41 protein-coding genes (2 of these 41 cut by a window edge) are annotated in these 57671 nt (G+C 49.3%); 19 read left to right on the top strand and 22 right to left on the bottom strand.

The window, feature by feature from the left end:
* From B9Y58_RS01200 to B9Y58_RS01175, 6 genes are all read left to right on the top strand, one after another.
* On the top strand, nucleotides 1-404 hold the final stretch of the coding sequence (locus B9Y58_RS01200) for a cyclic nucleotide-binding domain-containing protein (protein ID WP_073053576.1). The gene continues 514 nt to the left of window position 1, outside the view; the window shows 404 of its 918 coding nt (coding positions 515-918); its start codon lies off the left edge, out of view; its stop codon occupies nucleotides 402-404.
* Nucleotides 401-1309, top strand: coding sequence for a Crp/Fnr family transcriptional regulator (locus B9Y58_RS01195; protein WP_073053574.1), 909 nt, complete (start codon nucleotides 401-403; stop codon nucleotides 1307-1309). The genes B9Y58_RS01200 and B9Y58_RS01195 overlap by 4 nt, the downstream gene beginning before the upstream one ends.
* Before the next feature lie 120 nt (nucleotides 1310-1429).
* Complete coding sequence (yajC, locus tag B9Y58_RS01190; protein WP_083532164.1) at nucleotides 1430-1807, top strand: preprotein translocase subunit YajC; 378 nt, start codon at nucleotides 1430-1432, stop codon at nucleotides 1805-1807.
* 3 nt (nucleotides 1808-1810) lie between these two features.
* On the top strand, nucleotides 1811-2350 hold the full coding sequence (gene def, locus B9Y58_RS01185; protein WP_073053572.1) for a peptide deformylase: 540 nt from the start codon (nucleotides 1811-1813) through the stop codon (nucleotides 2348-2350).
* 95 nt (nucleotides 2351-2445) lie between these two features.
* The gene (locus B9Y58_RS01180) at nucleotides 2446-3930 is read left to right on the top strand and encodes a SpoIID/LytB domain-containing protein (RefSeq protein WP_073053570.1); all 1485 of its coding nucleotides are present in this window, start codon (nucleotides 2446-2448) and stop codon (nucleotides 3928-3930) included.
* Between the two features lie 4 nt (nucleotides 3931-3934).
* Nucleotides 3935-5227: a tRNA (N(6)-L-threonylcarbamoyladenosine(37)-C(2))-methylthiotransferase gene (locus tag B9Y58_RS01175; RefSeq protein ID WP_073053568.1), complete on the top strand. Its 1293-nt coding sequence runs from the start codon at nucleotides 3935-3937 to the stop codon at nucleotides 5225-5227.
* 96 nt (nucleotides 5228-5323) lie between these two features.
* Here the strand turns inward: B9Y58_RS01175 and B9Y58_RS01170 are convergent, their stop codons facing one another.
* The gene (locus B9Y58_RS01170) at nucleotides 5324-8122 is read right to left on the bottom strand and encodes a fibro-slime domain-containing protein (RefSeq protein ID WP_083532163.1); all 2799 of its coding nucleotides are present in this window, start codon (nucleotides 8120-8122) and stop codon (nucleotides 5324-5326) included.
* A 229-nt stretch (nucleotides 8123-8351) separates the two neighbouring features.
* On the opposite strand from B9Y58_RS01170, the gene B9Y58_RS01165 reads away from it, so the two are divergent.
* Nucleotides 8352-8945: a hypothetical protein gene (locus B9Y58_RS01165; RefSeq protein WP_085534737.1), complete on the top strand. Its 594-nt coding sequence runs from the start codon at nucleotides 8352-8354 to the stop codon at nucleotides 8943-8945.
* Between the two features lie 50 nt (nucleotides 8946-8995).
* Nucleotides 8996-11764 (top strand): type IA DNA topoisomerase, encoded by a 2769-nt coding sequence (locus tag B9Y58_RS01160; protein WP_233247794.1) that lies wholly within the window; start codon nucleotides 8996-8998, stop codon nucleotides 11762-11764.
* Nucleotides 11765-12157: 393 nt separating this feature from the next.
* On the opposite strand, the gene B9Y58_RS01155 is transcribed toward B9Y58_RS01160, so the two are convergent.
* The gene (locus B9Y58_RS01155) at nucleotides 12158-13453 is read right to left on the bottom strand and encodes a hypothetical protein (RefSeq protein ID WP_073053561.1); all 1296 of its coding nucleotides are present in this window, start codon (nucleotides 13451-13453) and stop codon (nucleotides 12158-12160) included.
* A 111-nt stretch (nucleotides 13454-13564) separates the two neighbouring features.
* Here B9Y58_RS01155 and mutL point away from each other — a divergent pair, with 111 nt between their 5' ends.
* Nucleotides 13565-15457 carry a DNA mismatch repair endonuclease MutL gene (gene mutL, locus B9Y58_RS01150; protein WP_073053559.1) on the top strand — a complete coding sequence of 631 codons (1893 nt, stop codon included), beginning with the start codon at nucleotides 13565-13567 and terminating at the stop codon, nucleotides 15455-15457.
* Here mutL and B9Y58_RS01145 read toward each other — a convergent pair.
* The 3 genes from B9Y58_RS01145 to B9Y58_RS01135 form a co-directional block, all read right to left on the bottom strand.
* Nucleotides 15410-16486 carry a glycosyltransferase family protein gene (locus B9Y58_RS01145; RefSeq protein WP_073053557.1) on the bottom strand — a complete coding sequence of 359 codons (1077 nt, stop codon included), beginning with the start codon at nucleotides 16484-16486 and terminating at the stop codon, nucleotides 15410-15412. The two genes, mutL and B9Y58_RS01145, sit on opposite strands and share 48 nt — an antisense overlap.
* Nucleotides 16487-16492: 6 nt before the next feature.
* On the bottom strand, nucleotides 16493-20353 hold the full coding sequence (dnaE, locus tag B9Y58_RS01140; RefSeq protein ID WP_073053555.1) for a DNA polymerase III subunit alpha: 3861 nt from the start codon (nucleotides 20351-20353) through the stop codon (nucleotides 16493-16495).
* 77 nt (nucleotides 20354-20430) lie between these two features.
* The gene (locus tag B9Y58_RS01135; protein ID WP_158278298.1) at nucleotides 20431-22353 is read right to left on the bottom strand and encodes a LamG-like jellyroll fold domain-containing protein; all 1923 of its coding nucleotides are present in this window, start codon (nucleotides 22351-22353) and stop codon (nucleotides 20431-20433) included.
* Nucleotides 22354-22491: 138 nt separating this feature from the next.
* Between B9Y58_RS01135 and B9Y58_RS01130 the strand changes: the two genes are divergently transcribed.
* Nucleotides 22492-23586 carry a glycosyltransferase family 4 protein gene (locus B9Y58_RS01130; RefSeq protein WP_143154617.1) on the top strand — a complete coding sequence of 365 codons (1095 nt, stop codon included), beginning with the start codon at nucleotides 22492-22494 and terminating at the stop codon, nucleotides 23584-23586.
* Here the strand turns inward: B9Y58_RS01130 and B9Y58_RS01125 are convergent.
* Nucleotides 23575-24198 (bottom strand): class I SAM-dependent methyltransferase, encoded by a 624-nt coding sequence (locus tag B9Y58_RS01125; protein ID WP_073053549.1) that lies wholly within the window; start codon nucleotides 24196-24198, stop codon nucleotides 23575-23577. The genes B9Y58_RS01130 and B9Y58_RS01125 overlap by 12 nt on opposite strands.
* A 60-nt stretch (nucleotides 24199-24258) precedes the next feature.
* Between B9Y58_RS01125 and B9Y58_RS01120 the strand changes: the two genes are divergently transcribed.
* The 3 genes from B9Y58_RS01120 (at nucleotide 24259) to B9Y58_RS01110 (ending at nucleotide 28594) form a co-directional block, all read left to right on the top strand.
* Complete coding sequence (locus tag B9Y58_RS01120; RefSeq protein WP_073053547.1) at nucleotides 24259-25200, top strand: lysylphosphatidylglycerol synthase transmembrane domain-containing protein; 942 nt, start codon at nucleotides 24259-24261, stop codon at nucleotides 25198-25200.
* Nucleotides 25201-25298: 98 nt separating this feature from the next.
* Complete coding sequence (locus B9Y58_RS01115) at nucleotides 25299-27137, top strand: hypothetical protein (RefSeq protein WP_073054684.1); 1839 nt, start codon at nucleotides 25299-25301, stop codon at nucleotides 27135-27137.
* On the top strand, nucleotides 27125-28594 hold the full coding sequence (locus tag B9Y58_RS01110; RefSeq protein ID WP_073053545.1) for a hypothetical protein: 1470 nt from the start codon (nucleotides 27125-27127) through the stop codon (nucleotides 28592-28594). Before B9Y58_RS01115 ends, B9Y58_RS01110 begins: the two co-directional genes overlap by 13 nt.
* A gap of 5 nt (nucleotides 28595-28599) precedes the next feature.
* Here B9Y58_RS01110 and B9Y58_RS01105 read toward each other — a convergent pair whose 3' ends face one another.
* Genes B9Y58_RS01105 through der form a run of 3 tightly spaced genes read right to left on the bottom strand, consistent with a single transcriptional unit; the run spans nucleotide 28600 to nucleotide 31684 of the window.
* On the bottom strand, nucleotides 28600-29631 hold the full coding sequence (locus B9Y58_RS01105; RefSeq protein ID WP_073053543.1) for an NAD(P)H-dependent glycerol-3-phosphate dehydrogenase: 1032 nt from the start codon (nucleotides 29629-29631) through the stop codon (nucleotides 28600-28602).
* Between the two features lie 42 nt (nucleotides 29632-29673).
* Nucleotides 29674-30309: a glycerol-3-phosphate 1-O-acyltransferase PlsY gene (gene plsY / locus B9Y58_RS01100; protein ID WP_158278297.1), complete on the bottom strand. Its 636-nt coding sequence runs from the start codon at nucleotides 30307-30309 to the stop codon at nucleotides 29674-29676.
* Nucleotides 30242-31684: a ribosome biogenesis GTPase Der gene (gene der, locus B9Y58_RS01095; RefSeq protein ID WP_073053540.1), complete on the bottom strand. Its 1443-nt coding sequence runs from the start codon at nucleotides 31682-31684 to the stop codon at nucleotides 30242-30244. The genes plsY and der overlap by 68 nt, the downstream gene beginning before the upstream one ends.
* Nucleotides 31685-31862: 178 nt before the next feature.
* Between der and B9Y58_RS01090 the strand changes: the two genes are divergently transcribed.
* The 3 genes from B9Y58_RS01090 (at nucleotide 31863) to B9Y58_RS01080 (ending at nucleotide 35833) form a co-directional block, all read left to right on the top strand.
* The gene (locus B9Y58_RS01090; protein WP_073053538.1) at nucleotides 31863-33077 is read left to right on the top strand and encodes a glycoside hydrolase family 18 protein; all 1215 of its coding nucleotides are present in this window, start codon (nucleotides 31863-31865) and stop codon (nucleotides 33075-33077) included.
* Between the two features lie 35 nt (nucleotides 33078-33112).
* Entirely contained in the window at nucleotides 33113-34636 is a 1524-nt protein-coding gene (locus B9Y58_RS01085; protein WP_073053537.1) for a hypothetical protein, read from the top strand.
* A 102-nt stretch (nucleotides 34637-34738) separates the two neighbouring features.
* On the top strand, nucleotides 34739-35833 hold the full coding sequence (locus B9Y58_RS01080) for a hypothetical protein (RefSeq protein WP_073053535.1): 1095 nt from the start codon (nucleotides 34739-34741) through the stop codon (nucleotides 35831-35833).
* A gap of 13 nt (nucleotides 35834-35846) precedes the next feature.
* Here B9Y58_RS01080 and B9Y58_RS01075 read toward each other — a convergent pair whose 3' ends face one another.
* From B9Y58_RS01075 to B9Y58_RS01055, 5 genes are all read right to left on the bottom strand, one after another.
* Nucleotides 35847-36959 carry a hypothetical protein gene (locus B9Y58_RS01075; RefSeq protein ID WP_073053533.1) on the bottom strand — a complete coding sequence of 371 codons (1113 nt, stop codon included), beginning with the start codon at nucleotides 36957-36959 and terminating at the stop codon, nucleotides 35847-35849.
* 95 nt (nucleotides 36960-37054) lie between these two features.
* The gene (locus B9Y58_RS01070) at nucleotides 37055-37543 is read right to left on the bottom strand and encodes a hypothetical protein (RefSeq protein ID WP_073053531.1); all 489 of its coding nucleotides are present in this window, start codon (nucleotides 37541-37543) and stop codon (nucleotides 37055-37057) included.
* 188 nt (nucleotides 37544-37731) lie between these two features.
* Nucleotides 37732-39774, bottom strand: a complete 2043-nt coding sequence (locus B9Y58_RS01065) for a DUF262 domain-containing protein (protein ID WP_073053529.1) — start codon at nucleotides 39772-39774, stop codon at nucleotides 37732-37734.
* On the bottom strand, nucleotides 39774-41090 hold the full coding sequence (locus B9Y58_RS01060; protein WP_073053527.1) for a DUF262 domain-containing protein: 1317 nt from the start codon (nucleotides 41088-41090) through the stop codon (nucleotides 39774-39776). Before B9Y58_RS01060 ends, B9Y58_RS01065 begins: the two co-directional genes overlap by 1 nt.
* Nucleotides 41091-41290: 200 nt before the next feature.
* Nucleotides 41291-41803: a pyridoxamine 5'-phosphate oxidase family protein gene (locus B9Y58_RS01055; protein WP_073053526.1), complete on the bottom strand. Its 513-nt coding sequence runs from the start codon at nucleotides 41801-41803 to the stop codon at nucleotides 41291-41293.
* Nucleotides 41804-41904: 101 nt separating this feature from the next.
* Here B9Y58_RS01055 and B9Y58_RS01050 point away from each other — a divergent pair, with 101 nt between their 5' ends.
* A complete protein-coding gene (locus B9Y58_RS01050; protein WP_073053524.1) occupies nucleotides 41905-44652 on the top strand; it encodes a valine--tRNA ligase in 2748 nt (915 codons plus the stop codon).
* A gap of 115 nt (nucleotides 44653-44767) precedes the next feature.
* On the opposite strand, the gene B9Y58_RS01045 is transcribed toward B9Y58_RS01050, so the two are convergent.
* A complete protein-coding gene (locus tag B9Y58_RS01045) occupies nucleotides 44768-45394 on the bottom strand; it encodes a hypothetical protein (RefSeq protein WP_073053522.1) in 627 nt (208 codons plus the stop codon).
* Between the two features lie 209 nt (nucleotides 45395-45603).
* On the opposite strand from B9Y58_RS01045, the gene B9Y58_RS01040 reads away from it, so the two are divergent.
* The gene (locus B9Y58_RS01040; RefSeq protein ID WP_073053520.1) at nucleotides 45604-46419 is read left to right on the top strand and encodes a hypothetical protein; all 816 of its coding nucleotides are present in this window, start codon (nucleotides 45604-45606) and stop codon (nucleotides 46417-46419) included.
* On the opposite strand, the gene B9Y58_RS01035 is transcribed toward B9Y58_RS01040, so the two are convergent.
* From B9Y58_RS01035 to B9Y58_RS01015, 5 genes are all read right to left on the bottom strand, one after another.
* Entirely contained in the window at nucleotides 46358-48679 is a 2322-nt protein-coding gene (locus B9Y58_RS01035) for an NADP-dependent malic enzyme (RefSeq protein WP_073053519.1), read from the bottom strand. The genes B9Y58_RS01040 and B9Y58_RS01035 overlap by 62 nt on opposite strands.
* A 213-nt stretch (nucleotides 48680-48892) precedes the next feature.
* Nucleotides 48893-49756 (bottom strand): carboxylating nicotinate-nucleotide diphosphorylase, encoded by an 864-nt coding sequence (nadC, locus tag B9Y58_RS01030; protein WP_073053517.1) that lies wholly within the window; start codon nucleotides 49754-49756, stop codon nucleotides 48893-48895.
* Nucleotides 49756-51207, bottom strand: a complete 1452-nt coding sequence (locus B9Y58_RS01025) for a sugar transferase (protein ID WP_073053515.1) — start codon at nucleotides 51205-51207, stop codon at nucleotides 49756-49758. The genes nadC and B9Y58_RS01025 overlap by 1 nt, the downstream gene beginning before the upstream one ends.
* 55 nt (nucleotides 51208-51262) lie before the next feature.
* A complete protein-coding gene (locus B9Y58_RS01020; protein WP_073053513.1) occupies nucleotides 51263-52552 on the bottom strand; it encodes a homoserine dehydrogenase in 1290 nt (429 codons plus the stop codon).
* 49 nt (nucleotides 52553-52601) lie between these two features.
* Nucleotides 52602-54443, bottom strand: a complete 1842-nt coding sequence (locus B9Y58_RS01015) for an InlB B-repeat-containing protein (RefSeq protein ID WP_073053512.1) — start codon at nucleotides 54441-54443, stop codon at nucleotides 52602-52604.
* A gap of 89 nt (nucleotides 54444-54532) precedes the next feature.
* On the opposite strand from B9Y58_RS01015, the gene B9Y58_RS01010 reads away from it, so the two are divergent.
* Nucleotides 54533-55705, top strand: a complete 1173-nt coding sequence (locus tag B9Y58_RS01010) for a sugar transferase (RefSeq protein ID WP_073053510.1) — start codon at nucleotides 54533-54535, stop codon at nucleotides 55703-55705.
* Nucleotides 55706-55814: 109 nt separating this feature from the next.
* Here B9Y58_RS01010 and B9Y58_RS01005 read toward each other — a convergent pair whose 3' ends face one another.
* Nucleotides 55815-56330 (bottom strand): OmpH/Skp family outer membrane protein, encoded by a 516-nt coding sequence (locus tag B9Y58_RS01005; RefSeq protein ID WP_073053508.1) that lies wholly within the window; start codon nucleotides 56328-56330, stop codon nucleotides 55815-55817.
* A gap of 9 nt (nucleotides 56331-56339) precedes the next feature.
* On the bottom strand, nucleotides 56340-57671 hold the end of the coding sequence (locus B9Y58_RS01000; protein ID WP_233247793.1) for a BamA/OMP85 family outer membrane protein. Its footprint extends 1419 nt past the window's final position; only the last 1332 of its 2751 coding nucleotides appear in the window; its start codon lies beyond the right edge, outside the window; its stop codon occupies nucleotides 56340-56342.

Here is a 57671-nt window from a genome sequence, read left to right as displayed (position 1 = left end):
TTTTACGCAGACACTTGATCAAGCTTTCGCAAAAGAACGGTCGCGTATTCTGCAAAGTGATAGACCCGGAACTGCTGCATATCTTCACAGACTACATCCGGGCTCAAGAAACTGAATCGGATTTTACGCCGTACAAATTGAGTATTGTCCAGAAAAAGATTCTAGTCTTTTTGTCGGCCTTGGAAGAATCCCCTGAAAAAAACGGCCCCGACTGGATTGCCTACATTCACGATAAATTCCCTGATGCCGACGTTTCGCAATGGATTAGTTTGTTAAAAATGGAATGGTTCGCCAAAAAAGACGCAAGCAATCCTGACTGCGATCTGTACAGCATCAACAAAACTAAAATTCTGTATTTCTTGAAGGCGCTACGCTACGAGACCAACATTCGAGGGGTGCTATGACGCTTGAAGAAGGACAGATCCTATTCCGCGAGGGAGATCCCGGTGAAAATCTTTATGTGGTTCGCGATGGCGAACTGCAGGGCAAGAGTTCGCTCGGTACAGCAATCAACACCTACGGCCCAGGAGCCTTGATCGGTGAATTGGCGTTTCTAAAAAAAGAACCTTACACAGAAACCATTACCGCCACTGAAGATTGCGAGCTGATTGAAATCACGCCCGACGCCCTGGAAGAATCGTTGGAACAGGAACCCGCCTGGTTCAGGTCTATTATTTCGTTCCTCACGGGTCGGCTTCAAATTGCTGGTGAAAACAAGCGTAAGAGCGACAAAATCAAGGCGCTTCCTAGTCTGCTTTACGTTCTGGAGTCAGACAATTCCATTGCAGACATCGTTGAAAGCGTCCACAATCTTTTCAATATTTCAAAAGACTGTACCAACGAACTTTTGAAAGTTCTTGAAGATCTCGAAATTCTGAAAATACAGGGTACACAAGTTCACGTCAAGAATACGAATGTAGTACACCTTCTGTACGACTCCATTCTTTACCGCGCGCGTTACAAGAAAATGCCTCCGCAAATTCTTTCGATGACCGAGCAGATGGTTTTAAACGCCGTCATCAAGACCGTGCAGCAGAGCAAGGCACCCCTCAAAAACGGAACATTCACCGTCAACACCGAAGACCTGTTGAAGGTCGCAAAGCGCGCCATGTTCGGTGCAACGCTCACCACACGTACTCTGTTCCCGCTCTTGGAACGCAAGCTGCTGAGTTCATCTCTTCCCCTTGGAGACGGAAGCGTCCTTCCCGAAATCGATACTATTCCATCTTTCTCAGGCGATTTTGACACGATCCTCGATTTGATGGAACTGAACCGCATTTACCCGTTGCTCGACAAGAAACTGGTATAGCGGCTACGCCGCAATGTGGAGTGTGAAATGTGAAATGTGGAATGACTTATTTCACATCACACATTACACATTTTCTATATTTTAAGCCGAAAATCAACTAACCCCCTAGCAGGTATAAACATGAAACTTTCCGCACTTCTCGTGACCCTTTCCTCCATAGCCGCCTTCGCCGAAGAAGCCGCTCCCGAACAGCAGCCGAGCGCCATTGGCAGTTTTTTGCCGCTCATTCTCTTGTTCGTGGTGATGTGGCTCTTCTTTATCCGCCCGAAGAACAAGGAAATGAAGAAGATGGAAGAAATGCGCAAGGCCCTCAAGAAGGGCGACAAGGTGATCACCACCGCCGGCATTATCGGCACCGTCACCAACATTGACGAAACCGGCACCACAGTTTCTGTGCGCACGGGTTCTACCACCATCATCGATTTTGAAAAGTCCGCTATTCTCCGCGTTCTGAACGCAGAAACTGCTCCGGCCGCCAAGACCGAAGAAAAGAAGTAATCCATGGCTCTGCTCGAAATTAGAACATACGGCGACCCGGTACTTCGCAAAAAGTGCGAGCCCATCACCGAGATTACGCCCGAACTGCGTCAGCTCGCCAAAGACATGCTCGAAACCATGTACGACGCTCCGGGTTGCGGCCTTGCCGCTCCGCAAATCGGCAAGAACATCCGCTTGGTCGTGATTGACACCGCTATTCCTGGCGAAGAGGACCCGCGCCCTTACATCATGTTCAACCCCGAATGGGAAGCAGAACCCGATGCAAAGCCAGTCCCCTACGACGAAGGCTGTCTTTCTGTGCCCGATATCTTCTGCAACGTGATTCGCCCCGACAAGGTGTGCGTCCGTTTCTTTGATATCAATGGCGAACCTCAAGAAATTCATAACTGCGACGGACTCTTTGGACGTTGCATTCAGCATGAAACGGATCACTTGAACGGCGATTTGTTTGTCGACAAGATTTCGACTGCGGACCGCACCATGAATCAGTCCAAGCTGAAGAAGATGGCCAAGGATACGCAGGCGAAACTGAAGAAGCGCTAAGGCAGGTCCAAAGCCCTCTGAGGAATGTCATGCCCGCCACCGAGCGGGCATCTCCTTTTTTCTGCTAAAGAATAATTTGTATAATTGTTCAGGTAATGTCTTTTAAGGTTCCACTCATTTTTGCTTTTACTCTCGGGTTTTCGGCTGCACTTGCAGACGATGATTTCGACTTACCCGATGACGTGCAAAAAACAGAAGTGCCAGCAAACGCCGAAGACATTTCCGATGGTCCTGTAAACTTCGCTCCGATTGAGGCTACAACTACCGAGACTACAAGCGAAGCTCCAGCAAAGCCACTTCCCGTCAAAAACAAGTCTGCGAAAGACATTGCCAAAAGCTACTTACCGCCGGTTCCAGAAGAGAAACCGGTACAAGGTGGGAAGCATCCCCTGAAACAAGTTCAGGGGGACGTTAGTGTTCAAAATCCGAACGAAGAGGACAAACCGGCGGCATTTAAGGCGCATCAGATTCCTGATGATTTGGACCGTCCGCTCCGCGTTGGGATTTTCACCGGAGTCAAGGAACTTTACCTGAAATACCAAGGCGAAACCGTACACGTTACTCCGCACGGAAAAATGGTCCGCTTCGAAGCCGATGGAAATTCTACTGAAGACATCGCCCACGAATTCAACAGCGAAGATGGCGGATGTCTTGCCGTCGCCGCCGACAAGAAGAGTCTCGGCAGAGCTTGCTACCCCGGAAGTGTCATGTTCCGCACCACTAACGGCAAGCTCGACGCCATCAACTCGGTCGATGTAGAAGACTATCTGCGAGGAGTCATACCCTACGAAATCGGAAAGTTGGACTCCAGCCGCATCGAAGCCTTAAAAGCCCAAGCCGTGGCAGCACGCACTTACGCCTACAAGCATTTTAATAGCCGCGAATCTATGGGATTTGACGTTTTCGCCGATACCAAGGATCAGGTTTACAAGGGCCTGGAATCGGCAACGCCCCTGACCGATGCTGCCGTCAAGGCGACCACAGGCGTCGTCATGACTTACGGCGGCGAATTCATTATCGCTTACTACCATTCCACTTGTGGCGGCGTTACAGAAACACTAGCCACCTGGAACCGCCCTGATGTTCCCTACTTGCACAGTAAACCGGACTTGCGCCCCAATGGCAAGCCCTGGTGCGACGAATCCAGCTATATCAAATGGGAACGCCGCTTTGCAGATAAAGAAATTGTCAAACTACTCAAGGCGAACGCCGTTGAAGCAAAAGCGACTTTTAGCGTCGCAACCGGAAAAGACTTCAAAAAAGTCAAATCCATCAAGATTAAGGATAAATTAAATAGCGGCCGCATCATGACACTCCGCGTTGAAACCGACAAGGGACATTTTGACGTACTGACCGATCGCACCCGCTGGCTTTTCAAGAAAGCAGGAACCATTCTTCCCTCCTCTTTCTTTACAATCAAAAAAGAAGGCAAGGAATGGGTTCTCACTGGCACGGGATTCGGACATGGCGTGGGCATGTGCCAAATGGGAGTGCGGGCTCGTGCCCAGGCCGGGCAAAGCTATCAAGAAATTTTGAGCCATTACTACCAGGGAATCACTCTGGAAAAATTCGAACGGTAATCGAGTGGTTTATTCAACGAACGATGCAAAGCCGTTACTTGCCGTCATTAGCCAAGGTTGCGCAGCCAACTTTGGCGATGGTGAAAAAATCGCCCGGATATTCGCAGACGATTACCGAGTTGTATTTGGAATACCCAAAGAAACTTTAAGCGGCAATGAAGCAGAAACACCCGATGCCCTCGTGCTGAATGTTTGCACCGTCAAAGGGAACGCAGGAGCACTCAAGCTGCTGCGTGAAGCCTTAAGCATCGCTCCCGAAGCAAAGTTATTCATTACAGGGTGTGCCCCGAAAGACTTTAGAGAAGAAGTCGCGAAAATCACCGACAAGGTGGTATTCACAAGTTTGAAAGAACTCAAACTGGAAAAGCTGACCCTGAAACGAGTTCAGGGAGACTTGCTCATACGGGAATCTTCGCTGGTAGGAATCGTCAACATCGAGGAAGGTTGTCTCGATGCCTGCGCCTATTGTTCCACAAGGATCGTCAAAGGCCGTTTGCACAGTTACCCTGCCGCAGACATTGTGCAGCAAGTAAAGAGCCTTGTAAGCGACGGTTGCATCGAAATCCAGCTGACCGGCCAAGACTGCGGCTGTTACGGATTCGACACCGGGACCAACCTCGCCGAGCTGGTGCAACAGATTCTAGCCGAAGTCCCCGGCAACTACAAGATGCGTCTCGGTATGGGAAACCCGCGGCACATGCTGCAATACATTGCCCCTTTACTGGAATGCTTTAAGGACGATCGCATCTATAAATTCATCCACCTGCCCGTGCAAAGCGGTAGCGACTCCGTCCTTAAGGCGATGAACCGCAAGCACAACGCGCAAGACTACATCGATTTAGCCGAAACTTTCAATAGGAATTTTCCGTTGTTCACCTTGAGTACGGACCTCATTGTAGGTTTTCCCGGTGAATCGGAACAAGACTTCAACGACACTCTAGATATCCTAAAAAAGACACGCCCGACGGTCTGCAACATCACCCGATTTGTAGCTCGTCCGAACACACCCGCCTACCATATGGCCGGCGCCGTTCCCGACGAGATCAAGCATCAACGTTCAGCCACTCTTGCCGAAGCCTTCCAACGCATCGCAACCGAAAACAATGCCCGTTGGATTGGCCAAACCGAAACCGTCGTTATCGAAAAGCTCGGCTACCGCAAGGGCACCTACATCGCCCGAAACGCCGCCTACCGCCCCGTCGCCATCACAAGCGACAAGGTGTTAATGCCGGGCGAACGATTCGTCGTCTCCATTACCGACGCCGAACCCTTCGCCCTTATCGGCCGCATTAACTAATCAACATCTCACCTCGCACACCCATCGCCTATTCGAGAATAAATACGAAAAAGCCCCGGCATCGCCGAGGCTTTAAATCTTTTTGTAAAGCGTCTACTACTTCACCTTAGCGCGCTTATAGCCACGTCTGTAAGTTTCCGACGTACGAGAGTAGTAAATCGTGTGCGGCCAAGCAGAGGAGCCTTCCTTAATGCAAGCTGTGTATGCTTCCTGAACGAAGGTCACCTGGTAGATGTAAGGACCCGTAGCAACCGTTCTACCGTTCTGGGACACCGGATACATCTTGATCGTAATAAAGCCAGCACCCGTTTCGCCATACAGTTTGGTGTCGCAGCCCGCTTCATCAACGCCAGCGACATTACCGCCCTTACCCGCCAAAGCCTTGTGGAGCTCTTCTTCGTTCATGCTCTTCTGATATTGGCTTACAAAGTGCCCCAAATGGTCAAACACGCGAACGTTAATGCGGAACGGTCCCATCACCGGGTAAGACACGCTGAAGCAGCTTTCAACGCCGTTCGAGTAGCACATCGAAGCCGGAGATTCCTGACCGCCCACATAAGCGGTAGTCGTCGCGCTGGTAGAGCCATCTATGGACGTTGCCGAGAAAATCTTCTTTTCATCATTGGTCAAAGCGAGCGGGTTATTGTTCTTACCCACGCCACTCGGCACAGAGGTGAACAACATGTCAGCCGTGTAATCCAGCGGCAGTTCGCCACCATTGTTTTCAGCAATATTGGTAAGCGTATTTGCCTGGTTGCTGAAGTCCGGACGAACAATAGCAGAGTCCATCACGAAGGGAGAGCCCTGTGTCGGAGCCTTGAATTCTGCACCCGGCCAATCTTCCGGAGTATCCGGATAACCGACCACTGGCTTACCGGAAGTAGAAGTCACCTTGAACGTCATTTTAGAGTTCCATCTCATCAAGGCATCCCAAGTTGCTTCGTCAATGCCTTGTGCAGCATAGTCAGCCTTTTGAATCTTATATTCATCACTATTCAAGAATTCCGTATCTGTGGGTGAGTTGAAAGCGATCTTGTCACCACCTACGATAATCGGGTTCGCTGCAATCTGGCCATTTTCATCCATCAAGATACCCGTAAAGGTGTACTGCACACCGGCAGATCCCATGCTGGCACCCTGTTCAACGCTTGTCACATAGTAGCCATAGGTCTTGATTGTCTTGGCACCTGTTGTCGGGTCAGTTTCTGTTCGCATCACAATAATGGTGGGTTGCGTTGAACCGTATGTCGCGATGTTTTGAATAGTCGTAGCATCCAGCGTCGTATTCAAGAACATAGTCACAGTCTGGTTGCCGTTGGAGTCCAGCTTGGCAAGCACGCTACCAATAGCAGGCTGACCGTAGCGAGACGGAGCAAGTTCAGAAAGGGAGCTACGGATACGCAGGTTAGAACCATCGGACTGGCGGTCTGCATAGAAGAAGTGCAGATAGTGCCAAGAGTCATCGATCCAGCCTTCATTATCAAGTTTCAGACCGCAAGAGTCGAGCATCGGATCACCCGGATGGCATCCATGTCCATTGGCTGCCAAGTAGTCCATATTTGCAGTACCGGATGCAGCAAGGTGAGTACCGCCCAAGTCAACCACCAGCACACCGTCCACGAAAATCCACATATCGTCGTCGCCAGTGAACTTAAAAACTTCGCCCTTGCCCTTCTTGTACTTGAACTTGGCAACACCCATCATGGTAAAGCCATAGTTGCGCAAGTGACGAAGTCCCATTTGTCCTGCAGCCACAGCGGCATCGGATGCGGCCGTTGCGCTTCTGGGACCACCGGCACTAAGCCATGAATTACAAAGACTCTGGGTATTGTCACCCATAAAGTCCGTCTGGGTTTCAGCCCATTGATATGCATAAGGCGGGCAGAAAATGGAAAGACTCTGAGGACCATACTGATTCGGGTACATCGGCTTCTGAGAAACCCACTGGAACTTACCATCATCAGTAATGCTATCCAACGGGAAGTAACCACCATTGTTCCAGTTCTTATCGATTTCGAAATAGGCCGGATCGCTAGCATCCTGATCCAGAATCAAGGTCGTATTCGTACGTTTGTTGACATCGTTTCCATTGACGTCTTTAACATCGGAATACCACTGGGCAAAATATTCGTTATCGCATGCAGACCTAGCCTTCGTAATGATAGGCTCGTATATATCAAGAGCGCACTTGGTCGGGTCGTTCGGATCGCAGTCATTGAGATCCGGCGGGAAGATTAGCCTCTGTTCCACCATGCCCGGTGTCGTATAAACGATCTGGGACCAGGAATGAGACTTACAAACTTTCGTACCCGAGCAGGTCTTTTTATCGTCGGACAGGTTGGCAGCCCAACCTCCGGAAGCATCGGAACACAAGTCTGATACTAGACCCCGCATCACCTTAAGGCCAAGGGGATTCCACTTGGGATCGGGAGTACAATCCTTAAATTCGCCATACCAAGCGAAACCCGACGCATCCGTCACCATTTTGATATAATCAGGAACGGTAGATACAGCGCCACTTGCGCTCGCCATGTCATGGGGATAGCCATTTACGCCAACAGCAATACCGAGTTCAGGAGTCTGCGTGTTTCCGCAACCGAAAAGAGCATCATTACTACGGCGAGTAGCCCATTCCGCATTGTTGGTATACGAAGCATGCCAAGTATCCGGATACCTACCAATAACCTTGCCACCACTCTTTTTTCCGCCGTTATAAATACTATTATGCGCTTCTTCCTGGAAGTTTTCGAAGTCCTGGTGAGTCACAGGGAAGTCACGGATAATGATATCCAATTCTCTCTGGTTTTCTTCAACAACAGCCTGCGAGGTCACAGCCCCAACAAGTCCAAAAATAGTCGCACTAAGTGCAAGTCGCTTAACAGTATTCAATTTCATAATAATCCAATCACCTTACCTATAATTATAGGTTTAAAATATTCCATCATAAATATACACCTTTTTTTTGCATTTTATTAACTTTTTATTGTGAAAATTCGTTTAAACAGGCCGTTTGCAGTAACTTCGTGCCATAAAACACTTATTTTTAACTTGCAAGCGGAACAGGTCTCCACATTTTTCTAAATAATGGCCCATAATGACGTTTTCGACCCTATTTACTATCGTAATGGCCCTCATCTTTGCGCGCATTTTTTGGCTAAAAATCAAGGATGTGAGCATGAAAAGCGAATCCTTTAAGCAGCTTCCGGCCAAAGACCAGCTTTCAGTCTTGAAAGAATGCCTTTTGAACAACCCGACCGAAACAAACCTGAAAAATCTGAAAGAGTTTTCCCAGAAACAAGGTGTCGAATTGGACATCAAATCTTATAGGCCGTTCATCAAAAAGCAGCAGGAACTGACCCGCCGAAAGGACGCCCTTGCCGAAGACAACGAACTCTTTACCGCAGAGGCCGAATGGATCGACCAGATTTTGCCCATGGAATTTGAAGAGGCCAAACTCGCCAAGCAAGAAAACCGGTTTGAGGACTATATTCTGCATTCGCTCGAAGGCGTTGCAAGGCTTTACTCGGATCGGGCCATTTTAAGCGAACTGGACTCCCTAGTTCAAGACTACCCTAAAGCCAAGGTACTCGCCCAAGGGTATCGCGAACTGATGGAACTCCGGGACAGCAGTGGCGCCGACGACGAGTCGCTCAAAAAATTGCGTGCCGCCAAGGAATCTTGGGAAAAAGAACTCTTGCAAGTGGATATTGAACAGTGATCCTACTTGTCGCCGAAAAACCGTCTGTCGCAAACCAACACTACCGCCCTATGCTAGAGCGGTTGGAAGGGGAAAAATTCACCCAAGGCGACGGATGCCTGATTGGCAAGAACCATTGCATCACCTGGTGCGTAGGTCACCTGATTACCCTTGCGCCGTTAGACGCTTACCCCGGTTTTGAAGGCGGCTGGCGACTTTCGAATTTGCCCCTGCTCCCAGAAAAATTCAAGCTCATGGAAATCGAGAGCACCAAGAAACAATTGAATGTGGTGCGGCAGATGATGGAGCAAGCAGACGTGCTGGTGAACGGTGCGGATGCCGGCCGCGAAGGTAACTTGATTTTTGACTTGGTGCTCGACTACACACCCTCTTTTAAGCAAAAGACCATTAAGCGCCTGTGGGTGAACAGCTACGTGGCCAAGGACTTGGACAAGGCCTGGAAGAACCTGGAAGACGCCACCCAGCGCGTGAATTTAAGCTATGCAGCCCGTTTAAGACAGCGAGCCGACTGGATGGTAGGCCTGAACGCGACACGCGCCTACACACTCACTGCAGGGCGCGGCAAGATGATTTCGGTGGGGCGCGTGCAGACTCCGACCCTAAACCTGATTGTAGAACGCGACACAATCGTGGAGCAATTCAAGGAACTGTTCTACTACAGCGTCGTGGGCACATGGAAAGGCTTCCAGGCTCAATACGTCAAGCGCGAAGAAGACGCCAAGGGCGAAGCAAACCTTAAAGTCGCGGTTTTTGAAAAAGAAACAGAAGCGAATGCGGTTGTAGCGCGATGCGTCCCTCCTGCCGAAGCTGCTATAGCAAAAATCGATAACCAGCAAAAGAAGCAATTTCCGCAAAAGCCATTTGACTTGACTGAACTCCAGAAAGAGGGCAACAAGCGTTTTAAATACAGCGCCCAGCAAGTTTTGGATTGTGCGCAGAACCTGTACGAAAAGAAACTGCTGACTTACCCGCGTACCGATTCGCAGTACCTGCCCGACACCATGAAGCAAGAGGCCTACGCCCTTGCGCAAAAACTGGCAACCCCCGAGCAGCAAAAGGTTTTCCGCACCTTCGATGAAAATTTCGTCTTCATCAACTCGAGCAAGGTGACTGACCACTTTGCCATTATCCCCACCGGCGAAGCTCCGAACGATTTGCCTGAAATGGAGCAGAAGATTTACGACCTGGCCAAGGAACGCTTTGTGCAGGCGTGGCTGAAGCCCTACGTGTGGGATGAAATGGAGGTGATTTTAGTAGGAAGTAGGAAGTTAGAAGTAGACAGTAGAAATTTGGATGCTGGCACTTCAGATCAATTTAGATTAAAGCTCAAGCGCAATGAAGATCTCGGTTTTCGCGCCCTCGTCAAAGAGGAATCAAAAGGAAAGAAAAAGAAGAAAGGTGATTCCGGTTCGGAAGAAGGGAGTACCGCAGCCGAAGGCAAGGGCGACAGCGATGAAATCACGAACCTGGTGGAAGTTTTCCCGGAATGGACTGTCGGCGAACACGCGCCTTTTGACAGCGTGGAGCTCCAAAAGAAAAAGAAGAGCAAGCCCAAGTACTATACCGAGGCGACTCTTTTGGCCGCAATGAAAACCGCCGGCAAGCAGATCGAAAACGAGGAACTTGCCGAAGCCATGAAGGACCGCGGCCTAGGTACGCCGGCAACGCAAGCAGGCATTATCGAGACTCTCAAGAAGCGTGGCTTTATCGAGGCGCAAAAGAATTATTTGGTGAGTACAGAGCGCGGGCGCGAAGTGATTGCCTTGATGGACGAAAAAGTCAAGTCGCCCGAAATGACTGGCGAATGGGAATACAAACTTTCGCAGGTCGAAAAGGGCGAACTTCAGCCTGCTGAATTCCGCGACGGAATCGTTGAATACGTGAAGCAGTTGTTCGCTGATTTACACGCGCGATACGGCTGCCAGTTCGAGCGCGAGACCGCAACCGAAACAATTCCATGCCCTAAATGCGGGAGCGCGCTCGATGTAGCCCCTTGGGGCTACGTGTGCCCCAAAGCCGAATGCGGATTCAAAATCGGGCACACTCTGGCAGGCAAGATGCTTTCGCATTCCGAAATGAAGAAGCTCCTTGCCGAAGGTCATGTAGGTCCACTCGCCGGATTCAAGAGCAAGAAAGGCACTGAATTCTCGGCGAAGCTTTCGGTTGACAAAGATTTCAACATTCAGTTTGAATTCGAAAGCGACGGCAAGTTCCACGGGCAAAAAACAGAATACAAGTGCCCGCTCTGCGGCGAGCCCCTCGAAGAAAACAAGAACGCCCTATTCTGCACTAATGCTACCGATGGCGTCGACTGCAAATTCACGCTATTCAAGACCGTCGCAGGCCACACGCTTACCGTCGCCGAAATAAGCGAGCTCTTTACCAATGGCGAAACACCGCTGATTCAAGATTTCAAGAGCAAGAAGGGTTCTGATTTTGCCGCTCGCCTCAAATGGGGCGAAGGCGCCGACAAGGGCCGCACCGTTTTTGAATTCATGCGCAGAAACCTCCCCTGCCCCGTTTGCGGAGACCAATTGCGTTTTCGTGCCGGGACATCGAACCAAGGCAATGGCGAAGCGAATCACGCAGCCTATGTTTGCATGAACCCGCAATGTGGTTTTGGAATTCCGCAAGTATTCTATCAGCGCAAACTCACCGACGACGAAGTCGAAGGATTGCTCAAGAATAAATTTACGTCTGTTCTTGAACCGTTCAAAAAGAACGATACGACCTTCCGCGCAGCACTTGAAATCCGCGACGGCGGCAAGCTCGCCTTCAACAAATTAACCGTCGAAGTCATTGAAACGAAAAAGCCTTAAGTAAAAAAGGAGATGCCCGCCTTCGCGGGCATGACAATTCTATTGCCGAGCCGAGCACTTATTTTTTAAAGACATGTTCGCAGGCCGAGCGTCGCGGGCAAACTTGTTTGCACATGACCGAGGCCCAGAACATGCTTTCTTTATGCGCCATCGAGGCGCATAAAGAAAGAAAGGGCTCCCTTGCGGGAACCCTTTCCTAAGAAGGAGAAAATATGAATCGGTATGTGGAACCTTGAACCTACCAGGAGGGGAGCAATGATAGAGTCGTTTCAGGATTTACCCTTCTACCGTTCACGATTCCAAATATACCCATTTATTTGCCCTTGAGAACTACCAATTTGCTTATTTTCTAAATCCGTTTCAATTACATTTTCGGATTTAGTAAACTGGCGTTTACTCTTCGCGGAAAATAATCTTGCACTTCGGAACAAAACGGAATCCACCGCGGCGGTGACGTTCGATTTCGAAGAACTTCTTCACGCCTTCGGACGGATGTTCCGGATCGTCGGAGCCGTTGATATGAGCAATCACGCGGTTCAAGCGGCTTTCGAAGTTCGGACGCAGCGGGTCCATGCAAATAGACGGATCGCGCTTGAATTCACGGTTTTCAAATTCTTCACGACCAGTTGCGCTGTATTCGCGCAGCAAGTTGCGGAGAATTCGAGCAGGCACGTTACGCATCAAATGCTTGTTGTTCACCGAGATAGAATCGTCGCTCTTGTAGTAGATGATTGTCACGGAGTCGTTCATGGCTTCAAGCAACTGTTCCTGGGCCTTCTGGATGGGTTCCCATGAATCGAATTCCTGCTTGACGACCGCACTCATAAGCTTGTTGAACGGTTCCGGAGCCACCACATTGGCCTTATAATCAAAGTAGACCACGCTAGCCGGTGCGCCGTAATAGCAACCCTTCTGAATCAGGACTGCACCAACCTTTTCGTCAATGACATCTTCAGTGGCACGAATGCAGGCCATCTTCTTTTCGGCTTCAAATTCCCATTCGAGACCATATTCGGCAAGGCAATCGCCAAAGGTCTTGTATTCGCCCACCTGGCGGCCATTCACAAACACAAAACCATCGCGAACTTCGGCTGTAGCACGATTTTCAAGAGCTTCGACAAAAGAGGTCTGGCAAGCCTTATATTCAATTTTTTCGTAGCGAGGCGTATTCAGGAGAATTGCTCCGATCTGCACCAAGCCGTTGAACCAGCGCATGGGGTTCGTAATCAGCATACCCGGGGAGTCAAACCGGTAGGTGAAGTATTCCTTGCGGAAACCGTCGACCAGTTCACGGCGGAGGAACTTCGCATTGGAAAGCAGCGGATAACGCTTCGGAATAATATCAAGACAGAGTTGACGGACGTCTTCAGTTGCATAGAACTGCGAAACATACGGAAGGTAAGAACGAAGCACGCTACGAGCGGGAATCGCTTCGAAAGTGGCGCAACGGTCCATAATGCGCTGTACGAATTCGTCCGGATTTTCGCCACGTTCATAGAGCCAGTTTACCACATTGTTCATCATAAGACGGTGAACACTTTCATCCACGAACGAATCTTCGAAGTAGATGTCGTTTAGCAACTTGACATTGAAACGAGGGTCACGCTTAATGAGAGTCAAGATATCCTTGACAGGATACGAGATGAGCAACTCAATGTGAGTCAACTGAAGGAATAGGTTAGAAAGCACTTTTACCTCACTCTATTGAATGGTATTTTGAAAAACGCCACTCAGTCTTTTCGTACTATTAATTTAGCAAAAAAAATATGATTTTCACCCCCAAAAGGCTATATTTGGGGTATGAAATCGGCTGAAATACACGTTTTATCGGATGAAATCATCAATAAAATCGCTGCTGGCGAGGTTATAGAGCGCCCTGCATCGGCAGTAAAAGAGCTGATTGAAAACGCCATCGACGCTGGAGCCTCCCGGATACAGGTTTCCATCGAGGAGGGCGGCAAGAAAAAAATCCAGGTGACCGACAACGGAAAAGGCATGAATGCCGCCGACATGGACTTATGCTACTTGCGCCACACAACCTCAAAACTCTTCAGTGCAGACGACCTTTTCCATTTACATACAAATGGTTTTAGAGGTGAAGCCGTAGCCTCTATTGCCGCTGTGTCCAAATTAACCATCACCAGCGCAACCGATGATGGCGACAGCGGCCGCATTATTCTTGAAGGCGGAAACGTTGTAGAAAAACAGGACATACAAGCGAGCCGTGGCACCACCTTTTTGGTGGAAAACTTATTTTACAATACCCCCGTTCGCCGCAACTTTCTGAGCAGCGAAACTGCCGAAAGCACCCGAATTTTAGATGTTGTTCTAAAAACAGCTATTGCGCACCCCGAAATCCGTTTTGACTACAAAGTCGGTGAAAAGACCCTGTTTACAGGCGTTCCGGGCGAGCTCCGTAACCGAATCGCCGAAGCTATCGGTTCCAAAATTGCCAAAGTCCTTTTGCCTGTCGACTACACCGAAGCCGGCGTACACGTTTGGGGTTACGTGTCCCCCACTACAGAAACAAATGGCAAGCGCAACCACCAGTTTTTGTTCATCCGCAACCGCCCCATCGAAAGCAAGATGGTGAGCAAGGCGGTGCAGCAAGCCTACGAGCCCTATGGCGCCCAATGCAAACCTGTTTCTGTACTGTTTCTGGACATGCCCGACATGGAATTCGACGTCAACGTGCACCCTGCCAAGCGCGAAGTCCGTTTTGCAAACCAGAATTTGGTTTTCTTGGTAGTCTCCCATGCCATTCGCGACACGTTTACCAAGGACATGGAAGCTAATTCTCCGCTGATAGACTTGAGCGAAGAAATTGCGGAATGCAAAAATGAATTGCAGGACAACTCGCCCAAAGTGCCCTACGGCTTCGAGGAACCCATTTTCAAGCCTGCCGCCACCCCAGCACCAAGTTTTTCCTCCAAGGAGTCTGGCGGAGACAGCCCCGTAATGTCAAACTTTCCGGCCACGAGATTCACTTACGAAAAGCCTCGGAAGAACTTTCCGCAAAACGATTTGGCCCAAGATTTGTTCAGCACGCCCGAAGCTGGCAAGGTGATTTCGCTGGAAGGCAAAGTAAACGAAGTCACAGAGAGCACTGCACAATGGACTCCACCGACATTTTTCCAGATCGCATGCACCTACATTGCCGGTGACGATTCAAATGGCCTATTGGTCATTGACCAGCATGCGGCACATTCCCGCGTCCTTTATGAGCAAGCCCTTGCTACTTTAAGAAACGGCTCCGCCCTGGACAGTCAGGAGCTGTTATTCCCCGAACTTCTGGAACTATCCAAGCTGGAAGTAGAAGCCCTCAAAAGTGTCGAAGACCAATTCAAGCACCTGGGCTTTTATATTGAACATTTTGGAGGCGAGACCTACCAGATTCGCGCCATTCCGAGCGCACTCCCCCTTTCCCGCGCCATCAAGGCGGTCAAGGACTTTTTGGATAGCATCGGTGACGAAGGCATGGGCGAAGGTGACATGGTTAAAATCCAAGACACCATCGCCAAAGCTTGGGCAAGCACCAACGCTTACCAAGCCGGCGACAAGCTTAAAACCGAAGAAATGGCCGCCCTCGTAAGCCAGCTCATGCTGACTGAAGAACCGCTCAAGTCGCCCTACGGACACCCGACATTACTGCGGTTTACACTCGACGAACTGGCCAAGAAATTCAAGCGCTAATTGATCGAGCGTTTTCCCGACAGTGAGCTTTTCGAAAAGCTCTTTCACGACATTTTCTCTTTTGCCCTTAGTTAGCGACCAAGTTTTGACACCCGACCACGGGTGGACGATGTGTTCTGGGAATACAAGACGATCCAGAATAATATTGGGCAATGCGAAAAATTTCGTCTTAATAAACAAGCGACCCAGGCAATAAGTCAGCAAGTCTGGCTTGGTGCAAACCGTAAAAGAAACACCGGACAAAGCAAGTTCCAAGGTCGATGTTCCAGGAGCGGTCAAAGCATATTCAGCGCTTTGATACAGAGCCATTCGCTCTGCTGCACTTTGGGGAGCAACAACCACGGGAACTTTAAACTTTTCAAACACGGGAACAAGTTCCCGACGTGCTGCAACCAAAACCACATTCGGCAAACCTTGCACCGTTTTCAGAAAAACGGGCACATTGCGAAGGGCCTGGAACTTGCGACTCCCAGGAAAAAGAAGAATGCTTTTCGACGCGGGCGAAACGGCAGACGAGAAAGAATCCGCTACACAAAAAGGGTGCTGCACGCGTACCACATTGCAGCCGGCTTCGCTGTACACAGATTCTTCAAAGTCAAAGAATACGGCGAGTTTGACGTATGGATTTTTCGCGAGAACTTTCGCACGCTTACGTTTCCAGGCCCACACTTGTGGAGGCGCCACATACAAAGCGGGCTTACGCAGTTCCCCTGCTCGCGCTACGAGTTTCATATTGAAACCGGGATAATCAATAGCAATCAGCCCGAGACATTCCGGCGATTCAAGCGCCGTCTTTAGTGCAATAAAACTCTGACGCAATTTAAAGTACTTGGGCAATACATCGCCAAAGCCAGAAACAGGCAAATTTTCGAAGTCGACTAAGGGCAACATTCCCGCCGACTGCATGCGGCGACCTCCCGAGCCTTTCACCGCAAACTTTTGAGATACTAGACTTCTGACTAAGGGTTCGCCAACGGAATCCCCAGAATCCTCGCCCGCGCAAATCAGAATATACGGCTCGCACGCCATAGACTTTTATCGCTTGGCACGGTTCGAGACCCAAACCTTCAAAGCGCCTAGATCCTTGCGTAAATACTGCAACAACTCGGGAGTGTAAACCACTTTCTTGTTCTTGAGAGAAAGAACATGAATGTTGCCCGATTCCGTTTCTACATGAGCAACGATTTCACAACCACGTTCCCCTTCAAAGGGTTCATATTTTTCCATGGCCGTCAAAAGCTTATCGGCAAAGGCATCATCCACCATCGAAGAATAAAGCACCATGTGAATGTGGCTTACCATGTCCGAACGTACGCGATCCAGCTGAATCACTTCTTCAACCACCAGTTGCATCCCGTCGCCCATACGTTGATGTTCCAGTGATCCCTTTACAAGCACACGGTCATCGAGAGCGACTGTATCGCGGAACTTTTCCCACATGTCTTTCTTGAAGAACATTTCCAAGTCACCGTGGAAGTCTTGAATGGAGCCAGCACCAATCGTATCGCCGCGCTTGGTTTCAATCGAACGGAGCTTTGTCACCACACCGCCCACAATCACGGTACCGCCTTCGTGACGTTCCAATTCTTCTTCGTCCAAGGAGCAAGAGGTAAAGCCCTGCAGTTCCGGCCGGAATTCATCGAGCGGATGCCCCGACAAGAACATGCCCACCACATCGCGTTCCTTGTTGAGCATTTCCATGGCAGACCATTCTTCTGCTTCTTCGAGGACTTCGGCAGAGCTATCCATAGAAGGCGCACCGCCGCCCATGTCAAAGAGCGACATCTGACCGCGGTCTTTATCTTCTTGGCTGCGGGCAGCCACTTCCATGGCGCGGTCTACGGTTGCCATGAGTACGGCGCGGTTGCCCGGGAATTCGTCGAGGGCGCCAGCCATAATCAAGCTTTCGATAAGGCGCTTGTTCATGGGCGGGCGTTTTTCTTTTTGTTCGCCCTGGTATTCGGTCACGCGCTTGCAAAAGTCAAAAATGTCCTTGAACTTGCCGCGGCGTTCTCTTTCGGCTATAATGTCTTCGACAACTGCGATACCCACGTTACGAATGCCTGCCAAGCCAAACAGAATTTGGCCTTCTTTATTGGCCACAAACTCACCCATCGATGCATTAATGTTGGGCGACACCACTTCGATATCGAGGCGCTTGCATTCCAAAATAATCGTCACGATGTCTTCGGTCTTACCCATTTTAGACGTCATGGAGGCGGCCATGTATTCGGGGCCGTAATGCGCCTTCAGGTATGCCGTCTGGTAAGCCACGTATGCATACGCAGCTGCATGACTCTTGTTGAATGCGTATCCGCAGAACGGGAGCACCGCATTCCACACCTTTTGAATCATGTCCTTATCGTAGCCCTTGTCCAAGCATTTCTGGAAAAACTCCGGTTCGAGTTTCGCCATCTTTTCGGGCATCTTTTTGGCCATGATACGGCGGATATTGTCAGCGCCACCCAAGGTGTAACCGCCCAAAATCTGGGCAAGCTTCATCACTTGTTCCTGGTACACAATCACGCCGTAGGTTTCACCCAGCACCTGTTCCAAGTCAGGGTGGTAACAGTCGATTTCTTCTTGGCCATTCTTACGGGCAATAAAGTGCGGAATCTGGTCAATCGGCCCCGGACGGTACAGGGCGTTCATAGCGATCAAGTCAAAGATTCGGGTGGGCTTCAGTTCGCGCAGGTACTTCTGCATACCCGGAGATTCGAACTGGAACACCGTCGTGGTCATCCCCTTGCCGAGCAAGTCGAACGTTTCCTTGTCATCCAAAGGAATATGACCCATGTCAAGTTCAATCGAACGATTCTTCTTGACCATGTTCACCGTGTCTTGAATGATCGACAAGTTGATAAGGCCAAGGAAGTCCATCTTCAAAAGTCCGATGTCTTCGGCGTAATGCTTGTCGTACATAACCACCGGAGTATCTTCGGGGGCGGCACGGTACAAGGGAGCAAGGTTATAAATCGGGGTCGGCGTAATCACCACGCCGCAAGCATGCACACCCGTCTGGCGCGGCAAATCTTCAAGCTTTTTCGCGATATCCCAAAGGTTCTGGTAGCTGGCGCGGCTGCCGATCATCGCCTGCAAGGGTTCCGGGCTGTAACCGTCTTCCAGGTTGTTGCCCTTCTTGTCTTTACCCGTCCAAGCTTGCTTAAGGCTAAAGTTCAAGGTGCGCTGCGGGAACAGCTTGGTAATCTGCTTTGCTTCGGCAGGCGGAAGCCCTAAAACGCGCGCCACGTCGGTAATCACCGCTTTGGACTTGAGCATACCGTAGGTAATAATCTGGCCCACGCATTCCTTGCCGTACTTGTCCGTCACGTACTGAATCACGCGACCGCGGTCACGGTCCGCAAAGTCGGTATCGATATCCGGCATGGACACACGTTCAGGGTTCAGGAATCGTTCAAAAAGGAGATCGAAAGTAAGCGGGTCGATGTCGGTAATACCGATAATGTAAGTGACCAGAGAACCAGCAGCAGATCCACGGCCCGGGCCCACAGGAATTCCGTGTTCACGGGACCAGTTGATAAAGTCCCACACAATCAAGAGGTAGCCCGCCACGTTCATGTTGCGGATACAGTTCAGTTCCTTGTACATGCGCTTGCCCACATCGGTTTCGTGGGCAGGGAACTTAAAGTCCTCTTTCGGGAAACGCCACTTGAGACGCTGATTACAAAGGTGCGTAATATAAATATCGGCATCGCCACCCGGTTTACACCAACGGCGCACACTCTTGTCCCAAGCCTTATTGTCGTCTTCGTCAAAGAATTCCGGCTGCGACAGGCGTTCAATTTCGGCCTTGTCTTCGTCGGTCAGGGCGTCTTCGGCAATTCCTTTGTCTGCGCAATAGGTCGCCGTCACCTTTTTCTTTTTGTCCTTGATGACGCCCTTGAGTTCGCGTTCGCGTACGACCGGATATTCCGCGTCGTATTCCGCCTTCATAATCGCCTTGATGCTCTGGTATTCATCCGAGGCCAAAAAATCTTCGGGAATCTTGAATCGGGGCCAGAATTCATCGCCGATACCGGTCTTGACCGTATAATTACAGCGTTCTGCAATCTTGACCGTGTTTTCGATGGCGCCCGGAATATGCCCGAACAGTTCCACCATTTCGGCTTCGCTGCGGAAATAGAACTTGTCCGTCGGGAAACGCTTATCATCAAAGCCGTTCAGCGTTTCCTTAAGCGAAATGCAACGCAAGACCTTATGCGCTTCGGCATCTTCGGCCTTAATGTAATGGACATCTGCCACCGCCACAATTTCGCGGCCCAGTTCACCGGCCAACTGAACGTTATAATCGTTCAGCAATTTTTGCTGAGGCACGCCGTTGTCGCACACCGAAATGTACAAATGGTCGTGGTCAAAAATCTTGTCGAGGGCTTCCATGTATTCGCGGGCAACGCTATTGCGCCCAGCCGCGACACTCTGGCCGTACTTGCTAAAGAAATCGCCTGCAATGGCGATAATGCCTTCTTTATGCTCTTCGATAACCGACAGCGGCACCGAGGGAATTTCTGCCCAGCGGTCACCGTCTTCGTAGCGGTAACTCACAATGCGGAGCAAATTGTAATAACCGGCTTCATTTTCGACCAAAAGCGTCAATCGCTCAAATGTAATCGGATCTTTCTGATTAGCACTCGGCGTGTCCACATAAATGTGGCAGCCGTAAATTGTCTTTACCGGCGGGAGGCCCTTTTCTTTGCGGGCCTTGTTCATGTCTTTTCCGCGAGTCTGAATTTCTAGAATACCGAACATGGCTCCATGATCGGTAAGGGCGACTGCAGGTGCGTTTTCGTCGGCAGCGGCAGCCAAAATACCGTCTAGACGAGCAGAAGACTGTAAAACAGAAAATTCAGAATGAACTTGCAAGTGAACAAAAGCCATACCTGCAATTTAGTAAATGGAGCCTAAGAAAAAAGCCCGCAGCGATGCGGGACTTGGTTTAAACAGGTTCTGATTTTTTAATTTTTTGAATCTTCAAAGGGAATGCCAAAAATAGCCGCTCTACCCAAAGAATCATACACGACAAGCGGATAACGTTCCGTGTCTGTATAGTCTATCGAATCAACATAAGCCGAATCATGAGAATTTGAAGAGGTAATAGGATCAATCGTCGCAGTGGTATCCACTGGGGTCAAAATCGTATCCACGGTAATCGTCGTATCCATGACATTCGTTGTATCCGGTTCAAGTACCGAGGACTGATCTCCAGAATTGTAGCGAACCACATTCGAGATTCTCAGCTGGTCATACGCACCGGAAGTGGTCATAGCTTCATTCTGACCAGGACCTTCCATGCAGCAGTCCGACTTAAATCCAATTACGAACAAGTTTTCGTAAGGATTACTGCGGTTGGCAGCTTCGTAACCTTCTGTATGAACCATATTGGCAACCTTTTCGCCATTCACCCAAAGGCTCATAGAGCCGTTGCCCCACTGACCGGCAATCAGGTTCCAATCCTTCTTCAGTTCTACGGCACCCTTCACAAAGAAGTGCTTGTTATGATGGTTCTTCTGGAAATAAAGTTCGCCATTCTTGTAGAAGAAATGCACGCGGGCGCCATCGTTGCCGAGGAGCGTACGGGCGATTTCAAAGAAATCGTCATTCGGGCGGAACCAGAATTCAACCGTACCGGCAGCCATCGCATCAACCAGATTGATTCCTGTCGGAGCGACTTCACCACTCTTCAAGGAAATCGCCTTGCCGCAAACGCCATCGACCGATTCACCTTCACGGTAGACCGTTTCAAGTTCATCCAGATAAAGAGTGGAATCGTCCATTACAAGAGCAGGTGCGACACACTTCTTAACGGCAGCCGATGCCACCGGAGCCGTAGCATTTTCAAAGTAGCGCGATCCCTGAGCCGCCAACAGCGACCACAACGGTTGTTCCAAAGGCGCGGGCACCGTATCGATATTCAAAATCGTGTCGTCAACAATCGTATCGTTAACCAAGGTGTCATCCACCAACGAATCCTTCGGTAAAGTATCAACAACAGCCGTATCGGAAGTTAAAGTATCAGGTTCAACAACGGCATCATCAGCCATCTTGTATCGCGTAATATTGGAAATGCGGAACTGGTCGAAGGAACCTGAAGTGGTCATGGCACTATACTGACCAGGGCCTTCCATGCAGCAGCTAGACTTGTAACCGATTACCACCAGATTTTCGAACGGAACTCCACGCATAGCCGGAGCATAGCCCTTGTCATGTTCCACCTTGGCAACCAACTGGCCGTTAACCCACACGCTCATGTAGCCGTCGCCCCACTGGCCTGCAATCAGGTTCCAGTCATCCTTGAGTTTTGCCTTGCCATTTACATAGTAATGCAAGTTATGATGGTTCTTCTGGAAATAGAGTTCGCCATCTTTATAGAAGAAATGAATTCGGGCGCCATCGTTACCGATAAGGGTACGCGCCTTGTCGTAAAAGTCTTCGTTCGGGCGGAACCAGAATTCTACCGTTCCGACCTTCATGGAGTCAATCAGGTTCACACCGAGAGGGGCCACCTGGCCATCTTGCAACTTAAGTGCTTTTCCGCAGACACCTTCGACCATTTCGCCTTCGTCAAACAGCGATTCCAGTTCGTCCAAGTAGCGGGTATTTTCATCCATGGCAAGCGCCGGAGCGGCACAACGGCCATTCACAAGGGCAGAGCCACCGATAATGGGAGCCCCCTGGTCTTGAGAAAGAGAATCGAAATAGCCGGCAATGCCCAATTCATCGATTCGAGCCCACATATTCTTGGAGTCGTTTTTCTGGAATACCGAACCATCGTTAGAGATTATCTTATCTGGAGCCGGATCCGATTCGGAACATCCCCAAAGAAAGGCTCCCATAGCCACCAAAGAAGCCGAAAGCCATTTCACCATTTTTTGACTCATAAAGTCCTCCATTCTTATTCGTAAGAATAATATAACAAAAGTTCCTTTTATTTGCAATTTTTTTTATTTTAGATGCAATAAAAAACACCTGTTTTGCAAAATAATGTATTTTTCGTCAAAAAAAAAAACGCAATTTTTATGAGCAATACCGGAAATAAGAATTTAAAAATCGCCATTGACGCCCGTATGGTCGCCCGTTCCGGTATCGGGACCTGCATTCAGCACTGGTTAAAAGACGTCGGTTACACGATCGCCCTTGGAGCTCCCAAAGATCTAGTCGCCTACAAAATGGTTCCCAAGCACATTCCGTTTATCTGCAGCATTTATGGCTACAAGGAACAGCTAAAATTCCCCTACCGTGCTCTATACCGCGAAAAACCTGACGTTTTGCACATTCCCCACTGCAACGTACCGCTGTTCTACCGCGGCAAAATGGTGGTGACAATCCACGACCTCACCCACTTGATTTACCCCGAATTCTTGCCGATGAAAATCGTGCATTGGTATTTCAAGTTCATCTTCTGGTTCATTAGCAAGCGAGCCGACAAGATTATCGTCGTTTCCGAGAGCACCAAACGAGACCTCTTGCGCCTATACAAGACCGACGAATCCAAGATAAGAGTCATCCCCTCTGGAGTCGGAAAAGAATTCGTCCGCAAGACTCCTCATGAGTACGACTACCTGTACAAGAAATTCAACATTCCCCGAGACAAGAAGATTCTGCTCTATGTCGGTAACTTGTTGCCACACAAGAATTTGAATGGATTACTCAAGGGTTTTGCCCAAATGAAGGGCAAAGAAAACTGCCGCCTGATTTTTGTCGGCAAGGCCTTTAACGGTCGCACCAAGGCAACCCAGGAAAAGGAATTGGGAATTGTAGACTTGACCATTCATGCCGGCATGGTCAGCCAGGACGACCTGGTGAATTTTTACAACCTGGCAGACCTGTTTGTGCTTCCCTCGCTGTACGAAGGATTCGGCCTGCCCATTCTCGAAGCATTCGCCTGTGGCACACCCGTGGCCTGCTCCAACACCTCGTCGATGCCCGAAGTCGGCGGCAACGTGGCCAACTACTTCAACCCCACCGACCCGGCAAGCATTGCTGACGCCCTTGAAAAATCGATTGACGACAAGGGGAAATACGACGCCGAAATTGACGCCTGGGTCTCCAAATTTTCTTGGGAAGATAGCGCCAAGAAAATCCGCGAAACAATAGAAAGTTTATTTCTTTAGTTTTGTCAAGAACCCGTACTGAAACGGGATAAAGCTAGAATGGCTCAAAAGGCCCGGCATAAACTTGAGCTGTTTACGAATACCTACGATTTTTTCAACTTCAAGGCCGTTTTCCTTGGCAAAACGGACAAAACTCTTCTTGGTCCAAAAGGTCTTGTGGTTGATGTCTAAAACGCCCAACGCATGTTCACCCTCGTCCGGCTTAAAGTAGCGGAAATCGCGGGTGATGATGATTTTCAAGAGATTTTCGGCACAGCAGAAATTCGGAAGCGACACGAGGATATGACCTTCGGGATTGAGGTGCTTCTTGCAGAAATTAATGAGATCCACCGGATCGTTCACATGTTCCAGCACATCGCACATGACCACGAGATCAAACTTTTTGTCTTCGGTGTACTGTTCATAGAAAACATGGTGGTATTCGTTAAAACCGCCCGGAACCTTGTCTATCGTATGGGTATCTGTCCTGTTTTCGGGCTCAATCGCCACCTTGTAGGCGTCTTTCGGATAAATCACATAGTTCAGTCCAGCGCCAGCACCAATTTCAAGGACACTTTTAACATCTTTCGGCACCAACATGGCCACATCGTAACGCGCTTTATTCCGGTACATAAAAACCTCTTTTACGCAAATATAATTTTTTATTTGTCAAAAATACTATTATTGTATTCAATGGCAGCCAATAAGACCGTTTCAAAGCTATTTGTCAAACGAATACTCCAGCTAATTGTTAGCGTGGGTGGTTTTGCCTACATTTTTTACAAGATTCCGCTTGCAAGCGTGGCTGAAAACTGGAGTCTCGGGATGCTACCTTGGGTCATCGCGACCCTCGTTGCGGCAACACTAATCATGGTCGTCCAGGCAAACCGCTGGAAAGGACTTTCGGTTCAAGGCCCCGAAATTCCGTTCAAGACCTATTATGCCTACACCGCCATGGGATACTTCTTTAACAATCTACTTCCCACAGGCTTTGGTGGCGACGCCTTAAAATCTTTGGCTTTCGGTAAAAAATTCAACCAAACGAGCCAATCCATTTCGGCAGTATTCCTTTCGCGCATCCAAGGCCTTTTGGCCATGTTCCTGTGCTTTTTCATAGCACTCCCCTTCGCCTTAAACAAAGCTGAAATTCCCTTTATTTACACGGTCGTCATGACAATCGCCCTTTTGGTCTGCATGGCCATTGTAGTTCTTTGCCTTTTTTCAGACAAAGTACCAGTACCGGCAGTCGTTTTAAACAAGCTAACCTTCATTCCTAAAATGCAGAAGAGCCTGTCCATTTACAGGCTGCATAAAAAACAAGTTGTTCTATCGTCTTTGGATTCCCTATGGTTGCAGTTTTTGACCCTTTTCATGGCTTACGCCTACTTTAGGGCAGTCGGTCAGAGCATAGACATCAGCATTTTGGTGGTTTTTACTAGCATAACCACCATCGTTTCGATGTTACCCATCTCTTTGAACGGTATTGGAGTCCGCGAAGGCGTTCAAGTGGCCCTTTTTACCGGTATTTTAGGAATTCCCGCCCCTATCGTGCTTTCCGCAGGACTTCTGGGCTACATTCCGCTGCTTTTCCAGGCAATTCAAGGTGCAATCGTGCTGATTATCAGCAAGAAATAGCATTTCATCACCTTTGAAAAAAAAACTTGTTTTTTTGTTTGCAATTAGGCGACTTTTTTGTTATTTTTCTTTAACAATAACAAATGGAGGAAACCGTTATGGGATTTTCAAAAAAATTCTTTGTATGTGCAGTAAGTGCCATGTCACTTTTGGCGGGCTGCGGCGATAGTGGCAGCAGCAGTTCCAACGACAACAACCCGTCTACACCCGCAGACATCCCGGACACCCCGAGTTTCGACGTATCCGGTTGTGAAGTTTCTACGGATGCTAGCGTCACGCAGCAGCTCGAATCGGCTAAGGCAAACATCGCCGACATCCTGAAGAGCTTGGGTGATGGTGATTTCCGCACCGCACAGGCATTCAGTGCCCAAACCAAGGCAACTTTCAAGGGCGTTCTTGATGCACACCCCAACAACTGCGAAGCCCAGCTGGGTTACGCTTTGAGCATCGTCACCGACTTGGTGAACAACAAGGAAATCAAGGGCTTTATCGACACCGTTTCTAACAAGCAAGACCTTGCGGATATGGGCGTCGAAGACTTCAACAAGATTCTCGTGACCTCTGACGGTAAGTTGCTGACCAGCGTGGCCCAGACGGCCATGGCTCAGGCAATTCCTTCTTTGGACTCCGCCGTCATCTACATGAGAAGCGTGGTGAACAACAAGGACTTCACCTGCAAGTACACTTATGAAGACCGCACCTATGAACTGGACCGCGGCGAATTTGCTCCGGCATTGGGCGCTCTCTTTGTCGCCAAGGCAATCCTTACCTTTGGCGCAAGCATCAATATCGACATCTCCGACAACGGCAGCTACGACTGGATGAACGAAGCAGACCGCTCTCGTGAAGTTCCGGAATTGGCCGTGAAGCAGATGCAAAAGATGTTTGACACAAAGAGCTCCTTGACGACCGTTTACAGCAGCTGGAAGACGAGCTACAAGAACATTCCGAACTTGCTCGACAGCGCCATCTCTTACGTGGAACTCGGCCTGCAGTACGGTATCGAAGAATCCAAGAATGGCACCGCCACTCAGAAGAACGACCCCTACATCGTGGGCGACGGTGAAATGTCTGATGTAAGCGCAACAGACTTCCAGAAGGCCATCGATTCTCTGGAACATTACCGTCAAGGACTCCGCACTGGTGTCGAAGTGACACTCCCCCGCGGTTCCAAGGTTACGATCAACATCTCCAAGTTCTTTGACATTACCGACGGCTTCCAGGACTACCTGCCGTACCACCACATTAACGACGCCTCGGAATGGCAGGTCCCGGTTGACGGATTCTACTGGTCCGAAGACATGGATGCTTATCAGTCCTATGTTGATATGGAACTTGAAAGGGAACTCGAAAAGCAGGTTACGAAGGCCGGCACAGTCGATTACTTTAGTGCATGGACTCGCGAAGCCTACTCTTGGGACGACGAAGAACCGTTGGACTACAAGTGGCAAGTGTGCATGGACGTTGACTACAAGGATGGCGGCTACACCTACAAGTGCTACAGCATGAAGTTGGACAACTGCACCATCACCTTCGGTGAATCTAAGAGCTATTATGGCGATGACGACGACGCTAACGTAACGGTCCCCTCGCCGATCAAGCTCAGCTCTAACGTTTGTAAGGTTGAAAACGGCACGCACCTCTTTGCAACCGCCTACCAGGATGCAACCGACAACATCTTCTACTTTACGGATGCTAGCGGCAAGAAGACCATTTCTTACCAGGCTCTTGTAAACGGCTATGTCGAAGGCGACAAGCTCAAAGACTACGAAGTTCGCGATTTCGGTAAGTACATCATCTTCCCGGATATCACCTTCGGCGGCGTGCTCCCTGGCATGACTGCTGATAAGTTCTGGGAAATCATCGCCACCGAATCGGAAGAAGACGACGATGACGACTGGGATGATTACACCTACAATGACGAATGGGATTACTAACGCCTTTCGTGAAAGTCGCAAATAAAATATTATTTATTCTAGGGGTCGCAAATATTGCGGCCCATTCTTTAAGCAACCTCGGGTTCACCGACTGCGGTGGGCTCTTTTTGCTGCATACCAGCGACAAGCAGTTCTCGGCAAGGCAATGCGGCATCAACGATCAGCTTGAAGTTCAAAACCTTAAAATCTACGGCGATCTTCGGCACATCACCTACCAAGGTCGCTACACCGACCAATGGGATGTAAAAGGCTTCAACAGCCTCGATATCGCCAGCATCGGTTTTGAAAGCGAATTCAAATACATTACTCTCGGTGTCGATGTCAGCAGTCTGCCCTTTGTAAAGTCAACCTTGGCCATACACTCGGCAGATGACTTTTTCCGCATCGGCACAAGCATAGCCCGTGGTTCTGTAGAACTGGGTAACATACGCTGGATCTCTGAAAACAAGAACGATGTCGTTCCCGAAATTTCAGTAGATTGGGAAACCCACTTGCTTGCCCGTAACATTTCCGCCGAAATCAACCCAGGCATTCATCACTTTGGCATCTCGGGCACATACCTGCAGTCTTCACCTGAAAATCCGGACAAGGAATATTACATCAGGGATTCTATCAGCGTGATGATGGCTCGCGGCGAATACGGAGCTAAGCTCGGGCAAAGCCGTTTAAGCCTGGAATACAACTACATTGACGCCGACATTTACCTGTACGGGATTTTCCATCAGGAATCAAGCTACAAGCGCTTTATGTACGTGCCTCTTGACGCACAATTGCACTGGCTTTTAGCCCAATGGAATTACAAGAACCTGAAAACGAACTTGAATTACGTCCACGTCGCCGGAAAGATCGAAGCGAACCAGGACCGCTTTTTTGAGACACTCGCTCCCAACAGGGCTCTCCCCACCTCTGTTCTAAAATCCCTTTCCTTCAGTTTCTTGCAGAAGATGTTCCGTATTGACGCAGACCTCGATGCCATGGGCGTCATCGGCGGTGCAGAATACCAGTGGCACTTAGGTCGCAAATATTCCTTTAATCCACGTGTGGCTCTTGACGGTTACTACGCCAGCGGTGCCATTGACATGGACAAGCAAATCGAGACACTCATTCTGCTGACCTATAACAAGCAACATGAAATCTATCGGCGAGAACTGAAGAGTGCCGGCGGCATTCTTTCCCTTGGGGCAGAACTCCGCCGCGAAGGTTCAGTCACCATCGCCTTGGATTACAGCGTTACGCAGCTGGCTCCTGTTTATTCAAGCTACAAGGAATTCTTGCCCGGCGAAAGCAACGGCAGCGAAGGCGACCCAGCCACCAGTCCCGGCGGCGACACGCCCTCCGGAATCGACACACCTGTCACTCCTGAACAGGAGAAGAAATCCGGCGATCTAGAAACAGAAAAAGGGGTCGCATTCCGTAACGGATTTGCGACCCACTTGGGAATTTCTGTAAGGTTCTAAAGCGATTATTCCCAGACTTCCGTCTTGAGTTCGCGGCCCCACATTTCCTTGATAACATCGTCCACGTTCTTGCCTTCGAAAAGGAGGGCGTGAACGGCATTTACGATCGGCATTTCGACGCCGAGCTTGTCAGCGAGAGCCTTGGTGCTCTTGCAAGTCGGAACGCCTTCGGCCACCATCTTCATGCCGCCGAGGACCTGTTCGATAGTTTCGCCCTTGCCGATGTGTTCACCCACATAGCGGTTGCGGCTGTGCTGAGAAAGGCAAGTCACAATCAAGTCGCCCATACCGGCAAGGCCAGCAAAGGTTTCGGGCTTTGCGCCGAGAGCCTTACCGAGACGGCACATTTCAGCCTGACCGCGAGTGAGGATAGCGGCACGAGTGTTGTCGCCAATCTTGTACTTGCCACCGGCTTCGAGACCATAAAGCACACCAGAAGCAATGGCGATTACGTTCTTCACGGAACCGCAGAGTTCCACACCCACGATATCGGTAGAGGTGTAAACACGCAGGTAAGAGCAGCTCATCGCCTTCTGCACGAGCTTTGCAGATTCTTCGTTCACGCAAGCAGAGACAATCGCCGTCAGAATGTGGCGGCTGACTTCTTCGGCGTGAGACGGGCCACTAAAGGCAACCATTTTGTCTTCGGTGAGCCAAGGAACGTTTTCGAGGAGCACTTCGCTCATGAGCTGGTTCGTGCCTTCGAGAATACCCTTCGTAGCACAGACCACCACCGGTTCCTTGCCCTTGGCCGGAGTCCACTTGCCAAGATTCTTGGCGACACCACCCATAAATTGGCTCGGCACCACAATCAAAACCATATCGCAGCCTTCAAGGGCGGCGTTCATATCGGTCGTATACTTAAAGTCTGCCGGGAAAATCACGCCCGGGAGTTTGTCCTTGTACTGGTGTTCCGTAGAGAGCAGGTCCACTTCGGCCTGGGAATTGGTCCAGAACATCACTTCATTCTTATTTTCGTACACCACCTGGCCAAGGGAAAGTCCCCAGCCACCTGTTCCAAGTACAGTAACCTTCATAATAAAACCTCGCCTATCACTTTTTCCTATAATCTACAATAATTACGCCTTAGGAGTCTTGCGCTTGCTGCCAAAACCGTTTTCAGTGCCGTTCATAAGGCGCTTAATGTTGGATTTGTGCTTCACAATCACGAAAACGGCCACGATAAGGCAGGTAATCATCAGGCCCAAGTTAATATCGTCGGGCGGGAACGGCAACTTAAGGTAACCCATCACGGCAAATGCGCCGAGAGCGACGCAGGCGCCAATGCTACCCACCGACACATACTTGGTCGAAAACGTAAGGATAATCCACACGCCGAAAGCGCTAAGAGCCGTAATCGGGCAAAGGGCCAAGAACACACCCAAAGCGGCAAGCACGCCCTTACCGCCGCGGAAACCGGCAAAGCAAGTGAAGCTGTGACCAAGAATCACCAAGAGACCTGCAACAAGCGGAACCCAGTGAGAATAATCAGCACCACCGGCTGCCACCTGGGCTTCGCACATTTTCATGGCAATCCACGGGCCAAAGAAACCCTTGAGCAAATCAAGAAAAACAACCGGAAGGGCGGGTTTCCAACCGAGCACGCGGAACGTGTTGGTGAGGCCCGCATTCTTGGAGCCGTAGTCTCTAATGTCGAACGACTTTCCCTTTGCGATTTTTGCGATCCAGATCGCGCTGGGGATTGACCCCAGCAAGTACGCTATTGGAAGACTCAGTAAACTGTTCAAGATCTTCATCCTTTCTAAGGGTTAATTTCTGGTCAAAGTTCAAGCGGAGGGGCGCACCCTGCAGCTGGAATTCTTCGTAAAACTGTTTGAGCAAGTAGCGCTTGTAAGAATCGGCCACCAGTTCCGGCGTACGGGTTTCGATAGCGATTACCGGCGGTTCCACCATAATCTGGCAGGCACGGGTAAGCTGAACGGTACGGGCGTTCTGGCTCGGCACCGGATTCTTTTCCAAGAAACTTGCAAAGGCGGTAGCGACGCGGTCGCGGCCAAGGACGCGACGGCAGTTGGCATACACCGTCTGAATGGCCTGGACAATGCGGTTAACGCGTTGGCCTTCCTTGGCACTCGCCGAAATAATCGGCACGTATTCAAGCATCGGTTCGCGTTCGAGCATTTCCTTGACCATGTGGTCAAAGGATTTTTCGGTCTTGTCCGGGAAAATATCCCACTTGTTGAGCACGAGCACCAAGCCCTTGCCCGCCTTGCGGATTTCGGTAATAATGCGGAAGTCCTGGACTTCGAGACCGCGGGTGCAGTCTACCATAAGTACCGACACGTCGGAACGGCGGATACTTTCGAGGGTACGCATGTTGCTGAAAATTTCAACTTCGTCTTCGACCTTCGCCTTCTTGCGGAGGCCAGCCGTATCGGTCACCACGAACTTCTGGCCATCAACCGCAAAGTCGCAGTCAATGGAGTCGCGGGTCGTACCCGGAATATCGGACACCACGGCACGGTCTTCGTTCAGCAAGCGGTTCAAGAGCGTGCTCTTACCGGCATTCGGGCGGCCAAGAATGGCAAAACGGATCGGGCGCTCTTCGCGACGTTCACCGCGAACGGGAGTCGGAAGCACCGCAACAACTTCGTCCATCAACGAAAGGCAGGCATAGCCCGTGAGTGCGCTGATAGTACGAGGCAAGCCAAAACCGAGTTTCAGGAACTCGTAGCTTTCTTGACGATCGGCACCGTTTTCGCTCTTGTTCGCAACAAGAATCACCTTCTTGTCGAGCTTGCGGACCATACGGGCAAACTGTTCGTCGAGCTTGGTAATGCCCACGCGGACATCGACCATAAAGAGTACCAAATCGGACTCTTCGACGGCATTAAAAATCTGCGTGCGCACGCTATCGGCGAGCACGTCGATGGAATCGTCCGGCAAGAATCCGCCGGTATCGACCACCGTAAATTCATGGCCCTTGTAATTGGCCGTCTGGTAATGCCTATCGCGGGTCACGCCGTCGCGGTCAGAAACGACTGCGGCACGACGCCCCAAGATTCGGTTAAAAAGAGAGGACTTGCCCACGTTCGGGCGTCCAACAATACATACGACAGGTAATTTCATCAAGTGTAAATATAGTAAACAGTAGGAAGTAGGCGGTAGGCAGTAGACAGTGGTTTATAGTTGGGGATAAGATTTAGGGACTAGGGGATTATGGGCGAAGCAAAAAACTAGCAAACAGGCATACTCTATTCATAAAAAAATATTATTTTGAAAATACGCAAATCCTTCGGGAGGATTGATGAAAGTTCTTAAGCATTGGATAAATATTGCCGGTACATTTTTAGCCATCGCCGGAGCCTCTTCGGTATGGGCAGCACCCCTGTTCATTGGCTACTACCCCGATTGGGGAAAATGGCACAAGCCCCCATACACAGTAGACAAGGTTCCGTATGAAAAATTGACTCATGTGCTGTGGAGTTTCATTACACCGAATACGGATGGTTCGCTCAAAGGCGATGCCGCTGACGATCCGAGCGCGCTTGATTCCATGGTAACGCTCGCACATGCCGCGGGCACCAAGGTAATTGTCTCGCTCGGCGGTGGCGGACAAAGCGAAAATTTTGTTCCTGTCGCATCGGATGACGCTCTTCGTGGCAAGTTCGTCGAAAACCTTGTGCAATTCGTCGCCGACCATAACCTCGACGGTCTCGACATGGACTGGGAATGGGAATACAACCCCGTGCCCGAAGCCGACACGATTGCCTACAGCAAGTTGCTCACCGAAGTCCGTGAGGCTCTCCCCAAAGACAAGAGCCTTTCAGCAGCGCTCCCCTGCTCGCCCTATTACGGCAAATGGTTTACGCCCGAAGTCCTCGTGAAAAATCTGGACTGGTTCGGATTCATGACCTACGACATGACCGGCGACTGGGATGAAAAAGCCATGTTCGATTCGCCGCTTTACCCGCACGAAGGTTACACCACCTGGTCATGGGAAGAAACCCGCGACTATTGGAAAAAGCGCGGCGTTCCGACTGAAAAAATGGTCTTCGGAATCCCCTCATTCGGGTTTGAATTCAAGGGCGCCACGGGCCCCGGCACCGATTTCACCAAGGGTTCTGCAAAGCAAGTCGCCTACAAAGATATTGTCAAGAACACCGACTGGGAATATTTCTACGACAGCGTCGCCGTAGAACCCTACGGCGTATCGTCCACCGGCTACATCACCTTCGAAGACCCGCACTCTTCTGCCGTCAAAAGCCGCTGGGTCAAAGAAAACGGCTACGCGGGCATCATGGTCTGGGAAGTTTCGCACGACTACATCGAAGGCACCGGCAACCCGATTCTCGACAGCATCGCCATCGCTCTGCAAGACGACGGCACCGCAATCAAAAAGATTCGCAATGGCAATATTCGCACAAACAGCGCTACCGGCAAACAAATCGATATTCGCGGGCACCGAGTTCAAGGCAAAAAATCCATAATTTTACTTGACTCCAAACGCTCAAGGCGATAGATTTGTAAAGACGAAGTTTTTAAAACGGAGTGTGTATGGTGAAAAAATGGATGATCGCCAGTGGCGCGGTTGCGTTTTTGGCGACTGCAACATTTGCAGCGGACCGTTCCGTTGCACTCAACAAGAGCATTGAATCACTCGAGCCCATGAAGGGAATCGTTTTCTGGCCCGACCAAGCGAAAAGCCAGAAGAACTTACAGAGTGCCATTTCGCTCGAATTTTCATATTGCCTCCCTTGCGCTGTGGTGACTGGCTTGACCGGCGACAAACTTAACTACGACTGGAGCAGTTTCGAAAAATTGCTCGACGACATCAAGAGCCGCGGGCACCAGGCCATCGTACGATTCCGCATCGAGTATCCGAACGAAACCATCGAAAACGCCCCCAACTGCACCGAAGGTGTGAAAGGCGCCACCGCCGTCCCCAACTACTTCTTAGCAAATAGCAATTACCTGGAAACCTTCTCCGAGAACCCGGGTGGCGACGGTCCCACCTACTACGCCGACTGGAGCAGCACATCGCTCCAATGGTTCTACAAGCAATTCTACGCCGACTTTGCCGCAAAATATGACAAAGATCCACGCATTGCATTTGTGCAGGCCGGTTTCGGACACTGGGCCGAATACCATATTTACGGCACCAAGCTCATTCTCGGCTCGAACTTTCCTTCCAAGGACTACCAAAGTCATTTCCTAAGGCATCTTGACACTTTGTTCGTAGAGACACCTTGGAGCATTTCAATTGACGCCGCAGACGATGAATACACCCCCATCGCAGGCAATAAAACCTTGCTCGGGCTCAAATTCGGCCTATTCGACGATTCCTTTATGCACAAGGAACACGACATTTCGCAGGGTGACGGAGACAACGAAAAGAACTGGCAGACCATGGGTACCGACCGCTGGCAAAGCGCCCCTGCGGGTGGTGAAATCAGCTACTACGACGACAAGGACCAGCATGAATTCCTGAACCCTGCAGGCCTTTACGGCGTTACCTGGGAAGATGCCGCCGCCAAGTACCACATGACCTACGTGATAGGCAACGACGCGCCCGAAGGCAGCTACGCCACCAAGGAACGCGTGTACGAGGCCAGTTCCTATGCGGGCTACAAGTTCGAAATCACGGGCTATGCGGTCAACAAGATTTCTGCCGCCGTCCGCGTAAAAAACATCGGCATTGCACCGCTGTATCACAATGCCTACGTGACCGTGAACGGCGTTCGCAGCGAGAAATCGCTCAAGGGCCTCCTCCCCGGCGAAGAAGCGACCTTCACCGTCGCGGGCCTCACAATCGGCAACAGCGAATCGCCCGAGCCCACCATCACCGGCGACACGCTTTTGAAAGACGCGACTATCCCCTACAAGGCTAACCTCAGCGCAAACGCCGAAGTCATCGCGGGGCTACTAGACGAAAACGGAACCACAGCTATCACGAGCAAGTACATTCTAAACAGCGGCAGTATCGGCAATGTTCGTGCCAGCAAAATGACCGACCTCAAGGGCCGCAATGTTCCGGGAAAAGCCGCCAAAGGCGCCTACTATCCCATTTTAAAGCGCTAGTTTACACGATTTTATACAAATAATCCATAGCAAAAACATTTTTTTGTAGAAAATACCCTCGCAAAAGGGTATTTTTATGTTATAGAAAATTGAGGAGAACTTATGAATATTCGTAAACACTGGAAAAAAGTCCTATTGTCATCCACCGCATTCTTCTGGGCAAGCTGCGGAGGCGATAGCGAAAGCGTTTCTGCAGCAGGCGGAACCACCAACGAGGCCCCCGCCACCCTAATCCCCGACTCAAACTCAACGATTGACGACGGCGGCATGGTCGCCCTTTACGGCGTTCAAGCCGTCATTGATCTTGACTCGGGCGCCATTTCCAGTTCTGACTCCTGCGATGGCGACTGCACTGTTCCCGCTTCTTCTGAAGATGCAGCCGTTTCTAGTTCCAGCGAATCGGCTGAACCCAGTTCAAGCCAAAGCGCCGACAAAAAGTTCAGACTCGCAAGCGACACCTCAATCACCTGCGTTCACACACTCGACGACGACGGCGGCAGATGCCTTGATGCAGAAGACCATCAGGCAAATGTCAACTGGAAAAAGAAGCAACTCGCCGAGAACCAAACCCGAACTCTGATGGAGCTAAGAGAACTTGAAGACGAAGATAATGAACCCACTATAGACATGGAAGTCTGCCTATACGGCACGTTCTCAACCTCCTGTACTCACGTCAGTACGCCATCCCCCATATACAAGTGTTCTGACGGAAACATCTATTCTTACAACACCCTCCATTCTTTACAAAATGATGATGATCCCAACAAGGGCGGTTTGATTGAAGGAGATGGTCGACTTCTCTACACTCCCAAGGATTACAGGGAAAAATACCCCGAAAAATTCCTATCCAGTTCTAGCGCCGAGCCGAATTCTAGCAATAGCGTTCCGCCTCCGTCTCCGCTTTGCCAAAAGGACGATTTCGCCACGACTCCGGAGATGGAAAAAATCTTCAATGAAGACATGCAAGCTCTTTTGGACAGCACCAAGAATGCTGCTGGCGGCAACCTTTCGGAAAGCGATTCCAGTTGCCTGTCCCATATTCGGATTAGCAGTTCCTATGCATCGGTAGAGGTTCTCCCCAAAAAGCAAATCTGCGACGGCGACACCACCGTGAACCCGACCTTCCAGGAACGAATCGAGGTGCACAAGGAATTCATCCTCAAGCAAATCAATGATTGCCTGGACAAAGAGAATTAAGTCACCATATCGTTCACTCCGTCAACTCTAGCAATCTTTTGAACGCGAGTCTAAACCACTTGGTATTGAACTCAGCTTTTACATCATTGGCCCAGTGGTTATAATAACGCCACTGGCTGAAAATTGCACTTCCCAAGGCTCGATAGTCGTCACAGGTCGCGATAAGTTTCTCTGCTAATCTATTGTCGTTGTCCGAAACATCGCGACCAACGTTCCTATTGAAACGTTCAAAAACATCCATTTCAAAGCCTAGAATTCGACAGTCTTCTTCAAGCCGACTACTTTCAATAAAATCGTAAATCTTTGCGCGGGTTTCATCCGCATCAATTTCATCTAGCAAAACACCCCATTGTTCGACGAAAGTTTCAGCATCTCTTGTAACTTCAAGCCAATCGTAAGACGGGGTATTTGTCCGGTAGAAGATATTGAGAACTTGATTATGGAAGGTTTCAACAGCCTTTGACACTTCTGTTTGGCCATAAATCATCCCCTTAAAATGCTTGCTCAAGAATTTATAGTGCGAAAAACCACCGTCGCAAACGATATCGTCTATTTTTGAAGGCAATGCGGAAATACGTTCCCAATTTTCTTTTATCAGTTTCTTGACGGCATCGGCAGCCTCTTCGAATTTCCCTACATGAAAATACGCTTGATTGCAAGGATTTTCTTCAGGCAACGTTCCATCGCAGACAACAAAGTACTGTACCGCATTTTTGATATAAACATTCCCATCACTATAGAGCAGTACGCCCATATCGATTGTCTCGGGAGTATAAAAGCCTGCATCCATATGGCTTTCGAAAATGGTACGACCACGAGGTTTCTTGAATTGAAGTGCATCCCCTAGCCCATAGCCCCTTGCAATTTCAATTTTTTCTTTAAAAGAACAATGTTCAAAGAAGGCTATATAGCGAGCAACATCCGGTTCATAACCATAAGGTTCCCACTTACTGATATGCGCCGCCACAAACGACAGGAAGTCCTTTGCAGAATCCGAGGCTCGCTCACTTGCCAATTGCTCGGCAATCCATGCACGACCTTTGAAAGAATCCCTATACGGATCATTTTGCTCACCATGATAATAGCGGCAGTATTCCAAGTTCTGATCTTCGTTATTTGCCTGCATAGGAGTCTCCTTTTTTTAGAGCCACCTATAAATATAATTTCTAGCAGATGTCAGAAAGTGACAAAAATAAGGAAATATTTCAACAATCCGCTTGATTACTTTTTGCAGAAGGAACAGTTCTCAAAACGAGTTTTTTCTTTATCGTGAGCATCAAAATACACCGGTTCAACCTCAGCAGAATCTTCTCCAAAACGGCAAAAGCGACAATTTCCAAAATCTCCCGACGCAGCAACCATAATCGCAACGCCACATCTTTTAGCGGGATAGTCTATAGAGCAATCGCGAAACACCCCATGGGCCCCTGTATCTATACGGACCGGGACAAAGTCGTCAGAGGACATCTTGCAACCAACGAACTCACCCTGAGCACGCGTCCAAAGAGCAACGCATGGCTCATCGCCCTTGGAGCGAAAGATGCAGGACAAGAAATTCGCACGCACTACTCCACCCACAAGAAAATGACGTTTGTTATCGCCCTTGATATATACACCTTTTTCGAAAATGCAATTCTCAAATGTTGAGGTCCCCTCCAAGACTTCAACTTTTTCCGTAAAAATTTGATTTTCGTAGTTCTTTGAACGCATAGTCAAGTACCTCCCCCCTTAAAATAGAAAAACAACACGTCAAATAATGACACTTTAAATACTAAATTTTATTTTTTTAGAAAGGGGTTGTCCGGCACCTAAATTCAACTTATTGAGAACATTCTAAAGTACAAAGCCCCTTTTCATAAAATTCAAGTATACAAGCAGGATCATAACACATCAAAAGCTTATAAAACACCGCAAGCTTTTTTTAACTTGCCAATCATTTCCTTTTCGTGCTTTTCACAAACAAACTTTTTCCATCTAAAATCGGCCGACACTTCATTCTCACCTACTGTCAGTTCGCTCATTCTACGAAGTTTTAGGCTCCCCTTTGCTATCATATTTTTAAAAGAACTCTTTTTGGCACTTGGAGCATCATTTGAAAACTTAGAATTTATCTCTCGCTGAATAAGGCAAAGATTTCCAAAACGATCTAATCCCTCTTCTTTTTTCCACCTTTCAAACATTATTTCAGATGGATTCTGTGGATACCAATGTTCTACCGTATTACGGAACTCAAAAGCAAACGAATCATAACCAGTGTTTTTTTCTTTCCAAAGAAGATAGTCGAGATAATTAAAGACAATATGCGGAGTATCTACACCCATTTCATATTTTTCAATTATTTCATCCGTTTGACTTTTTGCTATGCATTTTTCAAAGAATGAGGTTTTTACAGCATTAATTGCAATTGACTCTGTTTTTTCAGCAAATTCTTTTAATGTAAACCTCTCCTTTCCTTCTCGTTTCATTAACCAAATCAGTTCATCAGTAATCCAATGCATTACTTTCGGAGATGTATAGGACACACGTAATGCCGATTGCATCATTTTAAGATTGTCATTATACTTAGCATCTTCTTTATTCACATCTAATGTCGTTTTGATATAATACGGTTTTCGTTTTCCCTTTTCTCCAGAAACCTGAAGTTCTTTCAAGCTCCATTCACCATCGTTATCACCTTCGATAAATTCTCTGCGAACAATATACTTATCCATAAGAAAACGACATCTAAGAAGGCAAAGTACAAATTTCTTTGAAAATGAGGGTTTATCACCCCCTTCTTGCGAATAGGCATCCTTAAAACGATCCAAAAGTTTTTTATCATCCAACAATCGTTCATTAGCCACAGATCCATATTCTTCTTTTTGATAGACCTTCAGAACATGCAACAAGAAATAAGAAAAATCAATCAGTCCTTCAAAACGAACAGTCTTTTCAACTTTTTTTTCTTCTCCATTAATTACTTCTTTTTTTTGTATTGTTCCATCTTCCGTTTGGATTTTAAAATCTGGCCTGAGTATATCCGACATCAATACGGGGTCATTATTTGTCTTTTCATTCTTTCCCTCACCATCTGTTGGCGAGGATTTAGATTCAACCGGCTCATTGATTTTTTTGTAATTTTCCCATTCATCACTTGGGAACGAAATCCATTTTTCCCCAAAAATGCGATCCCTAGCCTTTTCAACTTCTTTAAAATGCATTTGCACATAGCCAGACATATCACTGCAAGCATCCCAAATAGTTGCAAAAACAAATCTATCAACAGAATCTGTTAAGAAGCCCATCAGCCTAGCCTTTAAGATATCTGTATGCTCCAATTGTTCGCCGCGAGTATTCATTATTTCAAAATACCGATTCAAATCAGTATTTTCGGGGACCTCTATTCTATAGATTATAACTCTTTTCAGTTTTTCTATTAAACTTTTTTCAAAATTATATTCATCAGAAATTTTTCCTTCTTCAAATAATTTCTGCTTTACATTTCGTAATTCACTTTTAAAAATCTCTATTCCCCCAAAAATTCCTCCATCAACTTTTTTTTCGTCATAATCTTTTTTTTCAATCAATGAAATAATATTCTCTAGGGAATAATTTGATTTTTCACGACAAGCAAAAGATAGATTACGTTCTACTTTTATTCCTAATTTCATTGATTCAAGAATCTTAAGAAGGAGAAATAAAGATGTCAGCCTTTGTTGACCATCTATCACTTCAAAAAAAACTTGACCTTTTTTTTCTTTTTTAGCCACAATTAGTGAGCCGATATGGTACTGCGCATCATCCGCGACGTCATAAACATCTTCAATCAACTGGCGAATTTGTTTTTCTTCCCAAGCATATTCACGTTGATAAAGGGGTATTTGATATTTATCATCGCCCTTAAAAAGAAATTTTTTATCCCCTTCACCCCAAATAGGCATTGTTACAACTTCATCAACCATTACTCTGCTTCCCCATAAATACTTTTAATGTAATTATATAAAGAATTCCATTTCGGTGATTTCGCACTACCCGAATTCCGTTTTACGTTAATCTGGATATTGGCCACATCCTGCTCTCTCCTAGCATTTGTAATTGTAAAAAACATTGGTTCAGTATTTGTCTTCCCTTCTTTTCCAAGAGCATACAGATTCACAGAATCTTCACCAAGAGTTTCCATATCTGCACGCAGCATAAAAGCCCACACAAACAGTTTTTCAACTACCATTCTGTTAAAATTATGAAATCTGTCATAATAACAAAATAGGGCACAATAGAACAAATTTTTCGCGTAACAAAATCCTGCAGAACTTAAATCTATTCCCTCTATTCCCTCATATTTTTTTGCACTATATTTTTTTCTCTCTATTAAAAGCGGTGCTAATTTTTTAAATTCTTCATTAGATTGAAGTTCATTTTTTATCGTTTCCAACAAATTTAAATAATGACTAACAAATTCAAAAAAATCTTTACCAGCAGTAAAAGGTTCTGTTACTTGAAAACAAGGTGACGCCTTAAGGGCTCTTTTGGCATAAGAATAAGAGGATTTTTCAACAATACCCTTATACACATCAATTTCTTTCGCAGTAAAAGGAACAGCATCAAGAAGTTTCGACCATTTCCAAATGGGATACAAATATGAATTAAACAATTCTTTTATTGCCTGAGGGTCTCTATCTTCCCATTTATTTACTGTCAAAGCCATTTCATATGGAGAATCTTGCATTTCCCGTAAATGATAAGCTTTCAATAGAGCATGCGGATCTAGAGGTTTTCCACGATGGTTCTGAGAATCAAAAAGCTGGAACGCCTCCGATATATTCCCTACTCCAATTACAACAAATTGAAGAATCGACTCAAATGAATTTAAAATGTCTTTTTTTTCATTTTCGTGATACTTCATCCAATTCTTTATCGCGAAATAATTATCTTGAATATTTTTTTGAGACACTTTGCTATTGAAGCTAGTAGACATTAAAGCCAAGGAGGATTGTACATCTAGCGCCTTACATATTAGTGTAAGTGTTATCAATCGCTGTTGACCATCAACAACCTCATAATCACCTTTATTATTTTTAAAAAGAATTACAGTACCAATGCGATACTTAAAATCAGCATGATTACGAGAATCTTTAATTGCCTTTAAAATATCATCAAGAAGTTCGATTACATTTCTCTGAGTCCATTTATATGGACGTTGGTAATCAGGAATCGTGATATTTTTAGAAAGTAACACTTTTACCGAGATTACTTGTGGTTGCAAAAAATCATCTGACATCTATAACCCACTTCTACATTTTTAATCTTTTCAGTCTTAATTAATATAGCTTTGTTTTAGAAAAAAACAACAACCTCACTAGAGATTCATAATACGCATGATGTACGATAGAATCATCGTGGGGTTTTAGGGGCGGAGCCCCTAGGCGAAGGGGTAGCGAGCGACGAAGTGCGAGCGAGGGGAAAGCATTCCCCTTCCAATCACTTCAAGTGATGTTTCCCAGTAATTTCAGAAACGTCAATCTTGACGACGGCGGTGCGTGCGAGGGCCATGGCGCTGTAGGCGATGGTTTTGACGCCGAAGGGGAGCTTGTAGCCGTTGTGGAGCATGATGGTATCTAGCCCGGCGGTGCGTTCCTTTGAATTTTCTACGAGCGAGGCGGTTCCGAATCCGATGACGCTTTCGTAGAAGCAGGTCCATTTGCAGGCGTCCGCGTTCACGTCTTGCGGGCCGCTCGCTTCGACGGATGTTTCCGCGCAAAAGCTCACTTGTGGATTCGCCTTGATGGCGTCGAGTTTTTTACCTTCGCCTGCTCCGTGGAAATAGATCGCGAGTTTCTTTTGTCCGTCGCATTCGCTTACGGCGTACCCGAAGTTGACCGGCACGGCATAGGGCTTGCCGTCGCTGATCAAAGCCAGATGCAAAACCTTGCAACGGCTGAGAACGTCGATGATTTCGTCAAATTCCTTGATTTCGCGGTCTTTGCGTCGCATATTTTCGCCACCAGTTTTAGCTTTTTGCAGGGATGAAACCCCTAGGAAATATAAAAACACTTTTGCCACAACCTTCGTTTTTTTCTAAATTTGCCCGCACTATGGAAACTCGTTACAATTCTAAAGATGTGGAAGCCCGATGGCACAAGACCTGGGCTGAGAATAACAGTTTTGCACCCAGCGGAAAGGGCGAACCGTTCTCGGTCGTGATTCCGCCCCCGAACGTTACCGGCGCGCTCCATCTGGGACACGCGCTCAACGATACGCTCCAGGACATTTTGGTACGCTACCGCCGCAAGACGGGCCGCGACACGCTGTGGATTCCGGGTACGGACCACGCGGGTATCGCCACGCAGGCCGTGGTCGAAAAGCGCCTTTTCCAGGACGAACACAAGACCCGCCACGACATTGGCCGCGACGCCCTGGTGGAACGCATTTGGAAGTGGAAGGACGAATACGAAGCCCGCATTACGAAGCAGCTCAAGAGCCTCGGCGTTAGCTGCGACTGGAGCCGTCAGCGCTTCACGCTGGACCCGGTCTGCGCCAAGGCCGTGCGCCACGCCTTCTTCAACCTGTTCAAGAAGGGTCTGATTTACCGTGGCAAGCGTTTGGTGAACTGGGATACCAAGCTCCAGACCGCCGTTGCCGACGACGAAATCTACTACGAACACGTGAAGGGCCACTTCTGGACATTCAAGTATCCTCTGGCCGACGGTTCGGGATTTATCCCCGTTTCTACGACCCGTCCGGAAACCATCATGGGCGATACCGCCCTCGCCGTGCACCCGAACGACGAACGCTATGCGCAGTTCATCGGCAAGATGCTGAAGGTGCCGTTCGTTGACCGCGAAATTCCGGTGATTGCCGACGCTATCTTGGTGGACAAGGACTTCGGTACGGGTTCCGTGAAGGTGACGCCCGCACACGACCCGAACGACTATGCGACGGGCCTCCGCCACAAGCTCCCGATGATCAACATCATGAACGACGACGGCAGCCTGAACGAGAACGCCGGCAAGTTCCAGGGCCTCAAGGGCCAGGCCGCCCGCGACGCCGTGGTGGCAGGTCTCGAAGAACTCGGTCTTTTGATCAAGGTGGAAGACCACGAAATGGACGTGGGACACTCCGACCGTTCCAAGACTGTGATCGAGCCGTACCTCAGCGACCAGTGGTTCGTGAAGATGGACGTGCTCGCCGAAAACGCGATGAACGCCGTGAAGTCGGGCGAAATCAAGATTATCCCGGAACGTTACGCCAACAAGTATCTGGACTGGCTCGCCGAAAAGCGTGACTGGTGCATCAGCCGTCAGCTCTGGTGGGGCCACCGCATTCCTATCTGGCACACCGACGCTAGCGAAGACGAATTGAAGGCCGCATTTGCTGGCCGCGACGACATCTACTTCTACAAGGCCGAAAACGGCGGCTACCTCGTGTGCAGCCAGGAAGAAGACCTGAAGGAAGACGCTGTTCCGGGTCACGTGCTCAAGCAGGAAGAAGACGTGCTCGACACGTGGTTCTCCAGTGGACTCTGGCCGCATTCTACCATGGGCTGGCCGGAAAACACCGACACGCTCAAGCGCTACTACCCCACCAGCGTGCTCGTGACGAGCCGCGACATCATTACGCTGTGGGTCGCCCGCATGGTGCTGTTTAGCCAGGAAAACATGGGCACGGTTCCGTTCCACACGGTGTACATCCACCCGAAGATTCTGGACGGCAATGGCCAGACCATGAGCAAGTCCAAGGGCAACGGCGTGGACCCGATGGATATCGAAGAGAAGTACGGTACCGACGCTTTGCGCTTTGTGATGGCAAGCCTTTGCACCGACAACCAGGACGTGCGCCTGCCGGTGAAGAAGGAAAAGCAGCCGGATGGCCGCGAAATCAACACCAGCGAAAAGTTCGAAATCGGCCGTAACTTCAGCAATAAGCTGTGGAACGCCTGCCGCTTCCTTTACCCGCAGCTCGAACAGGCCGGCGCTCTCTCCGCCGAGCTCCCGATGGACAAGAACTTGTTCGCACTCGAAGACAAGTGGATTTTGAGCCGCCTGCAGACGACCATCAAGGACGCCACCCGCATGCTCGAAGAATACCACTTCGCCGAACTCGCCGGGTTCCTGTACCGCTTCGTGTGGGACGACGTGTGCTCCAGCTATCTCGAGATTAAGAAGTCCGTAATCAACAGCGAGACGCTCACCGCCGAAAAGAAGAACGCAATGGCAATTCTCAGCTACGTGCTGAAGAACGTGCTCGACCTGCTCCACCCGGTGATGCCGTTCATTACCGAAGAACTCAACAGCATCCTGTTCCAAGGCAGCGAAATGGTGATCAGCCGCGCATGGCCCAAGGCCGACGAATCGCTCATCGACGCGAAGATCGAAGCCGCATTCGACCAGGCATTCGCCGTGGTGGAAAGCGTGCGTGGCGTGCGTGGCCGCTACAACGTGAGCCCCGCCACCAAGCTGAACGCCGTGGTGAGCGTCGACGATGCCGCAACGGAAGCCAGCGTGAAGGACTGCATGGCAATCATCACCGAACTTTCGGGTCTCTCTGACCTGAGCGTCGCCGTGAAGGCCGCCAAGCCGAAGTTCAGCGCCAGCGCCGTGGTGCCCGGCGGCGAACTCTACATCCCGCTGGAAGGCATCCTCGACCCGGCTGCAGAAATTGCCCGCTTGGAAAAGGAAATCGAAAAGGCCAAGGCATTCGCCGCTTCGATTGAGAAAAAGCTTTCTAACCAAAAGTTTGTCTCAGGAGCCCCCGAAGCTGTGGTAAACGCCGAAAGGACGAAGCTTGCTACGCAGATGGATATTATATCCAAAAACGAGGCCGCGCTGAAGGAGTTGGAATAGTCTCTTCAGTTGTCATCCCCGCGCAGGCGGGGATCTCCTAACAATTCAAAAGGGGTGTCCCACACGGGCACTTCTTTTTTGTATCAACTTATCGCTATCAATCGTTCCATTTTGATTATTTATTTTTTTCCAATATTTCTTCCTTCAGCAGTTTTCTATAATCGTCAAATTTGGGCGTTGTTGCCGAGTAGTGGGGCAAATAGAAGACTTTGTAACCTTCTTTTCCAAGTGTCTGATTTAAAAATTTTTCCGTATCACGACCAAGAGCTATCAAGCACGGCTTTTCCACCCCACAAAGAAGCCCAATCTCCCTTTTGAGCGTATCAACATGATTTTTTAGTAAAGCTCTATTTTTCTTGTATTTATTCACCCATTCCTTAGCCGTCTCCGACTTGTCATTTTTGATTAAATCTGTAATATAAGACCCTTCTGCAACACTTCCTAAGATTGCATAGCGAAGCTTATGATCCCTACCGTACTCGTAGCTACTATGAAAATTTGACCAACAAACATTCTGTCCATGGCCCGTTTTACCATCATGAAATGAAGATCCATTAAAAGCAACAAATACAAATTTCGTTTTTACCTTCTTTATCAAGTTTTTTTCGTCATCAGCCCATTTCATGGAGCCAACATTTTCTCTTGATTTTGGATTTTCGCTAGCTTTATCCCAAAGAGCCCAACTAGCAAGAGATCCAAATTCCTTTTTCAGACTTTGGTATTGATTCTTTGTTACACCCATAACATAACCTCATTATTGATTTGGTTACCCTGCACATTCATACATTTCAAATATATACCGTAATTTACAAAGCAAACAGAAAAAAATGTCTTTCTTGCTTTTTATATCAAAAAAAATCCCCCATGCGAGCACCTCTTTTTTCTATCCCCGCTCCTTTTCCCCGAATTATTTATTATTTTCCTTATGAAGGTTAAAAAGGAGAAAAGAAAATGAAGTTCACCACATTTCTATTTGCGGGCGCGTTTTGCGCAGGCGCCTTAACCGCAAGCCTACATGCGGCGGAATGCAGCTACGAGCCCCCCGTCAGGGAATCTGGAAGCACCGGAGCTTATTTTGAATACCCAGCAGTATCTCTCTATCTATTCGAGGGCAGCTACCTAGACCTCTCCAAGATGGATCAGCGCGAGCCCACTGTAAAGAACGTTTCCGGCACCGACACGGTATGGATGTACAGATCCGAGCTGGACTCCACCATGATCGTAATCGCCTCCGAGAAGGTGGTCAAGGTGGCGCGCGTCGCCTATTCCGACAACCAAGACGACTTCGTTGATTCGCTCTTCAGCGTGCATCACGACGCCGTATTCAAAGACGAGTTCGCACGGTTGCAAAAGGCGGGCGTTTTCAAGGGAACAGCCGAACAAGCGGACTCACTTGTGAACCATGTTTTTGAACTCTGCGGTAGATACTATTGGAAAGAAGGGGGCTACTCCGGCTGCGAATTCAATCCGCCAGAATTAAGACGGAGAAACGGCGGTAAAGATATCGACAAGGCTGATGTACCGCTAGCAAGCTCGGCTGTGGCCGGAATACACGCCTTCCTCCTCGACACACTGAACTTCTGCCCAGATTACAGGTTCGCTACCGTTCCAACCAGTTTAAAACAAACTAAAACTTTGCTAACGGCTAAACAAAAAGCCTCATCCGGTTCTCCGAACAAGGCTTTCAAAGTCAACGGGCAGCGCACTACCACATCTTGTCGTACTTTTTGCGGCTCTTTTCTTCGTCCTTCTTTTCCTGAACGATAGCGTCAATCACGGCAGCCACCGTCAGGTTGAAGATATCGTGCACCGAGGCGTCGGTGTCGGTAAAGTGGACCGGCTTGTTCAAGCCCATCTGCACAGGACCGATGGATTCGCCCACACCCATTTCGAGGAGCATCTTGCAAGTGGTATTTGCTGAAGAGAGGCACGGGAAGATCAGCGTATTGACCGTCTGGCCCTTGATCTTGTTGAAGGGGTACTTGGTGTCGCGCAGGTCCTTGTCGAGCGCCACGTTCACCTGCATTTCGCCGTCGATCATGTAATCCGGGAACTGTTCGTGAATCATGCGCACGGCTTCGCGGGCGGTGTTAGACGTTCCACGCGGAGCGCCCTTATCGCTACCGAAGTTTGCGTAGCTGAGCATCGCCATCACCGGTTCGTGAGCGAAGAAGCGCACGGCGTCGTGAGTAAGCTTCACGATATCCACGAGGGTTTCTGCATCGGGGTCGCGGTTCACCAGCGTATCGGCCAAGAAGAACGTTCCCTTGCGGGTGCTCAAAATATGCATAGCGCCGAAGTGCTTGTATTCTTCGCGGATACCGATGATTTCCTTGGCAAGTTCAATCGTTTCGCTGTACTTGGAATAGCCACCAGAAATCAGGGCGTCGGCATCGCCGACCTTCACCATCATCATGCCGAAGTGGTTCGGTTCAAACATGTCGTCGCGGGCTTCGTCGAGCGTCACGCCGTTACGGCCGTTTTCTTCGGCGTAGATTTCGGCGTACTTGCGGCGGCGTTCAAATTCTTCCGGAGAACGCGGGTTCACAATCTTGATGCCCGTGAGGTCCAGCTGCTCGCGCTGGGCAATAATCTGGATACGTTCGGGGTTGCCAAGCAGAATCGGGTGTGCAACGCCTTCAACCTTCGCCTGCACGGCGGCCTTGAGCATGTTGAGGTTGCTTTCGGCAAACACAACGCGCTTGGGGTTGCTGCGGGCGGTATCGCTAAACTGACGGATGAGCTTGTTGTCGTAACCCATCATGTCACGCAGACGGTCATAATAAGCGTCCCAATCGGTAATCGGCTTGCGGGCCACGCCACTTTCGATAGCGGCCTTCGCCACGGCGATAGAAACGTCGGTCAACAGGCGCGGATCCAAGGGCTTCGGAATCAAGTATTCCTTACCGAAGGTAAAGCGCTGGGCGTTGTAGGCGATGTTCACCACATCCGGAACCGGCTTATGTGCAAGGGCTGCAATAGCGCGCACGGCAGCGTGCTTCATGTGTTCGTTGATGCAGGTAGCGCGAACGTCGAGGGCCCCGCGGAAAATGTAGGGGAAACCGATCACGTTGTTCACCTGATTAGGATAGTCGCTGCGACCCGTCGCAAAAATCAGGTCGCCACGGCTTGCCATGGCTTCTTCGTAGCTGATTTCAGGGTTCGGGTTGGCGAGAGCGAAAACGATCGGCTGGTCGGCCATGCTGCGGACCATTTCGCGAGTAAGGATGTTACCCTTGGAGAGTCCCACGAACACGTCGGCACCCTTCATGGCATCTTCGAGCGTTTCGATATCGGTGCGGTCGGTCGCAAAGAAAGCCTTCGCTTCGGTTAAGCCCTTGCGGTCCTTGCGGATGACGCCCTTACTGTCGCACATCACCAGGTTCTCTTTCTTGAGACCGAGCGACAAGTAGAGTCGCGTGCAGGCGCAGGCGGCTGCACCCGCACCGTTCACCACCATCTTCACGTTGCGAATGCTCTTGCCTGCGACTTCAATAGCGTTCAAAAGGCCTGCAGAAGAAATAATAGCCGTACCATGCTGGTCGTCGTGCATCACGGGAATATCGAGTTCGGCCTTCAGGGTGTCTTCGATTTCGAAGCATTCCGGAGCCTTGATGTCTTCGAGGTTGATACCGCCGAACGTCGGGGCAATCCCCTTCACGATTTCGATAAACTTCTTCGGGTCCTTTTCGTTGATTTCGATGTCGAACACATCGATACCGGCATAAATCTTGAAGAGGAGAGCCTTGCCTTCCATCACCGGCTTACCGGCGAGCGCACCAATATCGCCGAGGCCAAGCACAGCCGTACCGTTACTGATCACGGCAACCAAGTTACCCTTGCCCGTATATTCGTAAGCGAGGTTGTTATCCTTTTCAATTTCCAAGCAAGGAACAGCTACACCCGGAGTGTACGCAAGACCCAGGTCGGTCTGCGTGCTATGCGGCTTGGTCGGCACGATTTCAATCTTGCCGGGCTTGCCCATGGAATGGTATTCGAGAGCTTTTTCCTTTAAGTCCTTGCTCATTCTTTTCTCCTTTTGGCAAATCTTACGTGGATTGCTTCGTCGCCTTCGACTCCTCGCAATGACGTTTGAACACCAATAACAAATTTCAGCGCGTAAGATAGAAAAAACAAAGGGCATTGTAAAGATTTCAATACCCTTATAAGAAAGATGTATTTTTCAGCCGTCTAAAAGGAGTCTAGACGCCCCTTTTGGGCCATTGGCGCGAATGGTCTGTTATATTCTCATGGAAATATCAAGGGCCTTTACACTATGTGTAAGAGCACCCACCGAGATATAATCAAGGCCGAGTGTCGCGATTTCCTTCGCGCGTTCAAGCGTCATGTTGCCGGAGCCTTCCACCAGGCACTTGTCGCCGCTTTCCTTGATAATCTTGAGTGCTTCCGCCATCATCTCGTTACTCATGTTGTCAAGCATGATGACGTCGACTCCCTTGTTCAGGAGCGCTCGCAGCTGGTCGAAGTTTTCGACTTCCATTTCCACCATCAGGCCCTGCTTGTTGTTCTTCTTCACGACCTCGAGCGCCTGGAGCACGCCACCTGCTGCAGCGATGTGATTGTCCTTCACCAGCACCATGTCAAAGAGACCCATGCGGTGGTTGGAACCGCCACCCACGCGAACGGCATACTTCTGCAAAGTGCGGAAACCGGGAACCGTCTTGCGCGTATCGAGAACCTTGGTCTTCCCCGCCTTCAAGGCTTCCTGGAAGGTATGCGCAACGGTTGCCACGCCGGAAAGTTGCTGAATAAAATTCAAAAGCGTGCGTTCGCCCGTCAGGAGTTCGTGCGTCGTGCCGTCCATTTCGGCAATCAAATCACCCTTTTTCACGACATCGCCGTCTTTCTTGTGGAGCGTTACCTTCACGTTCGCCTTGAGTTCCTGGAACACGAGCTCAATCACCGGGAGACCCGCGAGCACGCCATCTTCTTTTGCAATCAGGCGGGCATGCTGCTTCTGGTCGGCAGGAATCGTCCATTCACTGGTCACGTCACCCGTGCGCACGTCTTCAGCAAGCGCCAAGCGAATCATGGTCAAAGCGTCTTCGGTAGGAAAAATCGGGGTGGAATTGTCGCCGTACATTACTGCGCTCCCTTACCGGTTAGAACAACATAAACTGTACGCACCAAAATCTGGAAGTCAAGAAGCAGACTCATGTTTTCGAAGTAATACATGTCGTACTGCAACTTGATTTTCACGTCTTCAGTGCTGGTATCGTAATGGTGACACACCTGAGCCCAACCGGTCAGCCCCGGTTTCATTTTCAGGCGGCTAATATAGAACGGAATTTCTTCACGAAGTTTGGCAATAAACACGGCGCGCTCCGGGCGCGGGCCCACCATGCTCATGTCGCCCTTAAGCACACACAAAATCTGCGGAAGTTCATCAATACGGGTCTTGCGCAAGAACTTGCCCACTTTGGTAATGCGGGGGTCGTCCTTGGTGGCCCACTGGGCGCCAAACTTTTCAGCATCAGTACGCATGGTACGGAACTTGTAGACCGTAAAGGGCTTGCCGTACAGGCCAATGCGTTCCTGCGAATAGAACACCGGACCACGATCTTCAAGCTTGATCGCAATGGCGGCAAGCACACACACCGGGAACGAAATAATTCCGAGGAAGGCGCCAAACAGAATATCAATCACACGCTTCACGCGCACCTGCCACAAAGGCATGGTAAACGCAAACAGTTCCTGCAGTTCAAAGCCATAAACCAAGTTCGCCTTGAACTGTCCATGCACCACACTGTAGAGTTCTGGCACCAGGTAAATGTGAACCGGCTGGTCGCACACCCACACAAGCACGCGCATGATTTCTTGCGGCGAAGAACTTTCGTGAGCGATAATAATGCCCGTCACCTTGTACTTCTTAATGAGCGAAGCAAGGTCTGCATACTTACCGAGCACCGGAACATTCGCGAACTCGTGTTCCATCACCTGGAATCGTTCATCGACAAAACCCACAACACGCTGTCCGCGTTCAGGAGTTTTTGCAAGCGCTTCGGCAATTTTCTTGCCGGCTTCGGTTGCCCCCAACACCAGAATGTTATTCGCACCAAAGCCAAGGCTCAAGAGCCTGCGAAGGCAGCGGTAAATGAGCATTCTAAAGAGAATCACCAGGAACAGTGCAAAGCCGCCATAAATGAAAATCCACGGGAAACGGGAGCCGTACAGGTAACCCTGGTTGAGCGGTTCGTTCACCATGATCTTACCGATAAATTCCGCACCGAACAGCATGGCGATAATAATCACGATGCCAATCAGCACCGCACGCAGCACACGCAATGTTTGGTGCGTTCTCGACATAAGCAACCAGGAGCGGTAAAGGCCCGCACAAGTGAACAGCACAAGCCAGCCCACATTGAGCACGAGGCCCATGTGCCAATATTCGGCAAAAGTCTTGCTAGGATCGAACTTATCGGCAATCCAGCCACTGTGGAACTGCACCCAGAAGGCGAGTACAAAACAAATCGACAACGCCACGAAGTCCGAAAGGACAACGAGAATGCGTTCCAATGTAGCGGCGCGAATCATAACAGCCCTAAATTACCAAATTGCAAAGTTTCAGGTTTTTCGTTTTGCGCCGTTTTTAGGCGAGGAAACGAATTACCTGGCTCTTTTCCACGATTTCGGGCAGGGCGTCAATGGCGTCCACAGCCTTCGAGGTCTTGCAATCTAAAGTCTTTTCGGTGATCACCACGATAGAAACCTTACCCGGATCCTTCACGTTCTTCTGGATAATGGTTTCAATGGAAATGTTATTTTCGGCCAGAATGCTGGTAATCTTGGCGAGCACACCGCAAGCGTCACGAGAGGTGAAGCGCAGGTAGTAGCGGGCCGAAGTTTCCGAAATAGGAACGAGCGTTGCAGAGTTGTCGACGTTGAACCAGCCCATCGGGAGTGCCTTACGCTTACCCTGGTCCACGGAGCGGGCCAGGGAAACGAGGTCGGCTACCACGGCAGAGGCGGTCGGCAAGCGGCCTGCACCAGCGCCAGTCTGAACCGTTTCGCCCAGGTTGTCGCACTTGAGGTACACGGCATTGATGACACCGTTCACGTTAGAGAGCAAGTTTTCGTTAGAAACGAAGCACGGATGCACGCGGGCGTCCACGCGGTCACCATCGCGGTGGTAAATGCCAAGGAGCTTCACGCAGCAGCCAAGTTCCTTGGCAAAAGCGATATCCTGGGCGGTAATTTTTGAAATACCCGTCACGTGAATCTTTTCGAAGTCCACGCGGTGGCCGCTGCAGAGGCTTGCGAGCAGGGCCGTCTTGTGGGCGGAGTCGATACCTTCGATATCGAAGGTCGGGTCCGCTTCGGCAAAACCGAGCTTCTGGGCATCCTTCAGCACCACGTCAAAGTCCAGACCTTCGTCGGCCATGCGGCTCAAGATGTAGTTACAGGTACCGTTAATGATGCAGCTCAGGTGTTCCACCGTAGAGCCGAGCAGGCCTTCCTGCAGGCTACGGATAATAGGAATGCCACCGCCAACCGCGGCTTCGAACAGCACATGCAGGCCGTTCTTGGCAGCAAGCGGGAAAATTTCATGACCGTACTTGGCGAGGAGAGCCTTGTTGGCAGTCACCACGTGCTTGCCGCTTTCGAGGGCAGCGAGAATCCACTTGCGCGGCATGTTGTAGCCGCCGGCAAGTTCCACAAGCACATCGATATCATTACCGGCAATCATTTCGTCGGCGTTGGTAGACACCTTGTAGCCCTTTGCCTTGTACGGGGCAACTTCTTCTTCGGACTTGGCACAGATGCATGCCAGTTCAAGTTCGACACCGAGCTTTTCCTTGTATTCGGCAATCTTCTGTTCCAGAATCTGGATAACACCGCCACCGACGGTTCCAGTACCAATAAGACCAATACGCAACATAAGGCGTCTCCATTTTAAATTTTTACGCGCACAAATATAGAATTTTGTGCTAGTTTCCCACAGTCACCTTGCGGGTTCCGTAACCGATTCGAAGCACATAATGGCCCGAAACAGGCACCGCGATGCTGAAATTCGCACTATTTGCGGTTCCACGGAGCACTACATTGCCCTGCATGTCGAACAATACATACCTGTCGCCCGCACGGGCTCCCGCCACCTGCAAGGTGCGATTTACAACGCTCACACTAAACTGCGGCAACGGCATTCGCTCAAAGGGCGTAGTCTGTTCGCTACTCGAGCTCGGTGTTTCAGAGGAACTTGACGCATCAGAAGAACTAGAAACCGGGGGTGTAGTCCACTTGGCATAAAAGATCTGTGTACCAGTCGCTTTGGGGCTCACCGAAGTGACAGCATTCCCCAAAAATTGCCTGTTATCATACCAACCCGCAAAATAGAAACCTTCGCGAGTCACGAATTGTGCATCAGGAAGCGCTGTCTCCACTCCTTCTTCATAATACTTCAGCTCATGACCTTTTTCGATTTTGCCGCCTTCATCTAAAACGAAAAATACATAGTGTTTCGTGTTACTCCAATCAAAATGCGGGAGCACCTGCGTGCCAGCAGGGTCTTCGGCCCATACGAGACCATCGGCGCCATTTTCCACATAAGAACCGTTACGGTAAGTTTCAATCCAGCCTCGTAAATAACCAGCAATAACTCCACCCATTAAACGTTCTTCGGTAACACCTAGAACATCTTCTATTACCTTGTTAGTTGTATCCGACACATTAGCAACAAGAATATCCTCTTGCTCCACAAAAAAACAATTTTCAAATCTGATATCGCCGTCACCATATCCATACCCGAGAATAGTTCCTGCTTTTAGTGAAGAATCTGGATCGTAGGAAACATGTCCAGCATTATACGCATTAGCAATAACAACGCCACCACCAATAAGGTCTGCGGCTTCTCCATAACCAACAAGCCCACCAACACTCGAGCCACCTTCTACGGCCCCCTTGTTGTAGACATTTTTGAAAAGAGCGTATTCGAAAGAAGTCGCTTTGCCTAATAAGCCTCCAACATACATCTGTCCGACAACTTTTCCGGCATTATAGCTTTGGTCAATTTCGAGATTGCCTCTACTCGCCCAACCAACAAATCCACCAACAGAACTCTTACCGGAAACATCCCCTGAATTATAGGATCTTATTATATAGACATCGTCTTCATATTTACTCCCAATGAATCCCCCCACACTGTGCAATCCATTTACCATAGACAGATTGTAACTGTTCGATATATACAGCGATCCCTTATGCCATGTTGCGCTTCCAATAAAGCCTCCTACGCCAGATTCACCCTCAACCAAGCCTGCGGCATAGGAATTCGTTATTTCCATTTGGTTTTCCGAATAATCGTTTACAAAGCCAACAAAGGCGCCCACATTTTCTTTTCCCGCAAAATAAAAGTCTTCAAGACCGAGGTTTAATATTTGAAAGCCTGACGCATTTTCAAATAAGCCCGCACTTTTGTCACCGTTGCCATTAAAATACAATCCATATATAACATGGTTGTTCCCATCAAACTTTCCCGAAAAATCCTTCATCGGAGCCCACGGGACAAAATCCTTTTGCGAATTCAATTCGCCTTCGGAATTTAACACCGATTCATTCACCACGATATCCTGAGTCAGCTTTCCGCACACGTTCCCTTGAGGATCACCTTCACCTGAACCATTCACAATGTCTGCAAATCCATAAAGTTCGGCGGCATCTGAAATTTGATAACAACCATCCGACAAAGTTGGCATTTTTGAAGTAATAGTCGCCGCATTTGCAGACAAGGCTGTAAACAGAACTCCCGTAAAAATTGAAATCGTGAATTTCATAAAATCTCCTCTTTAATTCTGATTAGAAAGATACAATAATTGAAAGTTCAACTTTGCCTAAGCAGTTACAAGTAACTATATTTAGCGCCATGGAACAGGAATCCGTCAATCCGGCAATCGGCTCAATTCTCGACGAACAAAAGCTCAAGAACATTGTCTACCCGGCAAAGCTCTTTAGAACGCGTTTGAACGAAGAATTTATGCGTGCGAACCGCACCCGCAAGCCGTTCCTGTATATCAAGATGTATTCGCACCAGTACGACTTCTTCGGTTGGGGCAGCCCTAACAAGACGGTCGAAAACACCTGGCGAATCAGCATTTTGACCATGTTTTCGCACCTGCGCTTTATCGACGTGCTAGGCTACCTTTCTGACGGTAGCGGTCTCGGCATCATCTTGCTGAATTCCGACCTCTCGGTGCTGGAATCGATCCGCAAGGAGATTCTGCACAAGCTGAACGACGCAGGCCTTATCCAGACGCTTCGCATCAACCCGAAGCGCCCGATTTTTGAAGCCTACCTCTACACAGGCTACCAGGAAAAGGACAACCTGGAACTGGCAGACAAAATCAAGGACTTCAACAGCGCAAACGGCCGATTCTTCTCGCTTAGCCGCCTGAACCTCGACCACATCTGGGAGCACCCGCACACCATTCGCTACCGCCACATGGTCAAGCGCATTGTCGACGTGACCTGCACCAGCATCGCGATTGTACTTTGTTCCCCGCTACTGCTTTTCTGTGCCGCCGCAGTCAAGATCAGCGACCCGAAGGGTCCTATCATCTTCAAGCAGACCCGCGTAGGCAAGAACGGCAAGCTATTCACCATGTACAAGTTCCGCAGCATGTACGTGGACGCCGAAGAACGCAAAAAGGAACTCATGGCCCAGAACGAAACGGGCGGCAAGACGTTCAAGATGAAGAACGACCCGCGTATCTATCCGTTCGGTCATGTGCTCCGCAAGTTCAGCCTCGATGAACTCCCGCAGTTTTTCAATATCATCAAGGGCGACATGTCCATTGTGGGGCCGCGTCCGCCGATTCCGTCCGAAGTGGCGGAATACGAACCGTGGCACCGCATGCGTCTGTCCGTGACACCGGGACTCACCTGCATCTGGCAAGTCAGCGGCCGCAGCAACATCAGCTTCGAAGGCCAGATGCGCCTCGACAACGACTACATCAAGCGCAACGGCAAGCTCAGCGACGACGTCTCGCTTATCCTCAAGACCTTCAAGGTTGTATTCAAGGGCGAAGGTGCGTACTAGTCAGTGTGTAGTGAGGAATGTGAAATGTGAGATGAACATTCCTGAAAATAATTCACAAAAGAAAGCCTCGCTCATCGCGAGGTTTTAAATTTTTCGGACTTTTCGGAAATTATCTGTTGTTCAGGTAGTCAAGCACTTTCTGCGTCAGGTCGTTCTCTTTTTTCCAGAACACCACGGCGCCGGTTGCACGGTCGACCACCATGTCGTAGCCTTCTTGCAGGGCAATTTCGTTAATGGCCTTACGGATCAGCTGAATGATCGGGCCACTCACCTTTTCATTTTCAGAAATCAGTTCACCCTTACGGCCGTACACGCGATCGATAAAGGTCTTGAGTTCCATATCTTTCTTGTTGTATTCGGCTTCGAGCTCGCGCTTCTTTTCGTCGCTGAGCATCAACACCTGCTTGTCAAGCTTTTCCTTGATGGCGGCAAGTTCCTTCTGCAACAAGTTACCCTGCTGTTCCCACTTTGCCACTTGACGGTCATATTCTTCCTGGGCCTTCTTGGTGCCCTTATAGCCGTCAAAGATCAGCTTGGAATCCACATGCGCAATGCGCAGTCCGTCTTCAGCAAACGAGACGGTCGCAAACGCGAGAACCAAAACAATCAGCAGACGCTTAAGCATAGAGCCTCCTTAGAAACCTTGGCCAATAACAAAGTTGAACTGCATGTCGCCCACTTCGGTACGTTGCAAGCCACTATAGGTTTCACCCACGTCTAACGGCCAAGCAAAGTCGAATCCAATAATACCGAGCATCGGCACGATTACGCGGAAACCAAAGCCAATGTCTTTCTTGAGGCTTGTCGGGTCCCATTCGCTGAGCGGATTCCTGCTCGGCTTCGGAACCTTGGTACGCGGGTTATAGCGTTCACCGAATACGTTACCGGCATCAAAGAAGAACGGCAACAGATAGAAGGTCTGCGGCACGAGACCGAGCTGGAGTTCAGCACCGGTGTACTGGTAGCTGCGGCCCAGGCGACGGTAACCGATAGAGCCCGAGCTGTAACCACGCATCATGCCTTCGTAGCCCATCACGCCACCCATGGTGTAAAGCGTGCGGTACTGCAACTGATCGCCCACAATCACACCGTACTGGTTGGTAAGAGCGATAGCCAAGCGGTCGCGGAACAAGGGGAACCACCACTTAATGGTAAGCTCCGTCTTCACGAAGTTAAAATCACTGAACAGCACGTCGTCTGCCCACTGGATATCGAGCACGTAGCGAGAACCTTCCGTCGGGAACTGCGGCAAGTTCTTGTCGTCACGCAACAGGCGGAAGTTCAAGGCCGATTCCACACCGGTGTAAACCACGTAGCTGTCATCAATGTTCGGGCCCTGCTTGTTCATAAGCCAACTGTAACCGATCTGACCGTAGAAGTAGTCATCGGGCCACTTGAGACGCTTACCCAAGTAAACCGATCCACCGTAACGGGTAATGTCGGGGTCATCGTACTTGGACATGTTCCACCAAGAATAGCTGAGGCTTGCACCCAAGGTAATCGGCTTATCCATGAACCAAGGTTCCTGGAAGCTGATGGCAGCGCTCTTCTTGTCTTCACCATATTCCACACTGAACGATGCAGCCTGGCCGTCACCCATACAGCAGTTCGGGATAGACACGCTTGCCGTACCCACGATACCGTCACTTTCGCTATAAGAAACGCCCAAGCTGAACTGGCCGGTACCGGCTTCCTTTTCTTGCACGGTAAAGTCAAGGTCCACTTCCTGTTCGCCCACCACCTTGATGTCGGGGACAACCATATCGAAGTAATTGAGCTGCATGATTTCACGGAAGCTACGTTCCAACAGGGATTGACGGTAAGTATCGCCCGGATACAGACGGACTTCGCGCCGAATCACCTTTTCGTTGGTCTTGGTATTGCCGTGAATGTGAACCTTATGAATCTGGGCAGGCAGACCTTCGGTCATCTTGTAAGACAGGTTCACCACAGAATCGTTTTCAAA

Origin of the sequence: Fibrobacter sp. UWB15, assembly GCF_900177705.1 — a bacterium.
Classification (GTDB): domain Bacteria; phylum Fibrobacterota; class Fibrobacteria; order Fibrobacterales; family Fibrobacteraceae; genus Fibrobacter.
This window is presented reverse-complemented; position numbering and strand designations above follow the sequence as displayed.

Coding starts and splice junctions, on each gene's coding strand:
- B9Y58_RS01195 (WP_073053574.1), top strand. CDS start 401: ATGACGCTTGAAGAAGGACAGATCCTATTCCGCGAGGGAGATCCCGGT.
- yajC (WP_083532164.1), top strand. CDS start 1,430: ATGAAACTTTCCGCACTTCTCGTGACCCTTTCCTCCATAGCCGCCTTC.
- def (WP_073053572.1), top strand. CDS start 1,811: ATGGCTCTGCTCGAAATTAGAACATACGGCGACCCGGTACTTCGCAAA.
- B9Y58_RS01180 (WP_073053570.1), top strand. CDS start 2,446: ATGTCTTTTAAGGTTCCACTCATTTTTGCTTTTACTCTCGGGTTTTCG.
- B9Y58_RS01170 (WP_083532163.1), bottom strand. CDS start 8,122: ATGAAATTGAATACTGTTAAGCGACTTGCACTTAGTGCGACTATTTTT.
- B9Y58_RS01165 (WP_085534737.1), top strand. CDS start 8,352: ATGGCCCTCATCTTTGCGCGCATTTTTTGGCTAAAAATCAAGGATGTG.
- B9Y58_RS01160 (WP_233247794.1), top strand. CDS start 8,996: ATGCTAGAGCGGTTGGAAGGGGAAAAATTCACCCAAGGCGACGGATGC.
- mutL (WP_073053559.1), top strand. CDS start 13,565: ATGAAATCGGCTGAAATACACGTTTTATCGGATGAAATCATCAATAAA.
- B9Y58_RS01145 (WP_073053557.1), bottom strand. CDS start 16,486: ATGGCGTGCGAGCCGTATATTCTGATTTGCGCGGGCGAGGATTCTGGG.
- dnaE (WP_073053555.1), bottom strand. CDS start 20,353: ATGGCTTTTGTTCACTTGCAAGTTCATTCTGAATTTTCTGTTTTACAG.
- B9Y58_RS01135 (WP_158278298.1), bottom strand. CDS start 22,353: ATGAGTCAAAAAATGGTGAAATGGCTTTCGGCTTCTTTGGTGGCTATG.
- B9Y58_RS01130 (WP_143154617.1), top strand. CDS start 22,492: ATGAGCAATACCGGAAATAAGAATTTAAAAATCGCCATTGACGCCCGT.
- B9Y58_RS01125 (WP_073053549.1), bottom strand. CDS start 24,198: ATGTACCGGAATAAAGCGCGTTACGATGTGGCCATGTTGGTGCCGAAA.
- B9Y58_RS01120 (WP_073053547.1), top strand. CDS start 24,259: ATGGCAGCCAATAAGACCGTTTCAAAGCTATTTGTCAAACGAATACTC.
- B9Y58_RS01115 (WP_073054684.1), top strand. CDS start 25,299: ATGGGATTTTCAAAAAAATTCTTTGTATGTGCAGTAAGTGCCATGTCA.
- B9Y58_RS01110 (WP_073053545.1), top strand. CDS start 27,125: ATGGGATTACTAACGCCTTTCGTGAAAGTCGCAAATAAAATATTATTT.
- B9Y58_RS01105 (WP_073053543.1), bottom strand. CDS start 29,631: ATGAAGGTTACTGTACTTGGAACAGGTGGCTGGGGACTTTCCCTTGGC.
- der (WP_073053540.1), bottom strand. CDS start 31,684: ATGAAATTACCTGTCGTATGTATTGTTGGACGCCCGAACGTGGGCAAG.
- B9Y58_RS01090 (WP_073053538.1), top strand. CDS start 31,863: ATGAAAGTTCTTAAGCATTGGATAAATATTGCCGGTACATTTTTAGCC.
- B9Y58_RS01085 (WP_073053537.1), top strand. CDS start 33,113: ATGGTGAAAAAATGGATGATCGCCAGTGGCGCGGTTGCGTTTTTGGCG.
- B9Y58_RS01080 (WP_073053535.1), top strand. CDS start 34,739: ATGAATATTCGTAAACACTGGAAAAAAGTCCTATTGTCATCCACCGCA.
- B9Y58_RS01075 (WP_073053533.1), bottom strand. CDS start 36,959: ATGCAGGCAAATAACGAAGATCAGAACTTGGAATACTGCCGCTATTAT.
- B9Y58_RS01070 (WP_073053531.1), bottom strand. CDS start 37,543: ATGCGTTCAAAGAACTACGAAAATCAAATTTTTACGGAAAAAGTTGAA.
- B9Y58_RS01065 (WP_073053529.1), bottom strand. CDS start 39,774: ATGGTTGATGAAGTTGTAACAATGCCTATTTGGGGTGAAGGGGATAAA.
- B9Y58_RS01060 (WP_073053527.1), bottom strand. CDS start 41,090: ATGTCAGATGATTTTTTGCAACCACAAGTAATCTCGGTAAAAGTGTTA.
- B9Y58_RS01055 (WP_073053526.1), bottom strand. CDS start 41,803: ATGCGACGCAAAGACCGCGAAATCAAGGAATTTGACGAAATCATCGAC.
- B9Y58_RS01050 (WP_073053524.1), top strand. CDS start 41,905: ATGGAAACTCGTTACAATTCTAAAGATGTGGAAGCCCGATGGCACAAG.
- B9Y58_RS01045 (WP_073053522.1), bottom strand. CDS start 45,394: ATGGGTGTAACAAAGAATCAATACCAAAGTCTGAAAAAGGAATTTGGA.
- B9Y58_RS01040 (WP_073053520.1), top strand. CDS start 45,604: ATGAAGTTCACCACATTTCTATTTGCGGGCGCGTTTTGCGCAGGCGCC.
- B9Y58_RS01035 (WP_073053519.1), bottom strand. CDS start 48,679: ATGAGCAAGGACTTAAAGGAAAAAGCTCTCGAATACCATTCCATGGGC.
- nadC (WP_073053517.1), bottom strand. CDS start 49,756: ATGTACGGCGACAATTCCACCCCGATTTTTCCTACCGAAGACGCTTTG.
- B9Y58_RS01025 (WP_073053515.1), bottom strand. CDS start 51,207: ATGATTCGCGCCGCTACATTGGAACGCATTCTCGTTGTCCTTTCGGAC.
- B9Y58_RS01020 (WP_073053513.1), bottom strand. CDS start 52,552: ATGTTGCGTATTGGTCTTATTGGTACTGGAACCGTCGGTGGCGGTGTT.
- B9Y58_RS01015 (WP_073053512.1), bottom strand. CDS start 54,443: ATGAAATTCACGATTTCAATTTTTACGGGAGTTCTGTTTACAGCCTTG.
- B9Y58_RS01010 (WP_073053510.1), top strand. CDS start 54,533: ATGGAACAGGAATCCGTCAATCCGGCAATCGGCTCAATTCTCGACGAA.
- B9Y58_RS01005 (WP_073053508.1), bottom strand. CDS start 56,330: ATGCTTAAGCGTCTGCTGATTGTTTTGGTTCTCGCGTTTGCGACCGTC.